General features: G+C 45.3%; 53 protein-coding genes, 1 tRNA gene, 1 other RNA gene and 2 pseudogenes (1 of these 57 running past the window's edge). 39 read left to right on the forward strand and 18 right to left on the reverse strand.

From position 1 onward, the window contains the following. Positions 1-66: 66 nt before the first annotated feature. From W234_RS0110590 to W234_RS14350, 4 genes and pseudogenes are all read left to right on the forward strand, one after another. Positions 67-507: a transposase family protein gene (locus W234_RS0110590; RefSeq protein ID WP_025643546.1), complete on the forward strand. Its 441-nt coding sequence runs from the start codon at positions 67-69 to the stop codon at positions 505-507. An 8-nt stretch (positions 508-515) separates the two neighbouring features. Further along, positions 516-899: pseudogene (locus W234_RS0110595) on the forward strand (transposase family protein); the annotation flags it as partial. Next, entirely contained in the window at positions 865-1,641 is a 777-nt protein-coding gene (locus tag W234_RS0110600; protein ID WP_025646825.1) for a hypothetical protein, read from the forward strand. The pseudogene W234_RS0110595 and the gene W234_RS0110600, both read left to right, overlap by 35 nt. A gap of 99 nt (positions 1,642-1,740) precedes the next feature. After that, positions 1,741-3,022 (forward strand): annotated as a pseudogene (locus tag W234_RS14350) (IS256 family transposase). On the opposite strand, the gene W234_RS0110615 reads toward W234_RS14350, so the two are convergent. The 4 genes from W234_RS0110615 to W234_RS0110630 are packed head-to-tail and all read right to left on the reverse strand — an operon-like array spanning position 3,019 to position 5,156. Next, on the reverse strand, positions 3,019-3,360 hold the full coding sequence (locus W234_RS0110615) for a hypothetical protein (protein WP_025646828.1): 342 nt from the start codon (positions 3,358-3,360) through the stop codon (positions 3,019-3,021). The pseudogene W234_RS14350 and the gene W234_RS0110615 overlap by 4 nt on opposite strands. 10 nt (positions 3,361-3,370) lie before the next feature. Further along, positions 3,371-3,661 (reverse strand): hypothetical protein, encoded by a 291-nt coding sequence (locus W234_RS0110620; protein ID WP_025646829.1) that lies wholly within the window; start codon positions 3,659-3,661, stop codon positions 3,371-3,373. Next, positions 3,658-4,908 (reverse strand): Arm DNA-binding domain-containing protein, encoded by a 1,251-nt coding sequence (locus W234_RS0110625; RefSeq protein WP_025646830.1) that lies wholly within the window; start codon positions 4,906-4,908, stop codon positions 3,658-3,660. The genes W234_RS0110620 and W234_RS0110625 overlap by 4 nt, the downstream gene beginning before the upstream one ends. A gap of 32 nt (positions 4,909-4,940) precedes the next feature. After that, positions 4,941-5,156, reverse strand: coding sequence for a hypothetical protein (locus tag W234_RS0110630; protein ID WP_025646831.1), 216 nt, complete (start codon positions 5,154-5,156; stop codon positions 4,941-4,943). A 122-nt stretch (positions 5,157-5,278) separates the two neighbouring features. Here W234_RS0110630 and W234_RS0110635 point away from each other — a divergent pair, with 122 nt between their 5' ends. After that, positions 5,279-5,497: a helix-turn-helix domain-containing protein gene (locus W234_RS0110635; RefSeq protein WP_025646832.1), complete on the forward strand. Its 219-nt coding sequence runs from the start codon at positions 5,279-5,281 to the stop codon at positions 5,495-5,497. Between the two features lie 303 nt (positions 5,498-5,800). On the opposite strand, the gene W234_RS0110645 is transcribed toward W234_RS0110635, so the two are convergent. Continuing rightward, positions 5,801-5,875 (reverse strand) — tRNA-Gly (locus W234_RS0110645). A 376-nt stretch (positions 5,876-6,251) separates the two neighbouring features. On the opposite strand from W234_RS0110645, the gene W234_RS0110650 reads away from it, so the two are divergent. From W234_RS0110650 to W234_RS0110660, 3 genes are all read left to right on the forward strand, one after another. Further along, positions 6,252-6,806, forward strand: a complete 555-nt coding sequence (locus tag W234_RS0110650; protein WP_025646833.1) for a hypothetical protein — start codon at positions 6,252-6,254, stop codon at positions 6,804-6,806. Between the two features lie 171 nt (positions 6,807-6,977). Then, entirely contained in the window at positions 6,978-8,636 is a 1,659-nt protein-coding gene (locus W234_RS0110655; protein ID WP_025646834.1) for an alpha-keto acid decarboxylase family protein, read from the forward strand. 58 nt (positions 8,637-8,694) lie between these two features. After that, a complete protein-coding gene (locus tag W234_RS0110660; protein ID WP_025646835.1) occupies positions 8,695-8,961 on the forward strand; it encodes a DUF4031 domain-containing protein in 267 nt (88 codons plus the stop codon). Positions 8,962-9,057: 96 nt separating this feature from the next. On the opposite strand, the gene W234_RS0110665 is transcribed toward W234_RS0110660, so the two are convergent. Continuing rightward, the gene (locus tag W234_RS0110665) at positions 9,058-9,711 is read right to left on the reverse strand and encodes a DsbA family protein (protein WP_025646836.1); all 654 of its coding nucleotides are present in this window, start codon (positions 9,709-9,711) and stop codon (positions 9,058-9,060) included. Between the two features lie 406 nt (positions 9,712-10,117). Between W234_RS0110665 and W234_RS0110670 the strand changes: the two genes are divergently transcribed. The 4 genes from W234_RS0110670 (at position 10,118) to W234_RS0110685 (ending at position 14,397) form a co-directional block, all read left to right on the forward strand. After that, positions 10,118-10,654 carry a cytochrome b gene (locus tag W234_RS0110670; RefSeq protein WP_025646837.1) on the forward strand — a complete coding sequence of 179 codons (537 nt, stop codon included), beginning with the start codon at positions 10,118-10,120 and terminating at the stop codon, positions 10,652-10,654. A gap of 67 nt (positions 10,655-10,721) precedes the next feature. Next, positions 10,722-11,147, forward strand: a complete 426-nt coding sequence (locus W234_RS0110675) for a PACE efflux transporter (protein WP_025646838.1) — start codon at positions 10,722-10,724, stop codon at positions 11,145-11,147. A 280-nt stretch (positions 11,148-11,427) separates the two neighbouring features. Beyond that, complete coding sequence (locus W234_RS0110680; protein WP_025646839.1) at positions 11,428-12,837, forward strand: Na+/H+ antiporter NhaC family protein; 1,410 nt, start codon at positions 11,428-11,430, stop codon at positions 12,835-12,837. A 192-nt stretch (positions 12,838-13,029) separates the two neighbouring features. Then, positions 13,030-14,397, forward strand: coding sequence for an MBL fold metallo-hydrolase (locus W234_RS0110685; protein ID WP_025646840.1), 1,368 nt, complete (start codon positions 13,030-13,032; stop codon positions 14,395-14,397). Between the two features lie 57 nt (positions 14,398-14,454). On the opposite strand, the gene W234_RS0110690 is transcribed toward W234_RS0110685, so the two are convergent. After that, positions 14,455-15,273 (reverse strand): PaaX family transcriptional regulator C-terminal domain-containing protein, encoded by an 819-nt coding sequence (locus W234_RS0110690; protein WP_025646841.1) that lies wholly within the window; start codon positions 15,271-15,273, stop codon positions 14,455-14,457. Between the two features lie 130 nt (positions 15,274-15,403). On the opposite strand from W234_RS0110690, the gene W234_RS0110695 reads away from it, so the two are divergent. Next, entirely contained in the window at positions 15,404-17,080 is a 1,677-nt protein-coding gene (locus W234_RS0110695) for an isovaleryl-CoA dehydrogenase (RefSeq protein WP_264673193.1), read from the forward strand. Positions 17,081-17,093: 13 nt separating this feature from the next. On the opposite strand, the gene W234_RS0110700 is transcribed toward W234_RS0110695, so the two are convergent. Next, positions 17,094-17,804 (reverse strand): SIMPL domain-containing protein, encoded by a 711-nt coding sequence (locus W234_RS0110700; RefSeq protein ID WP_025646843.1) that lies wholly within the window; start codon positions 17,802-17,804, stop codon positions 17,094-17,096. Between the two features lie 534 nt (positions 17,805-18,338). Between W234_RS0110700 and ffs the strand changes: the two genes are divergently transcribed. The 10 genes from ffs to msrB all read left to right on the forward strand — a co-directional run bounded on the left by ffs (position 18,339) and on the right by msrB (position 30,721). Continuing rightward, an RNA gene (gene ffs / locus W234_RS14355) (signal recognition particle sRNA small type) lies at positions 18,339-18,435 on the forward strand. Between the two features lie 195 nt (positions 18,436-18,630). Continuing rightward, on the forward strand, positions 18,631-19,494 hold the full coding sequence (locus tag W234_RS0110710) for a DNA polymerase III subunit psi (protein ID WP_025646845.1): 864 nt from the start codon (positions 18,631-18,633) through the stop codon (positions 19,492-19,494). A gap of 109 nt (positions 19,495-19,603) precedes the next feature. Then, a complete protein-coding gene (serC, locus tag W234_RS0110715; RefSeq protein ID WP_025646846.1) occupies positions 19,604-20,713 on the forward strand; it encodes a 3-phosphoserine/phosphohydroxythreonine transaminase in 1,110 nt (369 codons plus the stop codon). Positions 20,714-21,022: 309 nt separating this feature from the next. Further along, positions 21,023-22,876 (forward strand): extracellular solute-binding protein, encoded by a 1,854-nt coding sequence (locus W234_RS0110720; protein WP_025646847.1) that lies wholly within the window; start codon positions 21,023-21,025, stop codon positions 22,874-22,876. Positions 22,877-22,999: 123 nt separating this feature from the next. Next, positions 23,000-23,779, forward strand: coding sequence for a hydroxyacylglutathione hydrolase (gloB, locus tag W234_RS0110725; protein WP_025646848.1), 780 nt, complete (start codon positions 23,000-23,002; stop codon positions 23,777-23,779). An 80-nt stretch (positions 23,780-23,859) separates the two neighbouring features. After that, entirely contained in the window at positions 23,860-24,930 is a 1,071-nt protein-coding gene (locus W234_RS0110730; protein ID WP_025646849.1) for a microcin C ABC transporter permease YejB, read from the forward strand. Beyond that, positions 24,930-26,003 carry an ABC transporter permease gene (locus W234_RS0110735; protein WP_025646850.1) on the forward strand — a complete coding sequence of 358 codons (1,074 nt, stop codon included), beginning with the start codon at positions 24,930-24,932 and terminating at the stop codon, positions 26,001-26,003. Before W234_RS0110730 ends, W234_RS0110735 begins: the two co-directional genes overlap by 1 nt. 1 nt (position 26,004) lies before the next feature. After that, positions 26,005-27,639, forward strand: coding sequence for an ABC transporter ATP-binding protein (locus tag W234_RS0110740; RefSeq protein ID WP_084212661.1), 1,635 nt, complete (start codon positions 26,005-26,007; stop codon positions 27,637-27,639). Between the two features lie 285 nt (positions 27,640-27,924). Further along, complete coding sequence (locus tag W234_RS0110745) at positions 27,925-29,238, forward strand: iron-containing alcohol dehydrogenase (RefSeq protein WP_025646852.1); 1,314 nt, start codon at positions 27,925-27,927, stop codon at positions 29,236-29,238. Between the two features lie 268 nt (positions 29,239-29,506). Beyond that, on the forward strand, positions 29,507-30,721 hold the full coding sequence (gene msrB / locus W234_RS0110750) for a peptide-methionine (R)-S-oxide reductase MsrB (protein WP_025646853.1): 1,215 nt from the start codon (positions 29,507-29,509) through the stop codon (positions 30,719-30,721). A 91-nt stretch (positions 30,722-30,812) separates the two neighbouring features. On the opposite strand, the gene folE is transcribed toward msrB, so the two are convergent. Continuing rightward, positions 30,813-31,409 carry a GTP cyclohydrolase I FolE gene (gene folE, locus W234_RS0110755; RefSeq protein WP_025646854.1) on the reverse strand — a complete coding sequence of 199 codons (597 nt, stop codon included), beginning with the start codon at positions 31,407-31,409 and terminating at the stop codon, positions 30,813-30,815. Between the two features lie 262 nt (positions 31,410-31,671). Between folE and W234_RS0110760 the strand changes: the two genes are divergently transcribed. Next, positions 31,672-32,481, forward strand: coding sequence for an enoyl-ACP reductase (locus W234_RS0110760; RefSeq protein ID WP_025646855.1), 810 nt, complete (start codon positions 31,672-31,674; stop codon positions 32,479-32,481). A gap of 178 nt (positions 32,482-32,659) precedes the next feature. After that, positions 32,660-33,340: a YoaK family protein gene (locus W234_RS0110765; RefSeq protein ID WP_025646856.1), complete on the forward strand. Its 681-nt coding sequence runs from the start codon at positions 32,660-32,662 to the stop codon at positions 33,338-33,340. 161 nt (positions 33,341-33,501) lie between these two features. Here W234_RS0110765 and W234_RS14685 read toward each other — a convergent pair whose 3' ends face one another. Beyond that, a complete protein-coding gene (locus W234_RS14685; protein ID WP_198013373.1) occupies positions 33,502-33,663 on the reverse strand; it encodes a hypothetical protein in 162 nt (53 codons plus the stop codon). 220 nt (positions 33,664-33,883) lie between these two features. Next, positions 33,884-35,062: a cupin domain-containing protein gene (locus W234_RS0110775; RefSeq protein WP_025646857.1), complete on the reverse strand. Its 1,179-nt coding sequence runs from the start codon at positions 35,060-35,062 to the stop codon at positions 33,884-33,886. A 133-nt stretch (positions 35,063-35,195) separates the two neighbouring features. On the opposite strand from W234_RS0110775, the gene W234_RS0110780 reads away from it, so the two are divergent. Further along, positions 35,196-35,390 (forward strand): NF038104 family lipoprotein, encoded by a 195-nt coding sequence (locus tag W234_RS0110780; RefSeq protein ID WP_025646858.1) that lies wholly within the window; start codon positions 35,196-35,198, stop codon positions 35,388-35,390. A 166-nt stretch (positions 35,391-35,556) separates the two neighbouring features. Here W234_RS0110780 and purB read toward each other — a convergent pair whose 3' ends face one another. Together purB and mnmA are read right to left on the reverse strand one after the other, a co-directional pair. Continuing rightward, entirely contained in the window at positions 35,557-36,948 is a 1,392-nt protein-coding gene (gene purB, locus W234_RS0110785; protein WP_025646859.1) for an adenylosuccinate lyase, read from the reverse strand. A gap of 284 nt (positions 36,949-37,232) precedes the next feature. Next, positions 37,233-38,474 carry a tRNA 2-thiouridine(34) synthase MnmA gene (mnmA, locus tag W234_RS0110790; protein ID WP_037059754.1) on the reverse strand — a complete coding sequence of 414 codons (1,242 nt, stop codon included), beginning with the start codon at positions 38,472-38,474 and terminating at the stop codon, positions 37,233-37,235. Positions 38,475-38,626: 152 nt separating this feature from the next. On the opposite strand from mnmA, the gene ispF reads away from it, so the two are divergent. The 6 genes from ispF to W234_RS0110820 all read left to right on the forward strand — a co-directional run bounded on the left by ispF (position 38,627) and on the right by W234_RS0110820 (position 43,800). Then, a complete protein-coding gene (ispF, locus tag W234_RS0110795) occupies positions 38,627-39,121 on the forward strand; it encodes a 2-C-methyl-D-erythritol 2,4-cyclodiphosphate synthase (protein ID WP_025646861.1) in 495 nt (164 codons plus the stop codon). A 171-nt stretch (positions 39,122-39,292) separates the two neighbouring features. Continuing rightward, the gene (grxD, locus tag W234_RS0110800; RefSeq protein WP_025646862.1) at positions 39,293-39,643 is read left to right on the forward strand and encodes a Grx4 family monothiol glutaredoxin; all 351 of its coding nucleotides are present in this window, start codon (positions 39,293-39,295) and stop codon (positions 39,641-39,643) included. Between the two features lie 173 nt (positions 39,644-39,816). Beyond that, positions 39,817-40,344, forward strand: coding sequence for a hypothetical protein (locus W234_RS0110805; protein WP_025646863.1), 528 nt, complete (start codon positions 39,817-39,819; stop codon positions 40,342-40,344). Between the two features lie 135 nt (positions 40,345-40,479). After that, positions 40,480-42,375: a tRNA uridine-5-carboxymethylaminomethyl(34) synthesis enzyme MnmG gene (mnmG, locus tag W234_RS0110810; protein ID WP_025646864.1), complete on the forward strand. Its 1,896-nt coding sequence runs from the start codon at positions 40,480-40,482 to the stop codon at positions 42,373-42,375. Between the two features lie 76 nt (positions 42,376-42,451). Continuing rightward, positions 42,452-43,411 carry an AEC family transporter gene (locus W234_RS0110815; protein WP_025646865.1) on the forward strand — a complete coding sequence of 320 codons (960 nt, stop codon included), beginning with the start codon at positions 42,452-42,454 and terminating at the stop codon, positions 43,409-43,411. Between the two features lie 179 nt (positions 43,412-43,590). Next, positions 43,591-43,800, forward strand: a complete 210-nt coding sequence (locus W234_RS0110820; protein WP_025646866.1) for a ChaB family protein — start codon at positions 43,591-43,593, stop codon at positions 43,798-43,800. 139 nt (positions 43,801-43,939) lie between these two features. On the opposite strand, the gene W234_RS0110825 is transcribed toward W234_RS0110820, so the two are convergent. Both W234_RS0110825 and W234_RS13980 read right to left on the reverse strand, forming a co-directional pair. Beyond that, positions 43,940-45,184, reverse strand: coding sequence for an HmuY family protein (locus W234_RS0110825; RefSeq protein WP_025646867.1), 1,245 nt, complete (start codon positions 45,182-45,184; stop codon positions 43,940-43,942). Positions 45,185-45,260: 76 nt separating this feature from the next. Next, complete coding sequence (locus W234_RS13980; RefSeq protein ID WP_025646868.1) at positions 45,261-47,372, reverse strand: TonB-dependent receptor plug domain-containing protein; 2,112 nt, start codon at positions 47,370-47,372, stop codon at positions 45,261-45,263. 244 nt (positions 47,373-47,616) lie between these two features. Here W234_RS13980 and W234_RS0110835 point away from each other — a divergent pair, with 244 nt between their 5' ends. The 4 genes from W234_RS0110835 (at position 47,617) to W234_RS0110850 (ending at position 51,596) form a co-directional block, all read left to right on the forward strand. Further along, the gene (locus W234_RS0110835) at positions 47,617-48,762 is read left to right on the forward strand and encodes a ChuX/HutX family heme-like substrate-binding protein (RefSeq protein ID WP_025646869.1); all 1,146 of its coding nucleotides are present in this window, start codon (positions 47,617-47,619) and stop codon (positions 48,760-48,762) included. A 61-nt stretch (positions 48,763-48,823) separates the two neighbouring features. Next, positions 48,824-49,654: a heme/hemin ABC transporter substrate-binding protein gene (locus tag W234_RS0110840; protein WP_025646870.1), complete on the forward strand. Its 831-nt coding sequence runs from the start codon at positions 48,824-48,826 to the stop codon at positions 49,652-49,654. Positions 49,655-49,728: 74 nt separating this feature from the next. After that, the gene (locus W234_RS0110845) at positions 49,729-50,739 is read left to right on the forward strand and encodes a FecCD family ABC transporter permease (RefSeq protein ID WP_025646871.1); all 1,011 of its coding nucleotides are present in this window, start codon (positions 49,729-49,731) and stop codon (positions 50,737-50,739) included. A 26-nt stretch (positions 50,740-50,765) separates the two neighbouring features. Continuing rightward, on the forward strand, positions 50,766-51,596 hold the full coding sequence (locus tag W234_RS0110850; RefSeq protein WP_025646872.1) for an ABC transporter ATP-binding protein: 831 nt from the start codon (positions 50,766-50,768) through the stop codon (positions 51,594-51,596). Positions 51,597-51,675: 79 nt separating this feature from the next. Here the strand turns inward: W234_RS0110850 and W234_RS14565 are convergent, their stop codons facing one another. The 3 genes from W234_RS14565 to W234_RS0110870 form a co-directional block, all read right to left on the reverse strand. Continuing rightward, positions 51,676-51,846, reverse strand: coding sequence for a hypothetical protein (locus W234_RS14565; RefSeq protein ID WP_156923993.1), 171 nt, complete (start codon positions 51,844-51,846; stop codon positions 51,676-51,678). A gap of 29 nt (positions 51,847-51,875) precedes the next feature. Continuing rightward, entirely contained in the window at positions 51,876-52,907 is a 1,032-nt protein-coding gene (locus W234_RS0110860; protein WP_025646873.1) for an LLM class flavin-dependent oxidoreductase, read from the reverse strand. A gap of 195 nt (positions 52,908-53,102) precedes the next feature. After that, complete coding sequence (locus tag W234_RS0110870) at positions 53,103-54,044, reverse strand: LysR substrate-binding domain-containing protein (RefSeq protein WP_025646874.1); 942 nt, start codon at positions 54,042-54,044, stop codon at positions 53,103-53,105. A 356-nt stretch (positions 54,045-54,400) separates the two neighbouring features. On the opposite strand from W234_RS0110870, the gene W234_RS0110875 reads away from it, so the two are divergent. The 3 genes in view from W234_RS0110875 to W234_RS0110885 are tightly spaced (at most 40 nt apart) and all read left to right on the forward strand, a layout consistent with a single transcriptional unit that may run on beyond the window. Then, a complete protein-coding gene (locus tag W234_RS0110875) occupies positions 54,401-56,074 on the forward strand; it encodes an AmpG family muropeptide MFS transporter (RefSeq protein WP_025646875.1) in 1,674 nt (557 codons plus the stop codon). A 40-nt stretch (positions 56,075-56,114) separates the two neighbouring features. Then, positions 56,115-56,996 (forward strand): peptide chain release factor N(5)-glutamine methyltransferase, encoded by an 882-nt coding sequence (prmC, locus tag W234_RS0110880; RefSeq protein WP_037059720.1) that lies wholly within the window; start codon positions 56,115-56,117, stop codon positions 56,994-56,996. A gap of 32 nt (positions 56,997-57,028) precedes the next feature. Continuing rightward, on the forward strand, positions 57,029-57,671 hold the 5' portion of the coding sequence (locus W234_RS0110885) for a HesA/MoeB/ThiF family protein (protein ID WP_025646877.1). Its footprint extends 158 nt past the window's final position; the window shows 643 of its 801 coding nt (coding positions 1-643); its start codon is at positions 57,029-57,031; its stop codon lies beyond the right edge, outside the window.

Here is a 57,671-nt window from a genome sequence, read left to right on the forward strand (position 1 = left end):
TAGACCTCTTGCAAAAGTAGCAGAGGGAATTAAAATAAGAAGAACATTCATCGTTGTCTAAGAACCATGCCAAACATAGATAAGCTACTCAAACAAAGTGACGCTGGTTTTAAACGCTACACTGGCATTCATAAAGCCACCTTTTATGACATGCTTGATGCCATGCAAGAGCATGAAGCATCTAAGACCAAATCAGGTAGACCAAGTGTGCTCAGTCTTAAGGAGCAGATACTACTAGCCCTGACTTATTGGCGTGAATACCGCACGCTTTATCATATCAGTATGGACTTTGGTATTCATGAGTCTTCTGCTAGCCGTATCATTCGTAAAGTAGAAGACACACTGATTGACTCTGGCAAGTTTGAATTACCTAAAAAGCTGCCTAGTCGTGTCGATGACGACATCAATTGGTCAGTCGTCATTGTTGATGCTACCGAAACCCCTATTGAGCGTCCAAAAAAAACCAAAGAGACTACTACAGCGGTAAGAAAAAACAACACACCTTAAAAGCGCAGGTTATCGTTCATTGGCAAACTGGTTTGATACTTGATGTGCAAACCTGTAAAGGGTCAATCCACGATTTTAAGCTGTATAAAGATACTTGTCCTGACTGGTTACCTTGTGACGCCAAGCTACTAGCCGATAGTGGTTATCAAGGGTTAGCAAAGTTACATGAGCAAACTTTCACGCCATTTAAGAAACCTCGTGGTGGTCAGTTATTAGAGATATGCAAACAGGCCAATCACTATCTGGCAAAGTTCCGTATTGTGGTTGAGCACAAAATAGGCTTAATCAAGTTGTTTAAAATCGTGGCTCATAAATATCGCAACCGTCGTCAGCGCTATGATCTTAGAATGAAGCTGTTTGCTGGTATCATTAATTCCGAGCTTAAATTATGACTTTTGCAAGAGGTCTAGTATAAAGCCTGAAGATTTAAGAGGCTTAAAAGAGGACAACCAGTTTAGTGCGCTTAAATTTAGCGACTTATTAGACTGGCTAAAATCTTGCCAAGTTGAGTGTCAAAATCACAGCGTAACAGAGTTCTTGGCGCAGTTGATCAAGTTTATTCAAAAGCAATTTATGGGAGTTGATGATATGAGCGAAAGTAATGCGGTTTTGGAGGTCATTAAACAGAGTCCAGAGTCTATTGATGCTAGCATTAAAGTGTATAACGCAGTTGATGAAATGAAAAAAGAGTTAATAAAGAAGCTAAAAGCTGACTTAATTAAAAAGTCTAAAAAAACTGATTATGAACTAGATATAAGTTATTTTGGTGATGGAAAGAACTATGAGAGAATCGAATTTACAAGTGCGAAGTTTGATAAGGGTTATATTTGTTTTGAGTTTCAGAGTGCTAACTTTAACTATCCGTGTCTAGGGTTTAAGTTTGATTCAAGAGATGATCACAGTGCACATAAACATGCTGAAAAAATGAAAACAGTGTTCACTGAAGCCTTTCCGGATAAAAAAATTTGGAGCTCACCGCTTTGGCCTGCAGGTTATTACTTCTCTCCTCAAGACTGGAAAGGTTCAAGTGAAGCATGGCTGATGATAAATAATGGCACTATGGCTGATAAAATTCTAGAGGAAATGGATACAGTGTTTCAGGTTTTAAAAGATAATCATCTAATAAATGAATAGCCTTAATTACTAGCGAATACAGTCATGAAATATCAACTCGATGGGGAGTTTCCCAAACTTTGTGTAACTGCTTATAATCCCCTAACCGGAGAATAAGCAATGACGACTCAATCTGACATTAAAAAACTGGCCCAGCAGATGGCTGGTAGCATGAAAAGCTTCGATGACATTAAAGACTTCCAAAAGCAGCTCATGCAATCTTTTATCGACACTGCACTAGAAGCTGAGATGGAAGACCATCTCGGCTACCCCAAGCATGAAAAGGCGGATAAGCCTAACAAGCGCAACGGCCACACTAAAAAGACCGTCCGCAGTGACACAGGCGATCTTGAGATATCTACCCCAAGAGACCGTGATAGCAGCTTTGAGCCTGCATTAGTACGTAAGCATCAAACCCGTATCTCAGGTCTCGATGATAAAATCATATTTCACTACAGGCATAGCCTTACGTCTTGCGCTTCGGGCAAGTGTCTCCCAGACACTTGCTGATCCTCGCTCATACGCCAAGGGTCAAACCACCACTGAGATCGTAGAGAGCATTAAAGAGCTCTACGATGTCGATATCTCAAGTAGCTTGGTTGCAAGAGTCACTGACAACATCTTAGAGGACATTACTGCATGGCAGAACCGGCCACTGAGCAGTGTCTATCCTATCGTCTACTTAGACTGCATTGTCGTTAAAGTACGTCAAGACAAGCAGATCATCAACAAGGCGATCTATTTGGCGCTGGGTGTGGGACTTGATGGTAAAAAAGAGCTGCTTGGCATGTGGCTCTCAGAGAGTGAAGGCGCTAAGTTCTGGCTAGGCGTTCTCACTGAGCTACAAAACCGTGGGGTACAAGACATCTTAATCGCTTGTGTTGACGGTCTAAAGGGCTTTCCTGATGCCATCAACACCGTTTACCCCAAAGCCAAGGTTCAGCTGTGTATCGTGCATATGGTGCGCTATTCAATGAAGTTCGTACCGTGGACGGATAAAAGGGCGGTAGCCGCTGATTTAAAAGCCATCTACGATGCTAATACTATAGAGCTTGCACAAGCTAACCTTGAGAGGTTCGATGAGACTTGGGGTACACAGTACCCGCACGTAGTTAAGTCGTGGCGCAATAACTGGGAGGGCTTAACGGCGTTCTTTGAGTACCCTAAAGACATCAGAAAAGTCATTTACACCACCAATGCGATAGAGTCACTAAACAGCGTGATTCGGACGGCGGTGAATAAGCGTAAGGTGTTCTCATCTGATCAGGCTGCATTTAAAGTGGTGTATTTAGCCAGCCAGCAGGCATCTAAAAAGTGGTCGATGCCGAGTCAACACTGGACGGCTGCTCTTAATCGTTTCATGATTATGTTGGATGATCGTATTAGTAAGCATTTAATCTAAATGGCAGTTACACAGAATCTGGGATGGTCTCGATCTGTCCGCCATAAAGCATGCTCACATACCTCACAGCACCAACGCTCTTTTGAGCGCATATAAGGAATATCTGCTGGCACTTCTAAAGGACAAACAGTGCAACAGTACTCACAGCGAACATCATCTAAATATGCAAAACACTGAGCTATAGTCTCAAACAGTAATTGCGAGCTAATATTATACTTCTCACAAAGTGTATTGACGTGTTTAATGTAGCCACCTTGATTTGCAAAGGCCCAGTAATCCTCGCATATTTTAATATCATAGGCATTCTGCGTCATATTAGGTTGAAGTTTTACACTCATGATATTCTCCTTAAGAGCCATAGGCCGTTTGCGGTAGAAGCCTATAAAGCTCGCTCTGCAGCTGCTGACACATCTCATTAACAAGATAATCAGGATTGGCATCCAAACGCTGCTGTACCCATACTCGCAGTGCCATATGATTGTCAAAACAAGATTTCACTCCTAAGAAGCGTGCTAAACCTGTACCTGACCGAATGTATAAATCACGAATGAGCGTATTAGCAATCTCATTAGCATCCTTACTGATCGCACCATCTCGCTTAAATTCACCAAACAGCTTGTCATAATTGATACTTTTCATTGCGACGTCTCCTTGTCTGCTTTAGCGTCAGAGATAAGTTCTACCATCTTTGCTTTAGAATGACTCGAGTCTCCTATTAACCGCTCTTTACTAGCCAGTAGTAGAGTGTCTATTGCAGAGCCATCCTGTCGGGTAATATCAGGCACATAGCGGCTATACACCCGAAACAGCATCTCCGTACTACTGTGACCCATTTGCCGTGCTATCCACTCAGGGTTTTCACCTGCAGCAAGCCAAAGCGTTGCTGCCGTATGCCGAGTCTGATAAGCCCGCCGGTGTTTAAGGCCGAGTAGGGCAAGGGTGGGTTTCCATATCCGACGATTCACATTGCGATATTCCAAAGGATTGCCTTGTGAGTTGCAAAATACAAACTCCGACTTGCCATAGGTGACAGACTTTTGATCTTGCAGTGCGTTATATACTAACTGCGACATTGCAATCTCACGCTGCGAGCCAAGCGTCTTTGTCGGACCCATCTCACCATTGACTAATGCACCGCGAATACGAATCTCACGCCGATCAAAATCAACGCAGTCCCATTTTAGTCCATCAATCTCGCTGGTACGCATCCCTGTGAAGAACCGAGTCGTATAATAGGCCTTATAGTCAGCGCGAACATGCTTTAAGAATAGCCATACCTCTGTTAGCGTAAACGGATTCACATCAGGCCGAGATTGCTTGAGCGTCTTGATGTTCTTATAAGGCATCTGAAACTCATAGCGATCAGCCGCCTCTTGTAGTATCATACGTAGTGGTACCATGATCTCGTTGATCCGTGCTACAGACAGACTTGACTGGGCATCTTTACCGTAGCGAACTTTGGCGAGGGCGCTACGAAAAGCCAGCAAGTCTGTTTTTTTTATGGCATGAACCGCTTTGCCACCAAACTCAGGCAACAGATACTTATCAAGAATCGTCTGTACCTTATATTGATAACTTGGTCGCCACTCAATCTTCTTCTCCTCATACCAAATATCAGCAAACTGCTTAAAGGTTGGATTGCGACTGATATAAGCTTCCGCTCTATCAGCCAGTGCCGTCATCTCTTTAGCACGGTCACTCTTTGGGAAGTAGGCTGCATAATCAAATATGCCTAGGGTAATTTCTGCTTCCATTTTTTCGATGATTTTAGCCAGCTTCTTTCGATTAGCTGGAGTGTCTGTGAGATTGGTCGTCTCACGGCAACGCATATTCATATATCGAAAATCTACGAATAGCTTGCCACGTCTCGCTCTTATCGAGGCCATTATTTCGCTCCTTGTTTATGTGAAAGTAAAACTTACTGTAAAGACATTCCATTGATAGCACTCATAACCGGCTTACACATATCCTCTTCGATACGCTCCCATACATAGAGAATCTTGCGACCGCCGAAAGGACGTATATAGTGAATATTCTCAATCAAAACCGTGTCTTTGAGTTGATTGCGGATAGTGCGCGCATCGTATTTGATACGATCCGCCAATTCTTGAGTAGTGAGGTAAGTCTGTGACATAATAGTTCTCCATGTGAAATAAATTTACTATTAGTGAATGATTAGTTATCACTAATGAGTACATATTATCTGCAAATATTATCACTTGCAAGCACTTTTTTATCACTTTAGGGATTTTATGTATGATTAAGCTTAATTTACCTGTTTTATTTGCACAAAAAGGCATTCGTGTGGCAGATGCTGATAGGATGACTAAACTAGGAAGGTCTACTCTATATCGAATGTATAATAACGAAGTCACTCGCATAGATTTCGATTCACTAAATGAGCTGTGTAAGCTTTTAAATTGCACGCCTGGAGATATTATCCTCTATGAAGAAGATGAGATTAGTGAGGAGTAATTTTAGAAGGAGGTTAAAATGCTTATTAAAAGAGTTGATAGCAGAGTATTGAAAGTCATAAAATTTGACGATATTAAGTGTTTTACTCTGCTCAATTATTTTTTAGGTTGGGGTCAATTCGGTATTCGCAGTTTTAGGGCAGGGCACGGTTTGGGCACCAAATGGGCACCGCACCGAAAATGAGCTTTTTAATTGAGTAGTTAAACTTAACTATAAGAAAATAAATATTCGAAGAAATGCTCTACAATCCCCGAAAAATGGACAAAAAAAAGCCTCACTATTAAGTGAGGCTTTTTAGATATTTGGAGCGGGATAAGAGATTCGAACTCTCGACCCCAACCTTGGCAAGGTTGTGCTCTACCACTGAGCTAATCCCGCTGATTCATCGTTTGATTAACTATCATCAGATGATGAAGGCGTATTATACGCGGTTTTTTTATCCTGTCAACTAAAAAATGACAGAGTGGCAAATATTCGCTTATGAGTCATCATATTTAGTATAATAGAGAGCCCAGTGCCAAGCGATATGATTAAATCATACTATACGTACGTAGTAGTGGCTATTTGAGATATCTAGCCCTAAGGTACGTTTAGCTATTGCCATGTACAGATATCAGCCTATAGACATCAGACGTCTATCCTTCAACGGTCGTTACAACTCTGCTATATTTATCATAGAGTCATTCTTAAATTTATAAGTGCCTAACCGTTAGTTATCAGTCATCAGAAGGGTCATAGTCTCAAGGAAAGTGTCATGCGTTTACTATTTGCTGCAAGCACAATGTCAAATACCCATCCCGCTAGTTATTTATGGACATATCTGGGAGCTGTAGTATTAACGTTTAGTGCCCTTATCTTTAGTACTACTATTCAAGCGAGCAGTGGCTATACGTCCGATTATGCCACTCGAGAATTGGTTGCCAATCCTGATAACTTTAAGCGTATCCGTATTAATGGTAGAGGTGTCTCAGAGGCGGTAGCACCCTGTCCTGTCGCTGAAGGGATCATCGATTGTACTTTAGCTAAGCTGTCCTTGATTAATCTACCGGTGAGAAGCGTGCATGAGGACTATGATTTAGCGCAAGTGTTTTATTACCCTAACACTGAACAGCCCACTACGGCAGTTGTCATCATGCAAAAAACAGGGTTGATGGATGATAGTATCAGCGGCCATAGATATCGGGTGAGTTTTAAGCTTGAAGAGGATGATAAATCAAATGCCACTTGGAATTTTGTCCAGTATGGCGAACAACTCCAGTGTGCAAGGGGTGATATGGCGGGTAAGTGGCAAAAGGGAGACTGTGTATAGTGAGTTTGGTATAAAACAACATAGGTTCTAATTTTGTAAAACCAAGCGCCAGTAGCGACACTAGTATGATAGCTTGTTGGGATAATAAAAAAGAAACTGTTAAAAATAAGTTTACTTTATTAAAACTTCTATCAATACCTGTAAAGGACTATAACAATGACAACTAATACCATGACTGAACCTTACACTATCGCTGACTATCTATTTGAGCGTATTGCTGAGGCCGGTGCCACCGAAGTCTTTGGGGTGCCAGGCGACTATAATCTAGCTTATCTTGATAATATTATCGAATCTGATCAGCTTTGCTGGGTAGGTAATACCAATGAGCTTAATGCCGGCTACGCCGCTGATGGTTATGCGCGAGAGCGTGGGTTTGCTGCACTGGTCACAACTTTTGGCGTTGGCGAGTTATCGGCTATCAATGCGACCGCCGGCTCGTTTGCTGAATATGCGCCAGTGCTACAAGTGGTTGGCACCCCAACTATGCAGCAGCAACATGACAAGCGCCGCCTGCATCATTCGTTGGGAGATGGCACTTTTAACCATTTTATAAAAATGGTTGAGCCGGTCACTGTCGCTCGCGCTCAGATTACGCCTGAGAATGCCGCTTCTGAGATTGATCGGGTGATACGTATGGTACTCAAGAAGCATCGCCCGGGCTACTTGATGTTATCGCCTGATGTCGCCGCTTTGCCTATTTATCCGCCGACGACTAAACTCGATGACAGTCAAGAGGACATGACTAGTCAAGCGGCGCTAGAAGCTTTTAAAGCGTCCCTAATTGACTTCTTACCTAATAAGACCACTACGATTATCGCTGATTTAATGGTACATCGCTTGGGTCTGCAAAATGAGCTTAAAGCTTTAATTGCAGATACTGAGGTGCCTTATACCACGCTATCCTGGGGCAAGACCTTGCTTGATGAGCAAGACGAGCGCTGGGCGGGGACTTATGCAGGCGACGCTTCACGGCCGGTGGTGAAAGACGCGGTAGAGAACTGTGAGTGCCTGATCAAGATTGGCGTGCAGTTTACTGACACGACCACTGCTGGGTTCAGCCAAGACATCGATGATGAGGTAGTGGTCGATTTGCATTATGAGCGAGCTAGTATCGGCGGCCAAAACTTTGCACCCATCGCGCTCAAAGACTCACTGCAAGCCTTGCATGATGTCATGACTTCTGGAATTGAGATTACGCCAAAACCTCTCAGCGCAGAGGTGCATGCCTTTGAGCAACAAGGCGTCGATGATGAAGCGATTCGTCAAGATGACTTGTGGCATATCGTAGCTCAGCATTTACAATCGGGTAATGTGGTATTTGCTGATCAAGGAACGTCTTATTTTGGTATTAGCGAAGTGCGCTTGCCAGAAGGGGTGACTTTTTATGGTCAGCCTTTATGGGGCTCGATTGGTTATACGCTACCGGCCAGCTTAGGCGCTAGTGTCGCTTCAAAAAACAAGCGTAGTGTACTGCTCATCGGTGATGGTTCAGCACTGCTCACGATTCAAGAGATAGCAATAATGCTGCAGCAGCGCACTAACTCTATTATCGTACTCATTAATAATAGCGGTTATACCGTCGAGCGCGCGATTCATGGCGAAAATGCTCGTTATAATGATATTCCTACCTGTGACTGGCAGCTGATACCGAAAACATTCGGCGGTAATGCAGATAATAGCTTATCACTGAAAGCGACTACCGCAGGCGAGCTTAAAGAAGCACTGAACACGGCAATGGCGACTACTGACAAGCTTATTATGCTCGAAGTCATGACAGATAAGCATGATATACCGCCAATGCTAGCCAAAGTCAGTGCCGCATTGAAGTAAATATAACTTCGCTACTGAGGTTATATCGCGAGGTTGTATTAAGTAAGGAGCTATGAGATTGGCGGTTTATGTAGATTTTGTGAAGATTGAGTTTAGAGGTTATCAGTGGTGCCATATGCTAGCCGATAGTCTACAAGAGCTGCATGAGTTTGCTACGCTCATCGAGATTGATCCGCGCCTTTTCCATCGCAATGCTAGCTATCCGCATTATGATATCACCGTGCAGATGCGCGAGGCTGCTTTGGCTAATGGTGCTATCAAAGCCACAAGAAAACAAATTATCGATGCCGCCAAGAAGCTAAAGCTTGAGTTAAACCAAGCTTAACGGCTTTTTTATTCAAAAAAACCTGCTTTATTCTCAGCATAATAGTGAGAAATAAGCAGGTATTTAAGGTTTATCTCTTAAGGGTATCTAAAGCCACTAGTCTGGCATATCCGCTAATTGCTTAAGGATACTAGTAAAATTCTCAACCCCTTGCGCGCCACTGACCAGATGCCGCTCGTTGAAGACAATAGCGGGTACGCCTTGCACCCCTTGGCGCTGCCAATGCTGCTCTATCTCGCGCACATCAGGCGCAAAGCGCTGATCTGCTAGTACCTCTAACGCTTCTACGCGATTAAGACCAGTCTCTGCCGCTATATCAGCGAGCACCTCATCATCAGAAAGATTACGCCCATCGGTGAAGTGCGCGGTAAACAGTGCTTGCTTTAGCTCATGCATTTTTCCTTGCGTTTGTGCCCAATGCAGTAACTGATGCAGATTAAAAGTATTATGCATACGCAGCTCGTCAGTGAAGTTAAAGTCAAAGCCGACCTCAGCGCCCGCTTCTGTGATTCTAGCGCGGCTAGCGTCTGACTCTTGCGGAGTTGAGCCGTATTTTTCTATGATATGCTCACGCATATTTTGTCCCTCACTTGGCATGTTAGGGTTCAGCTCAAACGGATGCCAATGAATTTCATAGTCGGTATCAGTCTGCTTTAGGGCTTCTGCTAGTTGTTTATAGCCGACCACGCACCAAGGACAGACCACGTCTGAGACAATATCGATTCGAAGAGGCTTATTAGTAGTATTCATCAGTTATCCTTATATTTTTTACTTTATTAGCTGCTGACTATATAACTGCGAACGATACGACTCGTTTTCAAGACTGCCGGTTTATACTTATTAAGATCATCTACTTTATATGCCTGTAGTATAAAACCTTTGACGGACTGTTCACTGCTGGACGCTATTAAATGGTAGCGAAACGAGCCAATAGCAGTCATTTGCACGCAGATTTGCTATCATAAGTGCTACTATTTATAAGGTTTTATTATCGAGCGGCTAGGATAGCCCCTAGTATTTAACTCATAAGTATTTAACTCATAAGTATTTAGCTCACAAGTATTTCTTTATTGGCAACAGACTGCAAGCACAAAAAAGCTAAATAGAGCAGTTATGTTTGGCTAAAAAGTAATGCTTTTTTATTTAAAGGTGACATATGAATCAAGTTCAACCTAGGGTAGCGCCGCTAAACAAATGGCCTATGATCAGCCGTGTTTTTCATTGGATAAGCGCGCTGCTATTATTAGTGACGTGGGCGCTGATGTTTCTTTATGACAATACTGATGACTCGTTTTATATCGGTTTGCATAAAGCATTTGGGTTAAGTTTATTGTTTTGGATGCTGGCTCGAGTGATTAGCCGAATATTCACAAAAGCACCACCTGCCGTGCCAATGCCAAAATGGCAAGATATCATTGCTAAGTTCACCCACTTTGCACTTTATGCGCTACTGATAGCGATGCCGGTAGTCGGGCTGTTGATGTCTGTTTATGGCGGCCGAGCCGTTGATATGTTTGGCTTGTTCGAAATTCCGGTGTTCGTTACCCCAGATCGCGGTTTGGCGCGCACCTTTAATGATTGGCATACAGAGATCATTTGGCCGCTGATTCTTGCCTTTACTGCCGCTCACATTGGCGCGGCGCTATACCATCAATTTATCCAAAAGGATAAGCTGATAAAGCGTATGTGGTAGCGCTGATGACGTCGTTTATAATGATTGACTGATGTTTTGCTAAATACTGTTTGGGGTAGTGATCGTTATGCGTACCAAAAAAGACCGTATTCGGCATACTTTAAGCTTTGAGATTATCGGGTTGCTCATCTTTGCGCCATTGGCAAGCTTGGTCTTTGGCTTTGAGCTGCATACGATGGGCGCTATAGCGCTAGTAGGCTCTCTTGTCGCGACGGTATGGAACTTTTTTTATAACATCTTATTCGACAAGGCCATGCTAAAACTGCGCGGTAGGGTACAAAAAACCGTGCCAATAAGAGTGCTGCATGCCATTTTATTCGAAGGCGGTTTGCTGTTACTATTTCTGCCATTTATAGCGATATATCTAAACATTAGCCTGTGGGAAGCGTTTAAGATGGATATTGCGATGGCGACCTTTTATCTTATATATGCCTTTGTATTTAACTGGGTCTATGACCAAGTCTTTCCTATACCTAATACGGCAGCGGCTTAGGCCGAGCTTAGCGTTTCAAGTTTTTTCGATGAGTGTTGTATGATAAATAAAAGGGGTTTGCTTATTGGGCAAACCCTTTCGTCATGACACCATTAACTAAAAACTTGTCTTGAGCGGTTAATTGGATTACTTGGCAATAGCCGCTTGGCTGATACCATCAAGGGCTTTAGCGATATTGGCCAGCTGTCATAACTCATTAATAACTCATTAAACTTGTCTGTTTAAAACAACCCTCATAGCAAGCTTCTAGCGGATACGTTTAGCTAGTCAAGGATAGGTAATGTCACCAAAAATATTGACGCACATCTCAACCCAACTGGCTTTTGTGATAGCGGCTATCGTCATCGCCATCATGGGCGTGACTATGATAGGGTTTGGCTGGGTGCCGCATCTATCTTTGCTACTCGCTATTTGCGTCTTATTAGCGATCGGCTTATTTAAAGGATTGAGCTTCGATGATATGCAAGCGCAAATGGCCTCAGGTGTCATGCGTGGTATCGGTGCAATCTATTTGTTCTTTTTTATCGGTCTAATGATAGCGGCTTTGATGATGTCGGGGGCGATACCGACCTTAATGTATTATGGCTTTGAGCTGATATCGCCAGAGTTTTATTACCTCTCTGCTTTTGTTTTAACCTCAATTATTGGCGTGACTTTAGGCAGTAGCTTAACGACTGCGGCGACTTTAGGAGTGGCGTTTATTGGTATGAGCCATGCTTTTGATGCCAATGTCGCTATTGCTGCTGGGGCAGTGGTATCTGGGGCGTTTTTTGGCGATAAGATGTCACCTTTGTCTGATACCTGTACGATTGCCTCCTCAGTCGTTGGTATCGATCTGTTCGAGCACATTCGTAATATGATGTACACCACCGTACCGGCGTGGTTGTTGACGGTTCTGTTGTTTTGGTTCTTCTCGGGAGACACGGCAGGCTCTAATCTGAGCCAAGTGACGTTACTACAAGCGCAGCTGATTGAGAGCGGCCTAGTGCACAGCTACGCAGTATTGCCTTTTGTCGCTTTAGTTGGGCTGGCGGTCTTTCGTGTTAATGCTATCTATACGATTATTAGCACGATCAGCGTGGCGCTACTGATTACTTATTGGCATAGCGCACCAAGCTTTGGGGAGCTTGGCGGTTATCTGTTTGGCGGTTACGCGCCTGCAGAGTCGCTAGCGCTTGGTGAGGTTGCTGGCATGCTCTCACGCGGCGGCGTACAAAGTATGTTCTTTACCCAAACGATTGTAATATTGGCGCTGAGTTTAGGCGGGCTGCTGACAGCGCTAGGGGTGCTGCCGGCGCTATTATCAGGAATCAAAGCGTCTTTGACCTCATCAGGACGAGCGATATTTACCGCTGCCATGTCGGCGCTGAGTATCAACGTACTGATCGGCGAGCAATATTTGAGTATTTTAATCTCAGGGACGTCTTTTCGCTCGACCTTTGAGCGCTTAAACTTGCACCCCAAAAACCTCTCTCGCACCATTGAGGATGCCGGTACCGTTATCAATCCGCTAGTGCCTTGGAGCGTCTGCGGCGTGTTTATTAGTCAAGCTCTAGGGGTGCCTGTCCTTGATTACCTGCCGTATGCTTTTTTCTGTTATCTATCGTTATTATTGACGCTCATCTTTGGCTTCACCGGCGTGACTATTAGTCCTGTCAAAAGTACTGAGCCCAAAAATAAAGCGGTTTAAGCCTAAGACTAAAATGGTTTAATCAAGGCAGCTAAGATACCGCTTAGTACTACTACCGCTTAGTACTAAGACTTAGCCTCAATGTCACATAATATATAGCATGTTAATATATGTTATTGTATATTGATGAGGATTGAATTCCTGTGTTATCTTCAAAGGTAGTTATCATTTATATTGCTTAAGGAGATATCGATGCTGTTTGAAAAAATAAAAACCCCGGGGCTCTCGCACCTATCCTATCTATTTGGCTCGAACGGGCAAGCGGCAGTGATTGATCCACGTCGCGACTGCGCTATTTATATCGAAAAAGCACGAGCCGCTGGGCTTAAGATTACCCATATATTTGAAACGCATCGTAACGAAGACTTAGTCTCAGGCGCGCCTATATTAGCAAAGCTTACTGGTGCAAGCGTCTATCACGGGCCTAATCCAGAGCGTGAAGTCGTTTATGCACAAACGGCGCGGGAAGGCGACTGTTTTGCGATTGGTCAGCTTGAGATACAAGTGCTAGAGACTCCTGGTCATACCTTTGATCACCTGGCCTATGTGATGTTTGATAGCGCTTATCCTACCAAGGCTGTGGGCGTATTTACTGGTGATGCGCTATTTGTCGGTGATGTGGGGCGCACAGATTTTTATCCTGATAAGCGCGAAGAGGTCGCCGGTCTGCTTTATGATTCGCTACAAAAAATCCTAGCCTTAGGCGATCAGGCGATGATCTATCCAGCTCACGGTGCCGGTTCGGTTTGTGGCTCAGGCATGGCAGATCGTGAGTTCTCAAGTGTCGGCCATGAGAGATTAAATAACCCAAGGCTACAAATCGAGAGCCGAGATGAGTTTATCCAAGCGAAGATTAACGAGAATCATTACCAACCGCCTTATTTTAAGCTCATGGAACGCCTTAACATGGATGGAGGCGATGCCGCGCCGCGCATTATGCGCCCCGTCAATTTGTCGCTTGACGAAATCAGCAGCTCTGAAGCCGATCACCTGATAGATATTCGCGAGCCGCTTGCTTATGCGGCTGGCCATCTACCGGGTTCTATGAGTCTACCTGTTGGGATGATTTCTGCTTTTGCAGGTTGGTTCATCGCTGAGGGCGAGAGCATAGCGCTGATTGCCTCGGATGAGGAACAGCTAGCGACGGCGATGACGCATCTTGTGAGAATTGCTTTGGATAATATTATAGGCGGTTATGTCGGTGTCATTTCCGCTGCCAAACAAGGCAAGAGTATGGAGCAGACGCCGATGATAACGACCGAGGAAGTCAAATCGCGTCTTGAAGGTCATGCTAATACTAAAGCTAGCAAGGCTTGGACATTACTTGATGTCAGAGATGTTAATGAGAGAAACGAAGCTGCGATAGATGATTCTGAGCATATCTATGTCGGTCATCTGAACGAGCGTTGGCGTGATCTTGACCCACAGGAGCATTATACCTTGATGTGTGCTAGTGGTCAGCGAGCGACAGTCGCGGCAGGGTGGCTAGCAAGCAAAGGTTTCAAGTATCTCGATATTTATCTTGGCGGAATGAGTGCTTGGCAGGCTGAGCAAGAGTAATACTTATGAGCTTATATTAACTAAGTAGGCTGGACTATCATATTGACTAGTAATGTGCTAATTTACTTTAGTAAAAAAAGCATACCAAAGCTTGCGGCCTTCTGCATTAAACTGACGCACAGTATCAAAAAATCGCTGCCGGGCTGATTCTTCGACTAAAGGTGCGGGCAATAAAGGATCAAAAACGACATTGCGAATAGCAAAATCGCCAAGAAGATAAGCGTCACGCAGCGCCGTTTCATTATCGAGACTATGCTGAGTCTTCTGCCAGTCGCTCAGCTGATTTGATACTTTGTTATAGTGTGCTTCGAGTTGCATCTGCGCCCACAGGCCAAGTGACTTCTTTTGTCTATCTTTATCAAAGTGGCTGGCTTGAAACACTGCAGCTTCAGGCTCTAGTTGCAAATCGAATAGCCGTGACCTTATCCCTTCAACACCGCCGCTCAAGTTATTAGGACGAATATAAAGCCCAGCATCTAGCTCACGAAAGCCTAATAAGGAAAGCGCTCTCATACGGGCGCGCAGTATTTTGCGATCGCTACGCGGCAGCCCGCCGGTAGTGACCGCTATCCATGAGCTATCCCATGCTGTAACGCGCTTATCCGCGTGCTCCCAAGCGGCAACGTCAGCGCCTAACTTCTTAGCTTTTGGGCCTAAGCGATAAACAGCAGCATCCACCGCCTCTACCAATTCCGCTTGCGTCAAACGAGCCATAGTCACTCGTATATTGTTTTCCTTGATCGCAAACAGCCTGCCTGCACGAATGATCTCCGCTATGCTCAGCGTCTCCCTGTCAGCCACTGTCAGTAAACGCAAAATGAGAGGGCGAGCGGCTGGCCATTGGTAATTACATTCTTTGACAATATATGATTTCATATGTAATACTCTGGGTTTAGTCATTTATTATTAAGTTGTTTATTATAATCAAATACAGGACATTATAAGCATTCAGTAAGATAAGTGATAAGTAACAAGGATAGTTAGCCAAATATTATGAAGGATTGCTATGAAAAATACCGAGCAGATGTCAACGACCCATCAATTCAGCACCCATGAAGTCAATAATCAACCTACTGCTTTAGCGAATTATAACGCTTGGGAGACCGATGATGCGCTAAAAGAAGCTGTCATTCGCGAAGGCGCGTCATGGGCAAGCGATCATCTGAGCGAGTTTGGCGCCCGTACTGGTGGTGATATGGTAGACAAAGGCTTTGCTGCCAATGAAAACCCTCCTAAATTTCGCCCCTTTGATCGCTATGGTCACCGTATAGACGACGTCGAGTTTCATCCTGCTTATCATGAGCTAATGACAGCGGGCGTATATTATGGCATGAGTAATTTTGCTTGGCGTAACGAGAGTCGCCAAAGTGCGCATGTGGCGCGAGCGGCCATTATGTATTTAGGCTCACAAGCAGAAGCCGGTTTTGGCTGTCCGATGTCGATGACTTACGCCGCGATTCCGGCTTTGCGTCATAACACAAGGCTCGCTGAAAAGTGGATACCAAAACTGCTATCGACAGAATATGATCCTCGTAGCTTACCTATGGAGCAAAAGAGCGGCTGTACAATTGGCATGGGGATGACTGAAAAGCAAGGCGGTTCTGACTTACGGCGCAACAGCACCAAAGCTGTCAAGCAAAGCGATGATAGTTACCAAATCATTGGGCATAAATGGTTTTATTCTGCGCCTATGTCTGACGCTCATTTAGTACTCGCGCAGTCTGAAAACGGGCTTAGCTGCTTTTTAGTACCAAGGTTTCGCCCTGATGGCACGCTCAATGCCGTACGGATTCAGCGTTTAAAAGACAAGCTTGGCGACTGGTCGAATGCTTCCTCCGAGGTAGAGTTTGCCGGTGCTTTTGGCGAATTAGTAGGAGTAGAGGGCAGAGGTGTTGCCACTATCATTGAGATGGTAGCCTTAACGCGGCTCGATTGTATGATAGGGTCAGCCGCGCAAATGCGGCAAGCGGTCGTGCAGGCGATTCACCATACTTCTGGACGTGAGGCTTTTGGTGATTTACTAATCAATCAACCGCTTATGCGCAATGTGCTTGCTGACTTGGTATTGGAGTCTGATGCGGCATTGGCCTTGACTATGAGAGTGGCGCGCGCCATTAGTCTGCTTGAGACCGACTCACATGAGGCTGCGCTGGCTCGCATCGCCACTGCCATTGGCAAATATTGGATATGTAAGCGTACGCCCGTGTTAGTCAACGAGGCACAAGAGTGTCTCGGCGGTATTGGTTATGTCGAAGAAAATATTATGCCGAGACTTTATCGTCAGGCACCGCTCAACTCAATTTGGGAAGGTAGCGGCAATATCCAGTGCTTAGATGTGCTACGTGCCTTAAATAAAGAGCCGGCTACTCGTGAGGCGTTGTTTACTGAGCTGCAAAGTGCGGCTGGTAAAGACAGTTATTTTGATAAAGAGCTTGGGCAACTAGCAAGTTATTTTGAAGAGGTAGAGACATTAGAGTTTAGAAGCCGCTACGTCATCGAGCGCTTGGCGTTGATGCTGCAAGCTTGTATCCTGCTAAATACAGAAAATAAAGACATAGCAGCAGAGTTTTGCCGCTCACGTTTGGGCGGCGCGCACGGACTGGCGTTTGGTACGCTCAGTCCAGATGCACCCATAGATCAGCTGATCGAACGCGCTGCGGGTGCCACAAAGTCTATGGCTTAGCATTTTTTACTAGCTACTTAGTCAGCTCGATAGTACCGTTAGCGGTAACAGAGACGGTACTATTACCTGATTCAAAATTTTGACTTGGTACCGAAGACTCAGCATCAGCGGCGCGCATGCTGCTATACATTGGACGTGGGTAGTCGGTGTTGCCAGCATTGAGGTTGACGCTGACCACGCGATAACCGCGCGCATCCCAAGCACGAGTGAGGTTTTTGGCCTGTTGCTGAAAAGCGCGAGACGCTTCCGTCATCAGTTTTTGCTCTAGCGCATCTTTTTTACTTTCTGAGACACCAAAGTTTAGATTATTCATCACTAAGGTTTCTTGCAAGTCTGCAATAAGCTGGCTTGTTGCGGTGAAGTCGGTACTTTTTAGATCGATATTAGCTTGACCAGTCCAGCCGATGATTTTGTCGTTTTTGTCGTAACGCGGATAAGTGCGCTGCTGGCCAGTACTGACGGTAACGCTAGGGTAGCGCTTAGCAATCGCCAGTGCTCTATTGATTGACGTGTTCAATGTTGTAGCCAAAGCCTTAGCATCGCTCGCTTGTGCCTTTTTATACAGGCTTGCGCGCACTTCGTCATTGGCAATGTCTTCTTTAACTTGCGTCTCAAAGGTAAGCTGATCATAACCGGAGGGTTCAGCGTGGGCGGTACTCATTGCTGCACTCAATAAAAAAGCACTGCCAGTCATGAAAGCCAGTTTATTCGTTAAGTCTTTCATCGTAACTCCTTATATGAATAGTTTTTAAAAGCATATAATTTAATAGTTTTTTTAGAGGTTATTAGGGCGTGTTGAACATTCGACCATGGCACTGACAGAGACTATTTTTTAGGCGATTTGCAGATAAAAATGGTAAGTTTAGTTGTTCTAAGCGTCTATTTTTATCAATAAAGCGGCAAAAAATAGTCCTGTCCCTGTTGTTGTCGTGAGGGCTGATGCTAAAATCGCCCTAGTCGTTGCGACTGTTTAAATAAAATCAGCTATCCAATGCAATAAGCATTACCTGCAATTTTAACGACGACTAGAACTATTTTAGCTATCAGCAGTGCGCATTTGTGAATGTTCAACACGCCCCAACATAACAAATCTGATAATAAATAATATAAGTGTTTTGTCACAACCTTACTGCTTTCTAGCAGCGTTAAAATGGCGATAATATCTAAGCCCAATTCACTTTGGCGTGAAAAGCTATCGTTTGTAGCGTTAGGGGTTGTAAAATAGAAAAAAGTAAGTATAATTTGCAACTGGTGGCTCCATTGGTAGCCTCGCAACAGTGTTCTATGAACCCCGCCAGGACCGGAAGGTAGCAACGGTATTAGATTCATTGTGTGCCGAGGATGTGCTGATGGAGTCGCTTTTTTTTGTCTAAAATTTGACTGTTATTGATTTGCTGTTCGATTTACCTGCCCTGCTAGAGGGTTTTTTTTGGGTCAAAATTTTGGGTCAGCGCCATCAGTAACTAATAAAATAGCTAGGTGAGTAGCTTGCATCCTGCTCGCTTAAAAGCTACGATATTGAGTCTAAATGAGTAGGGTAAACCATCTAAATGAGTGATAGCCAAACGACTTCATTACCTACTGAGCAGCGTCAAAGCTCAGAGCTTTTAGCTCGCCAGCAGCAAGCTCAGCAGCGACAGATTTTGGCGATGATGGGTATCGGACAATGGGTGCGGCCAGACTCACCAACGCTAAAAATAAGCGATATCACTGAGAGCGCAGGTGGTATACAAGCACCCGATTCATTAACTGGGCAGCAGCCGGTATCAGACGAACAAGTTAGACCAGAGGTGCGAGGTGGTGATCCAATAGATAGACACACTACGACTGCGCCAGTTGCTTCAGATGATGAAGTATTAGCTACTGATCAAGTAAAAATGAATAGCTTCGATAATGACAGCTTTGATGTTGATGTTGCTAATAATAATGAAAGTTCAAATGCTAGCAACAAGTCTTACAACTTTAACAATTTAAATAGCTTCTCTGAATCAGCTAGTACTGAGCAAGTTGATACTGCGAGCCATACTCCTAACTTAGCCCCTGCTAACTCTGAGAAAATAGCGCCCTTTGATTTGCAAGGCGCTCGTTACGGGGACTGGGTACTGCTAGTTGATATTCAGGCGCTCGATAATGACAGTCAAAAGCTCTGGCAAAACATCACTCAGGCCCTATCATTAGACTGTGAGACGAGCTCATTTCCGATATGTGCGGGTATGGACACCGCTGAGCTGGCCAATGCTAGCCTTGCTGGTTATATTTTCAAGATTGCACAGAGTGAAGATATTCAGGTGGCTGTATTGACCGCTTTGCCCGACGGTTTGTCTCATCCTAAATTTGCGACGACGCCTAGCTTAGAGACGATGCTTGAAGACAGTCTACTTAAGCGGGAGTTTTGGCAGCAGATCTCCAATTAATTCATTGTTTTTGATTGCTATATCATTTAGCTCAAAATAGCTTTACGCGGTTCTAAAATTTATACTTAACTTTTTCTCTATTTCTTTGTTACTGCTTGGAATTCTTATTATGTCTGAACATACTGCTCCACATCGAACTCCCAACTTTTCTGCAGGCCCTGCTACTATTCCTACTGAGGTTCTACAGCGCGCGCAAAGCGAGATGCTCGATTGGCAGGGTCGCGGTGTCTCGGTGATGGAGGTCAGCCACCGTAGTAAAGAATATATCGCTATCACTGAAAAAGCGGAAAGTAAATTACGCTCGCTGATGGACATACCTGATAACTATAAAGTGCTGTTTTTGCAGGGCGGCGCAAGCCTGCAGTTCTCGGCTATTCCTTTAAACCTATTAAACAATGGCCGCGCTGATTATCTCTCGACTGGGACGTGGTCAGATAAGGCCATTAAAGAAGCTAAGCGCTACGCTAAGCTAGGTCTTGGTGAGGTTAATGTGGTCGCTAGTGGCAAACAAAGCAATTTTACGGACGTACCTGCGTCTGATGAGTGGAACCTAAGTGATGATGCCAAGTATTTTCATTACTGCGCTAATGAGACCATTCATGGCTTGCAAATATTTGAGCCGCCAAAGGTTGATGTGCCGCTCATCGTAGATATGTCATCGAATATTTTATCGCAGCCGATTGATGTCTCCAAATTTGGTATGATTTACGCCGGCGCACAAAAAAACATCGGTCCAGCAGGTCTTGTTATCGTTATTATCCGTGAAGATTTACTAAACCAAGCCAGCGATTGGTGCCCGCTGCTGATGAACTATACGCATCAGGCTGAAAAAGAGTCGATGTCTAACACGCCAGCGACGTATTCATGGTATCTAGCGGGTCTAGTATTCGACTGGTTAGAAGAGCAAGGCGGCGTTGAAGCTATCGGCAAAATCAATCAGAAAAAGGCGGATCTGCTATACCAGACAATCGATGATAGTGATTTTTATAATAATCCGGTTGCCAAACAATATCGCTCGATTATGAACGTGCCTTTTACCTTGGCAGATGATAGCTTAGATAAAGTGTTTTTAGAAGAGTCAGAAAAAGCAGGCTTGCTACATCTAAAGGGCCATCGCGACGTCGGCGGTATGCGCGCTAGTATCTATAACGCGGTAACGCTTGAGTGGGTAGAGCAGCTTGTTGACTTTATGCAAGATTTTGAAAAAAAGTATGCCTAATTGCTGTATCGCCCCTTGCAGGCAAAAATAGCTATAATCAAAAGACGCCGCTGAATAAGTGGCGTTTTTTGATAAGTGGGAATAGCTGAGCGAGAATAGCTGAGCGGGAGTAGCTAAGCGGGTATAGAAGGTACTGAAATTATTTTTAAGGGCGATATTTAAAAAGTAGCAAAACACATCTACGCTTTTGATTAGGTTAAAAAAGCGAAGTTTGGTATGATTAGATTTCGCATCACCGCTAGAATTAGGCTACTGTAAAAGTCTGCTTTGATAAAAAGCGCCGATAGCGCCCATAATGATAGACAAGCTATGATCAATAACGCTCCGATACAAGCTATATTATACAAGTCTTATAAGGCCGCTACTTTGAGCCTACTGCTTTGCTACGCCTCTAGCAGTCAAGCCGAGGTGGTTACCACGTCAGCGCTTGGACATAATAGTAGCGCTGAATACATCGACACCCCATACATGCCGTACGCCAATCCTGATGCGCCAAAGGGTGGTACGCTATCGCTCGATGCTCGCGGCACTTTTAACGCGGCCAATAAGTGGATGACGACGGGCGTGGCAATGGTCGGCACGGATTATCTGTACGATACCTTGATGACTGGCTCACTGAATGAAGCCTTTACCATGTATCCTCAGCTGGCCACAGGCGTGACTTACGATACTGATGATGCCAGCTGGATCATTTATCATCTCAATCCTAAAGCCAAGTTTTGGGATGGTACGCCAGTCACTAGCAGTGATGTCAAAGCGACTTATGAGGCGATACTCAGCAAAGGCCCGATGTATATTCGCAGCTATTTAGGCGATATTAGAGAAGTACAAATCCTTGATAAACATAAAGTGAAGTTCGTCTTTACCTCCAGTGACAACAAAGAGATTTTGCTAACCGTTGGCCAGTTTCCTATCTTTGCCAAAACCTCTATTGATGCCGATTTTGAAAAGATAAGCTTAACGCCTTTGATGGGCAGTGGCCCATATAAATTAGGCCGTGTCGAGGCGGGGCGTTCGGTCAGCTATGTGCGCGATCCAAATTATTGGGGCCGTGATCTGGCGGTAAATCGCGGCCGCTATAACTTCGATATGATTAAGTTCGTCTATTATCAAAGCGATGAGATTGCCTTTGAAGGCTTTAAATCTGGACAATATCGCTTTCGTCCCGAAAACAAAGCCTCGAATTGGGCAACAGGCTATAACTTCCCTGCCGTAAAAGCAGGAATGATTATCAAAGAGTCGATAAGTAGTCAAAACCCTGTACCGATGCAGGGGCTCGTGATGAATATGCGCAGGCCTTTGTTTCAAGATATTCGCGTCCGTGAAGCGCTCAGTCTAGCATATGACTTTGAATGGATGAACAAGACTTTATTTCATGGCCAGTATGAGCGCTTGCAGAGTTTTTTTTATGGCTCAGAGCTGGCGGCGACTGGTACGCCAGCTGCTGATGAGATGGCAGTACTGACGCCACTACTCAGTGATTTAGAGCCTAGGCAGCGTCAAGGAGTGCTTAGCGATTGGCAGCTACCTAAGAGCGATGGTAACGGCTTTAACCGGGAGAGTTTACTCAAGGCAAGGCAGTTACTACTCGATGCTGGATTTTATTATCAAGACATGCAGCTGTATCAGCCAAATGGCGAGCGCGCGCAAATTGAGATTTTGATGACAGGCGATACGCTAGGCCGAGTACTGCTGCCTTATATTCGTAATATTGAGCGCTTAGGATTTGCGGCAAATCTGCGTCAAGTCGATGGGCCGCAGTACTATGAGCGCACGCGTCGTTATGATTATGATATGACGACCGATGTGTTCGCGCAAAGCTTATCACCGGGCGCGGAGCAAGCCGCCTTTTGGGGCAGCGCGGCTGCTGATGAAGTCGGTAATCGCAATACGATCGGCATCAAAAACTCGGCGATAGATACAGTCGTAGAAGCCCTTGGCGATGCTGAGAGTCGTGAGGAGATTGTACTTTATACCAAAGTGCTCGATCGCTTACTGCGTGCAGGTCACTATTTAGTCCCACTATACGGCAAATCTGGCACTAATGTGGCGTACTGGAATCAGTATCGCCATACGACTTTGCCGACCAATGCGGTTGGTATCGACTACTGGTGGGTGGACAAAAAGGCGGAAGCGAAAGTTAATGATTATTTAAAACGCTAAATTCAGCAGCAAGTGAAAGCGGTAAGCTAAGACGATAAACGTCAATTAACCGTGAATAACAGTCATATAAGCGCACATTTAAGATCAATACGTAAAACCAGTGTTAACCAATAAGGGTTCGATATGAGTAGTCAAATTATTCCAATAAAAGCATTTAACGATAATTATATTTGGACATTAATCAATAAAAATAACAAGCAAGCTATCGTTATTGATCCCGGCCAAGCGCAGCCTGTCGCGGACTATATGGAAGAGCATGACTTAGAGATGACCTCTATCTGGACCACACATCATCACTTTGATCATGTCGGCGGCGTAATGGAGCTACAAGAGCACTTCCCGATGACGCATATCGTCGGCCATAGCGAGCATGGCGTTGAGGAAGATCAAACGATAAAAGACGGCAGCACGGTCAGTGCTTGGGGCTGCTCAGCACAAGTCTGGGATATCCCCGGGCATACGGCAAGTCACATGGCTTATGTGTTGGATATCGACGGTCAAAAGCACTGCTTTTGCGGTGATACGCTGTTTAGTGCAGGCTGCGGTCGTGTCTTTACCGGTACTATCGAGCAGCTTTACGAGAGTTTCAAACGTCTAAACAGTCTGCCTGCCGATACGTTATTGTATCCTGCCCATGAATATACGGCTAACAATCTGCGTTTTGGGCTGTCTATTGAGCCGGGTAATATGGCGATGCAGCAAGCTTTAGAGCGAGCAGAGAGTCAGACGCAGCAAGGACTATGTACGCTACCGGTCACTTTGGAGCATGAACGCGAGGTCAATGTGTTTTTGCGAGCGCATGAGCCTAGCGTCATTGCAGGCGTAAAAGCCAAAACGAATATTGACAATGAAGAGCGCTTAACGGTGTTTACAGCGCTACGAGAGCTTAAGGATAACTTCTAACACTCGCACAGCACTACCTCTTACCTCACTTGTCCGCTGACTGTTGTCTGCTATTTTACCTTTGCAAGGAAGTCGTCATCATGGGTCGTTATATCTTAAAGAGACTACTACTGATATTACCGACGCTTTTCTTGATTTTATTGGCGAACTTTGTGATTGTACAGGCCGCACCTGGTGGTCCTGTCGAGCAGCAACTGGCTCTCATTGAACAAGGCGCAAAAGATAGCGCGGTTAATAGTAGCGTAGGCGCAGGCGGCTCTGGCGGTAATACCAGCACTTATCAAGGTACGCGCGGATTATCTGAGGAGATGGTCGCTGCGATTAATGCGCAATATGGCTTTGATAAATCCGCGCCTGAGCGCTTTTGGATTATGCTAAAAAACTATGCTCAATTAGATTTTGGCGAGTCGTTCTTTAAAGGGCAGACGGTAACTGACCTCATTATCGAAAAACTCCCTGTTTCCATCTCCTTAGGACTGTGGAGCACACTGCTGATCTACATGATTGCCATACCATTAGGGGTTCATAAAGCCATGCATCACGGCTCGGCGGTAGATAAAGCGACAGCGATGCTATTAGCAGTTGGTCATGCGATACCGGTATTTGTATTTGCGGTAATATTATTGGTGTTTTTTGCGGGCGGTAGTTACTTTAATATCTTTCCGCTACAAGGGCTGACCTCAGAGAATTTCGATCAGCTGAGCACTTTAGGTAAAATAAAAGATTACTTTTGGCATTTAGCTTTACCTTTACTAGCGAGTACCGTCGGCGGCTTTGCCGGTTTGACTTACTTGACTAAATTTAGCTTTTTAGAGGAGCTGAGCAAGCAGTACGTGTTGACCGCACGCGCTAAAGGCTTAGGGGAGCGTCAAGTGCTCTACGGTCATGTCTTTCGTAATGCCATGCTGATTGTCATAGCTGGTATTCCGGCCGCTATCGTCGGTATTTTCTTTGCCGGTAACTTTCTTATTGAGATTATCTTTAAACTTGATGGACTGGGCCTGCTTGGCTTTGAAGCCATTCAGCAGCGCGACTATCCAGTGATATTTGGCACGCTGTTTATCTTTACTTTACTTGGTTTATTATTACAGCTTATCAGTGATCTGAGCTATCATCTAATAGACCCTCGTATTGATTTTGAGGGTCGCTAATGTCTAATTATTCTACTGCTACGCCGCCACCTGCTTTAACTAAATCAAAAGCCAAACGCCTAAATCCGATTTGGCAGGCGCGGCTCGATCGCTTTCGTAGTAATCGCTTAGGTTTAATCTCTCTTATTATTTTCAGCTTAGTGTTCATCCTCTGTATGGCTGCTAATGTTATTGCCAATGACAAACCACTACTGGTCAGTTATGACGGTGACTACTATGTGCCTGTATTGACAGCTTATCCTGAGACTACTTTTGGCGGTGTATTTGAGACTGAAGCTAACTATAAAGATCCTGCGGTACAAGCGCTGATTGAGGACAAAGGCTTTTATGTGATGCCGATTATTCCTTTTGCCGATCAGACGCCAAATGTAGAATTGGGTCTTCCTTATCCTGCTGCACCTAACGCTCAGAACTGGCTCGGCACTGACGATCAAGGGCGCGATGTGCTCGCGCGCATTCTCTATGGTATGCGGGTTTCTCTGTTATTTGGTATAGCGTTGACTTTAGCTGGAGCACTAATAGGCATTATCGTCGGCGCAATTCAAGGCTACTATGGCGGCTGGGTAGATCTAGCAGGTCAGCGCTTTATGGAAGTGTGGGGCGGGATGCCGCAGCTATTTATGATTATCATTTTGGTCAGCCTGTTTAGCCCTAGTGTCTATGTGCTGTTTGCTTTGATGTTATTGTTTGGTTGGATGGGTTTGGTCGGTTTGGTGCGTGCTGAGTTTTTGCGGGCGCGTAATTTTGATTATGTACGGGCGGCGCGTAATTTAGGGGTCTCTGACAGCCAAATCATGCGCAAACATATTTTGCCTAACGCTTTAGCCTCCAGTCTTTCGCAGTTGCCGTTTATCTTAACCGCCAATATCATTGCACTAACTGCGCTTGATTTCTTAGGTTACGGATTACCGCCCGGCTCACCGTCATTAGGGGAGCTGATGGTACAAGGCAAAAACAATCTCGATGCGCCTTGGCTTGCGTTATCAGGGTTCTTTAGTTTAACCTTTATTTTATCCTTGCTTATCTTTATTGGCGAAGCGTTACGTGATGCCTTTGACCCAAGGCGCAGCTGATATGACTGATAATACTAAGCAAAACCCATGTGTTCTAAGCGTTACAGATATGACTATCACGGCGGATAACAAAGCCATATTAGTCGATAATTTATCTTATCAGCTGCATCAAAGCCAGACGCTCGCTATCGTTGGTGAGTCGGGCTCAGGCAAATCAATCGCCAGCCTAGCACTGTTAGGATTACTGCCAAATAGCCTAAGCGTCAGTGGCCAGGTCTTGCTCGATGGAAGAACGCAGCTACCCATTACCAATAACCAAGGTAAAGATAAGGCGCAAAACAGAGCGCTCAGATCCATTCGTGGTCAGCGCATCGGCATGATATTTCAAGAGCCGATGACTGCGCTGAATCCGCTACATACCGTCGCCAAGCAAATCGCCGAATCGCTGCGCCTAAACGGTATCGCAAAGCCGCAGTGGCGCAAGCATACTATCCAACTGTTAGAAGATGTCAATATCATTGATCCTATTGATAAGCTCAACCGCTATCCGCACGAGCTATCAGGCGGTCAGCGCCAGCGGGTAATGATTGCGATGGCATTAGCACAGCAGCCTGACATTTTGATTGCTGATGAGCCAACTACCGCGCTTGATGTGACTTTGCAGCACGAGATATTAGCACTACTAAATAGCCTAAAGTCTGAGCGAGATATGGCGATGATTTTGATCAGCCATGACCTAAATTTAGTCAAACGCTATAGCGATGAGATTATCGTTATGCGCCAAGGTCAGACGATTGAACAAGGCAAAACTGCTGCTATCTTTGCGCAGCCAAAAGCGGACTATACTCGCACACTGATGCAGCAAAATTTTGGCTCAGCACTAACGATTACCAATGAAACCGCCACTGACGAGCGAGTCTTAGTAGTCAATAAGCTACAAGTGGATTTTCCGATAGAAAAAAACCTATTTGGCGGCACTAAGCGCTGGTTCGAAGCAGTAAAATCAGTCGACCTGAGCTTATCAGCTGGTCAAGCTTTGGGTATCGTTGGCGAGTCGGGGTCTGGTAAGACCACTATTGCCTTGGCGCTGAGCAAACTACTGAGCAATCAAGCGCGCGTGCGCGGACAAGTGCTCATCGACGGTCAGGATCTTTTCGCCTTGAGTAGTAGCGAATTACGTCAGTTTCGCTCGCAGATTCAAATGGTCTTTCAAGATCCTTTTGCTAGTATTAATCCGCGTATGACGGTGATGCAGGTGGTCGAAGAGGGGTTGCTGGTGCAAGGCGTCACTCAGGCTGCGCGTCAGCAAGCCGTGTTAGAGAGCCTAGAAACGGTACATCTACCCGCTGATTTTATTCATCGTTATCCGCATGAGTTATCGGGCGGTCAGCGCCAGCGGGTCGCGTTGGCAAGAGCGCTTGTGATGCGGCCAAGTTTATTGATACTTGATGAGCCGACCTCAGCGCTTGATAGCACCACGCAAGTGACGGTTGTGACGCTACTACGCGAGATACAAGCTAAGTTTAATATCAGCTATGTGTTTATCAGCCATGACCTAAAAGTCGTGCGGGCGCTGTGTCAGTATACTATGGTACTCAAACAAGGCGTTTGCGTAGAGGCAGGTGCAACAGAGGAGCTATTTAACCATCCGCAGCATCGGTATTCTCAGCGCTTATTGCAGGCCAGTGTTATATAGGATAAAGACCATCTGTTAATACCATCTGTTATTAAAAGAAAGTTTGGCAAGCAAGACCTCTGTGCTGAGCTCTAGTTATTGTTTATTTGTTTTTGATGCTTAATATCGACTGTTATGCGCTCATGATGATTACCAAAGTTTAGACGCTGCCACGACTAAATATTGACTAGAACATATGAGTTCATAATTATCGCAATATATATAAAATGACAGTGGTACAATTCATACAAACAGTCGTTTGGTGTTTGTTTTATTTACCGCCGCATTATTGAAAAGGATATTTCTATGCCCGCTACAAACTCTCCTCTTGCAAAACTCATGAACAACGACAAATTACAACATGCCGGCTACTTAGCTGTCGCAAAAACGCGTGCTAAAGCACTAAAAGTATTCTCGCACCTTATTCCGCTACCTAGACCTCTGTTATTCGTCGGTGAAGACGCTTGTAATGAGCTGTGCGATATGGTCATCAATGAAGGCGGCACTAACGTCTTTATCGTAACCGATGCCGTACTCAATAAGCTTGGTATCCCGGCCAAAGTTACTGACTATTTAGATCAGCATAATATCCGCTATCAGGTTTATGATGGCATCACTCCAGACCCTACTTTTGCCGTCGTAGAAGAAGGTCTAAGCCAAACGGTCAACGCTAAGTGCGATGCGATAATCGCTATTGGCGGCGGCTCAGTTATTGATGCAGCGAAGATGATCGCAATGTCACAAGGCAATAACTGTAAGCCGCAAAAGCTTATCGGTATCCTTAAGGCAAGAAAGAAAGGAGTGCCGCTGTACTGTATTCCAACGACTGCCGGTACCGGTTCAGAAGCGACGCTTGGCGCAGTAGTATCGGACAACGACACGCATCAAAAAGCGCTATCAATCGATCCTAAAATGATTCCATTAGCCGCCGCTATCGATCCTGTGATTATGAAAGGGATGCCTAAGCATATTACTGCGGATACTGGTATTGACGTTTTGACTCATGCCTTAGAGGCGTGGATGAGCGCTAATGCTAGCGTTGAGACCGACTATTATGCCGCTTCTGCCACCAAAGCGGTGATGCAGTATCTGCCAATCGCCTATGAAAATGGGGAAGACCTGCAGGCTCGCGAAGAGATGGGGATAGCTGCACATTATGGCGGTATCGCCTTTAATAAAGCTGGTTTAGGTTATGTGCATGCGATCGCTCACCAATTGGGCGCGCATTACAGTATCCCTCACGGCCGCGCTAACGCAATCGTTTTGCCTTATGTGTTAGAAGTCAACCGTAAAGGATCAGAGAAAAGATTGGCGAAACTCGCTAGAAAAACAGGCATCGTTGAAAGCGCTCAAGCGACTAAAACCGATAAAGAGCTGGCCAATTACTTTATCGAGCAAGTCCGTGAACTTATCAAAACTGTCGGCATTGATCCTACCGTTAAAGGTATGAAAAAGACAGATTATGACGATATTGCCAAAGCTGCTGCCAAAGAAGTCAGCGATACTTATGCAGTACCCACTTATATGCCACCGGCGGGTATCAAGAAGATCTTACAAAAAATTCAAACCGCGAGTGAAGATCGACCCAATAATGATACTCAAGATAAAAAAAGCGCTTAACTGACCTTATGGTCGATATTATTTAAAACTATTGGTTATTAGTATAACTAGAGTCTATCACCGTAAGGTAATAGGCTCTTTTTCTATTGAAAGCTAACGCTTTTCAGTCATTTAATAGATGTGAATCGAAGTCGTTGACTATGTAGAAACTATAAATAATAAATATATAACAAGAATAAAGTATTTTTGTCATGCTTGAGCGTTACTATAGTGTAATAAGGCTATAGTATTCAAAGAAGGTAGCAAACAAAACGGTTAGGAGCGTTTTATGAGTTTTCAACGTCAAATTAAAGTTATGAGTATGGCGGTGTTAGCCAGTAGCGCTCTGTTAGCAGGCTGCGCCTCCACAGAAAACAGCACTAGTATAAAAAACCCTAATGCTGACAATCCTTATGCCCCTACAGATCCCAATCTAGCAGTAGCGACGGTAGCGGGTGGTTGTTTTTGGTGCGTAGAGGCTGGTTATGAAAAGATCCCTGGCGTCGTAGAAGTTGTCTCAGGCTATAGTGGTGGACAGACTGATAACCCAACCTATAATGCGGTATCAGCGGGAGGTACAGGGCATACTGAAGCTGCTCAGGTCTATTATGACCCTACTAAGATAACCTACAATGGTATCGTACAAGCCTTATGGCGTATCGCTGACCCTACTGACGATCAAGGTCAGTTTGTCGATAGAGGCACGCAGTATCGTCCGGCTATTTTTTATCATAACCAAAAAGAGAAACAAATAGCAGAAGCGGCTAAAAAAGATCTGCAAGCCTCCGGTGTGTACGATAAGCCAGTAGTGATAGAGATTGTACCGGCGAGTACTTTTTATCCTGCTGAAGAGTATCATCAGGACTACTATAAGAAAAATCCACTACGTTATAAGGCTTATACCTTTAATTCAGGTCGCTATCAGTTTATCGAGAGCGTCTATGGCAAGGACTATGAGCTAGATTTTAGTCAGTTTAAGCCCAAAGATAGCGAAGTTACTATAAATAATACCCAGACAATGAGCTCAACGACAACTGCAAACTCAGGCTTTAATCCTGCGTCATTTGTTAAGCCTAGCAAGGAAGAGCTCAAGCAGTCTTTAAGTGACATACAGTATAAAGTCACGCAAGAGGACGGTACTGAGCGCGCTTTTAATAATGAGTATTGGGATAATAAAGAGCCCGGATTATACGTTGATGTGGTTTCAGGTGAGCCGCTATATTCTTCTCGCGATCAGTATAAGTCTGGGACTGGTTGGCCAAGCTTTACGCGGCCACTGAGCCCAGAGATGGTCGTTGAAAAAGAAGACAAAGGGTTTTTCTCAACTCGTACCGAGATTCGTAGTCGCTATGCAGATTCACACGTCGGCCATGTCTTTAATGACGGTCCTGCGCCAACGGGCAAGCGCTATTGTATGAACTCAGCGGCGATGCGCTTTATTCCTTTAGCGGATATGGAAGCAGAAGGCTATGGTCAGTGGATTGATGACGTAAAAACGAGCTAAGCTGAGCTTTGATGTTTAGTGTGAGGTATCTAATATGAAAAAGGACGCAATTAAGCGTCCTTTTTTTTAATACAAATTAAGAAGAGTCAAATTAAAACGCTGTCTTGCGCGCTGGTAGCGCATTTAAAAACTCATTACGTGCTTGGTTATCATGTACATATTCGCCAAGCATAGCCGTGCTACGAGTCGTAGAGTGCTGCTTATTGACACCGCGCATCATCATACACATGTGTGAGGCATCCATAACCACTGCCACCCCGCGGCAGCCAGTCACATCCATAATAGCCTGTGCCACTTGCTCGCTGAGGTTTTCTTGAATTTGCAGGCGACGCGCAAACACATCTACAATCCGCGCAAACTTTGATAACCCTAACACTTGTCCGTTAGGCAGATAGCCGATATGCGCAAGGCCATGAAAAGGCAGCATATGGTGCTCACATAGAGAATAAAACTCTATATTCTGAACCAACACCAGCTCCCGGTTACTCGATGGAAATACCGCATCGTTGACGACATCGGCTAAATTTTGATGATAGCCTTGGGTCAGGTGAGCAAAAGCCTTTGCTGCCCGCATAGGCGTATCTTGTAAGCCTGGACGTTCTAGGTCTTCACCAGTCGACTCTATCAGTTGACGATAAGATTCGATGGTTTCTTGATAGTTTGATGCTAGAGTTGAGTCATTACTCATAATTTTGACAGCCATCCAAAATGTGGGTATCGCTTAACGCTAAAGCCTCTCGCGCCCAAGACAGTTTATGTTGGGCGGCTGAGGATTTATGAAGAAAGTGCAAGCTTGGAAGGGTTGTGATTATACTTGAAATCAGCGCAACTTCATACCGCTGTCGATTGCGCTAGCAGTATTTAAGTTTACGACTGTTTACTTAAATTGATTCGTGTATAATGAGAACCCGTAGATTTAGATAATTATAACTGCTTTATAAGGACCTATTATGTTACTTCAAGGCCAACGTTTTGTCGTTACTGGTATCGCCAGCAAACTCTCTATTGCTTGGGCTATCGCTGAGGCACTACACCGCGAAGGTGCTTCATTAATTCTGACTTACCCTAATGACAAAATCAAAAAACGCGTCGATATGGCTGCTGAGAAGTTTGAAGCAGATTTAGTCCTTGAATGCGATGTCGCCTCTGACGACTCTATCGCTGCTTGCTTTGAGCAAGTGACAAACCATTGGGGCGATGGTATCGATGGGGTGGTGCATGCTATTGGCTTTGCCCCTATGGAGCAATTAGATGGCGATTTTGTTAGCGCTACCACCCGCGAGGGCAGCCAAATCGCTCATGATATCTCAAGCTATAGCTTTGTGGCTTTAGCTAAGGCCGCCCGCGAATTATTAGCGATGCGTCACGGTTCCATGTTGACGCTAACTTATGAAGGCAGCATCTCAGTACTACCCAATTACAATGTCATGGGCATGGCAAAAGCCAGCTTAGAGGCGAGCGTGCGCTATCTAGCAACATCGATGGGCGCTGAGGGTATTCGGGTCAATGCTATCTCAGCAGGGCCTATCCGTACACTTGCTGCTAGTGGCATCAAGTCTTTTCGTAAGATGCTCGATATCAGCGAAAAAATCGCACCTCTACAGCGCAATATCAATCAGATGGAGGTTGGTAATGCTGCGTTATTTTTACTGTCTCCTTGGGCATCGGGTATCACTGGCGAGATTATGTTCGTGGATGCAGGTTTCAACACCGTCGCAATCAGCGAGCAGCTGATGATGCTAGATGAAGCGGATAAATAACGTAGATTACTGCTGGTTCATTACTCTTAGCGCTAGAGTGTCGTCCTAAATAGCTAGCCCCAAAAAGCTATTATAGTGCTGGTTATCTTATATTAAGGCAGCGAATAGGCTGCCTTTTTTTATGGGCAGTGTTTTAGTGTATGATGAGCTGTTTTGAATCAGCGCGTAGGCGAGAGCTATGATAACTAAACTACCGAAATGGATACTCTGGGGCGGGGCGGTGCTAGCGTTCAGTGCTGGCAGCGTCAACAGTGTGGCGCTTATGGGTTTTACCAATTTATCCGTGTCGCATGTGACGGGTAATGTAAGTTTATTCTCGGCGGCCATCGCGCATTTTGATGGTCCTAGTGTCTTATTCATTGGCGCTTCTTTAATCGCTTTTTTGATAGGCGCGGTGTTAAGCGGCTTTATCATCGGACAAAACTCTTTAAAATTAGGCCGGCGTTACGGACGCGCGCTATATTTAGAAGCACTCCTGTTAATAGCGAGCTACTGGCTCTATCAGCAGCATGCCTATCTAGGTCAGCTCACTGCGGCAATGGCTTGCGGATTACAAAATGCCATGGTAGCGACTTATAGCGGCGCGGTGATTCGTACCACGCATCTGACGGGACTGACCTCAGATATGGGCGCGGCTATCGGTAATTGGCTGGCAGGACGCGCTATTAGTAAGCCCACTTTAGGCTTTCAGGCCATTATTTGGTACTGCTTTTGTGGCGGCGGGGTAGTCGGGGCTTTTTTATTTGCTAGAGTTGATTATGCCGCCTTTATCGTTCCTATTGTTATCGTCTTAGCAGCAGCATTTATATATAACCAATCCTTGGATCAGCTACCTGAGAGACGTCCTCCTGCTTTGTAAAATTTGTCTCGCTTTCATACAGAGCATACCATCTACTCACTAAAAAGCGCCTATCAATATGATAAGCGCTTTTTAATTTTATAGTCTATTAGCAATTTTATAAGCTATGTAAGTTTAGTAGCTATAATCAGTACCTATAAAAAGCTAAATTTTTAACTGTTTTATTCATTCTCATCTTCATGATCTTCATGCTCGTGCATACCTTGCATCATATCGAGAGCTGAATCGTCAGTACGTTGTTGATCCTTTTCAGATAGGCCATCTTGATTAATATCGTTAGGTGCCATCTTGGTTGTTGCATCAGTTTTATCACGATTTGACATAAAGTACTCCTAGTTAGTGTTGTTCCATATTTATTTATAGTATCCAAAATAGTATGGTTCAAGCAATAAGATATGTACACGGTATAACTGCATAACTTTCGTGACTGAGTGTAACATTTCTCTCTACACTGCCGACACTGCTGAGACAGTACCTCTTTGAATAGAGCTCATTTAATAAGTGCTGCAGTCTTTTAGCCAATAGTAGCTATAACCAGGCAGGTTAAAAATCATCAGCAATATTCACCCACACCCAGCCGTTCTCCAGCCACTCCATTAAGTCGTCGGGATCGATGTCTGCAACATCATCCGCCTGCAAAGCTTCACCATCTGCCAAGCGCTGCAATGTCTGTTTGGCAATAGTATCTAGACCATCTAGGCGTTGACCATTAGCGTACAGGATGAGTTCACCGGCATGTTTATGATAGAGCAGCCGATTGCTGTAATCTGCTTGCAAGGTCGCGCCTTCCGTTATGGCTTGCATGAGCTCATCGGTCGTTAGAGTCTCCTCAGGTACGAGCGCGTCATATTGACGCTTGCTGACGACCTCAGATACTGCCTGACGAATGATATCGTCACCACGCTCAGACTGTAGCATGTGCAAGAGCTGCTCTTTGATCGCACTGATACTCTCTGATTGCAATGCGCCAGATGCCTGTAGTGCTTGCGGCAATAGCAGCGGAATAAACAAATCGCTATCATTAGTGGCGATATCAGCCAAGCCATCGATAATTTGCATCAAATTTGGACGACGGCAGCCAAAAGAAAACGTCAGACAATCATCTTGCGCCACGCCGAAATGCGAGAGTTTGGGCGGCACATAAAGCACGTCACCCGCTTCTAGTATCTCATCAAAGATAATCTGACCCATATCGTCAAATACCCGAATCGGCTCATCTGCGACAAACTCGGTATCTGTATCACAAAACTTGCCGAGCTGCCAACGGCGAGAGCCATAGCCTTGCGCCAAAAACACATCATAGTCATCATAGTGCTTGCCGACCGAGCCGCCTTTAGGCGCGTAAGAGACCATAATGTCATCACGCTGCCACTGCGGAATATAGTCAAACGCTTGCCACAATTGCCCAAGCTCAGGTGACCATTGCTCAAGGTTTTGCACAAGGACTGTCCACTGCGCTGGCAGGTTGTCAAAGTCGGTTTCGCTTAAGGGGCTTTTTTTGAGTTGCCACTGCGGCTCATCGACTGGCTTAGTTGCCGCTTGAGTGAGCAGGCGGGCAGAGGCCTCTTCTTCAAGCGCTAGGCCGAGCATATCTTCTGGCTCAAACATACCGATTAGTTGCGGCAGACCTTGCTTGATCAGCAATGGCTTTTTTTGCCAATACTCGTTTAAGAATTGCTCAGGGGTCATATTATCAGGTAAACAAAGGGGTATAGCGCTCATTGGTAAATCCATATAAAAATTAGGAAAAATTAATAGTCAGGATGACTTTATAGGAGAGTTTTAATCGTTTATGATGACTTTTCGATAGCTTAATACAAAGACTATCGGCTTATCTTAAAATTATAGGAAGTTTATGAAAAAGTTGCATTTCATCGTCATCATCGCAAGTATCTTTGTCCTACAAGCTTGTGTCCACAAAGTTGTCACTGTACCTGCCAAAGTTGCCTATAAAACCACCAAAGGCGTGGTCAAAGGCACGGTCGCGGTCGGCAAGGCTATCATACCAGGCGACAGTGATGACGATGATGATAAAAAGGATAAAAAATAAAACCTTACTTATCACCTATGAGTTTTTAAGATCATCATAGCATGCAAAGTAAGGTTGTTATTTTGTATAGACTTAGGCGAATGTATAGCCAGTTTGAACAAATAGAGATGAGGCAATTGTGCCTTATCTCTATTGCTTTAAGGTATTCAATTCACCTTAGCAAACTTTAAAGCTTTGCTATCCAGTCTTGAATAGCGCGTGCTTGCTCAGCAGCGTTACCCGTATAAGTAGCTGGCGTCAGCTCGCGCAGGCTTGCTTTGTCGCTATCTGAGACAGCAGCCAACTCATCGCTCTCTACAAAGGTGAGCATGGCTTCACGAGTCATGGCATTACCGCGAGTCAAGGCTTTGAGCTTCTCGTATGGGTTTTCGACACGGTAACGGCGCATGACCGTTTGGATCGGCTCGGCAAGTACCTCTTGCGCTTGCTCCAAGTCATCATTTAAACGCTGAGGATTGACCTCTAATTTGCCTACACCTTTTAGGCACGCATCATAAGCAATCATACTTTGCGCCAGGCCGACACCAATATTACGCAGTACTGTAGAATCTGACAAATCACGCTGCATACGCGAGATAGGCAGCTTTTCCCCTAAGTGCGCTAGCATGGCATTGGCCACGCCCAAGTTACCTTCGGAGTTTTCAAAGTCAATCGGGTTGACCTTGTGCGGCATGGTAGATGAACCGACTTCGCCGTCTTTTAGGCGCTGCTTAAAATAGCCTAAGCTAATATATTGCCAAATGTCACGGTTAAAATCGATTAATATAGTATTAAAACGTTTGACCACATCAAACAATTCAGCGATATAATCATGTGGCTCAATTTGAGTCGTATAAGGATTAAAAGTCAGCTCTAAGCTTTGATTGATAAACTGCTCAGCATGACTTTGCCAGTTGACTTCTGGATAGGCTGATAGGTGAGCATTGTAGTTACCGACTGCGCCATTGATTTTACCGAGTAGCTCAACCTGACCGATTTGCTTAATTTGACGAGCTAAGCGATAAGCGACATTGGCCATCTCTTTACCTAGCGTCGTTGGGCTAGCAGTTTGACCGTGCGTGCGTGACAGCATGGGCTGATCAGCGTGAGTAATCGCCAAGTCAACGATGCTATCGGTCACTTGCTGCATTTTAGCAACCACAAGCTCGCGGCTGTCTTTGAGCATAAGCGCATAAGACAAATTGTTAATATCTTCACTGGTACAAGCAAAATGGATGAACTCTAGGCTGTCCTCTAACTGCTGATTGCCGCGAAACTTATCTTTGATAAAGTACTCAACCGCTTTGACGTCGTGATTAGTTGTCGCCTCAATATCTTTAATCACCTGCGCGTCACTTTCACTAAAATCATCAACGATACTATCCAAAAAGGCATTGGTATCTGCATCAAATGCTGATAATTCACCGATGGCATCATTATTTGCTAACGACTGCAACCAGCGGATCTCAACGGTGACACGCGCTTTAATAAGACCAAACTCAGAAAGATAAGGACGTAAGCTGTCAGCTTTTGAAGCATAACGGCCATCGATTGGGGAGAGAGCGGTAAGTGGGGTCATGGTATCGCCTTTGAGTGAACAGAAAGTGAATGACTGCTTACGACAGCAGTAAATTTTGGTGGCGCAATTATAGCAAAAACTGATGCAAAAAAGGGAGTGTCAGCGATATTTTCCACGAATTAATAGTACGTCAAAGACAGATATCAACGTCAATAGATTTGGGAGAAATTGAATAGAGAGAGGAGTCAAAAACGATTGAGGATCATAATCCAAACGCGAACGGACGACATGACAAGCGGAGCAGTAACGGTTGCTACTGCCGCTTGTCAAAAATTAAATGCTATCTAAAAACCGCAAGGCGCATCAATCGATGCAATCACGCCGCCGCCCAAACACATCTCATCGATATAAAACACCGCAGACTGACCCGGCGTCACTGCGCGCTGCGGCTCATCAAAGACCACGCGCACCTCGCTACCGTCAGTATTTGTCGCAAACACACGGCAGGCCTGATCTGGCTGGCGATAACGCGTTTTTGCCATGCAGCGTAAGCCCTCAGCGCTAAAGCTATCTTTTGGCGCAAGACCATCGACCCAGTCGAGTTTGTACGCTTGCAGCTCATTGCTCATCAGCATAGGATGCTCGTGACCTTGACCAACGATTAGCTGGTTTTTCTCTAAATCTTTAGCAAGGACAAACCAAGGCTCCTCAGGACGATCTTTTACACCGCCGATACCGATACCGCCGCGCTGACCTAAGGTGTAGTACATTAGCCCATCATGCTGACCGATAACATGTCCATCGTCAGTGATGATATCGCCTTTTTGAGCAGGCAAGTACTGTTGTAAAAAGTCTTTAAAACGGCGCTCACCAATGAAGCAAATACCGGTTGAGTCTTTTTTCTTCGCGGTCACTAAATCATGCTCTTCTGCGATGCGGCGTACTTCAGGCTTCTCTAACTCACCAACTGGAAATAAGGTTTTGGCGATTTTGTCGCCGCCCACCGCATGCAAAAAGTAGCTTTGGTCTTTATTATTATCAAGGCCGCGCAATAGCTGCGCTACCTCCATACCCGCGCTATTTTTATAATTTACGCTGCGGCGCGTGTAATGACCGGTAGCGATATAATCAGCGCCAAGACCAAATTTTGGATCAGAGGCATAGTCTAGAAATGCTTTAAATTTGATCTCTTTATTGCACAAAATATCGGGGTTAGGTGTACGTCCGGCTTTATATTCAGCTAAAAAATGTTCGAACACGCGATCCCAGTATTCCATCGCAAAGTTGGCAGTGTGCAATTTGATACCGATTTTGTCACAGACCGCTTGCGCATCTGCAAGATCGTCCATAGCTGTGCAGTATTCGGTGCCGTCATCTTCTTCCCAGTTTTTCATAAACAGACCTTCGACGATAAAGCCTGCTTGCTGCAGAAGTACGGCTGATACCGAAGAGTCGACACCGCCTGACATACCAACGATGACCCGCTTCGTGTTTGGGCTATCGATGTCGGCTAAGTTTAGAGGACGATGGTGAGTGATCGTAGTAGCTTGACTGGATAAATTTTGCGTGGCTGATGTAACTGGCATAACGGAGCGCTCAACAATTTGTGATAACATAGGCGCTATATTATAGCATTGAATTAAAAATCAATGCTTATCAAGCTAATTTCTAGTTTTAAAAATAGCTTAGATGCTGTCATAAAAGTTTCGCTTATGTTGAATAAAATTTTGGATGAACAATGATAAAAATTGGTCAAGGTATTGACGTTCATGCTTTTCATAACAATGGTGAACAGCAACAGTATGTCATATTAGCTGGCGTGCCGATTGAGCACACCCATAGCTTGCTTGCGCACTCAGACGGCGATGTAGTACTGCACGCACTTGCGGATGCTCTGCTTGGCGCTCTGGCGCTCGGTGATATCGGTCAGCATTTTCCCGATACTGATAGCGCGCATGCTGGCCTTGATTCAAGAGTGCTGCTACGTTATGTCTATAGCAAAATAGTCGACGCCGGCTACAAGATTGGTAATGCTGATATTACCGTGATGTGTGAGCGCCCTAAGCTTGCTCCCCATAATCAGGCGATGCGTGACAATATTGCCAGCGATTTGCAAACTGATGTCAGTAACATCAGTGTCAAAGCCACGACTACTGAAAAGCTAGGATTCGCCGGTCGTCAAGAGGGCATTATGGCAAGTGCTGTCGTCCTTTTATTGGCTGATAAGTCCTAATCGTTAGTGGCTTTGATAGTGACCCTTAATAAGCCATTGTTAAAGATTTAGAATAAGTCCTCAAAATGGCTTGCAATAAAGTTATCTCTACCCCATGTAGCACATAACGCTAAGCAAAATTTTTAATAACCCTGCTATTTTAATCACTCTACTAATAGGATAGGAGCTTTTATGAGCGAGCAAACCCCAAATACCGCTGCTAATGATGTCGAACAATTGATTCGCGATCAAATTCGTGACAATAAAGTACTCATTTATATGAAAGGCACGCCGCAGTTTCCGCAGTGTGGATTTTCCGCGCGTTCTATTGAAGTATTAACGCAAATCGGCCGTCCGTTTGCTTTTGTTAATATCTTAGAGAACCCTGAGATTCGCGCGACCTTGCCAAAAGTAGCGAATTGGCCTACTTTCCCGCAATTATGGATTGATGGCGAGCTGATGGGCGGCTCAGATATCATTCTACAAATGTATCAATCAGGCGAATTGAAGCCACTAGTCGAAGCTAATAGCCCTGCCGCTTAATTTATAGACAAGGCTGTATGGATCCCATATAAGCTTTGAGTAAATACTCGAAATAATAATTAACCTTAGTTAAAGCCTGAGTCAGCCAATAGCTGCTGACTCAGGCTTTGTTGTTTTCGGCGTATTTATCCCCATATACGGCTGCATAATGAAATAAACAATAAGAGGGTATTATGACCAATCAAACCAATACGCAAGCCTATGAAGATGCCGCTTTAGAAAAACGTCGCGAGCATCTTAAGAATGAATCAACGCGCATTATCGAGATGGCCAACAATGAGGACTTCTCAGCGCTTAGATGTATTCATCAGCTCAGCGTCGCTGGCGGCGCGACAGAAGGTACTTATACCGCAATCGAGCAGCGTATCTTTGCTGATCAAGATGCTGCGGGGGCTTATCATCTAGCGCTTTTGGCACAGAATACGCCAGATCTGCCCGTTGATGCTCGTCAGCTTATCGAGATTGTCGTCAATAAAGGCGATAATGAGCAGCGTTTGGCCTTATTGAAGAACCTGCCACTACCGCCTGTTGAGCTCATCAAAGAGCAAATACTAGCTAGCGATGATGGCGAAGCGATTGGACAGATGAATGCTTATTTGCAAATTAACCCAGAAGGTCATGGCAGTCAGCATACGCTGGTCAGTGGTCATTCCGATCAAATTGTACCGCTAAGCGAGGGCAAAAATATAAAGTTTGATTAATGCAGCTCACTAATAACGGCAAAAAATTGTTATAATAAGCACCAATGTCAACTCTCTAGCCATTTTTTAAATCACTGAATACGATAGATGTTGATGTCCTTATTTTTGGGTCGATATCTATCAAGCGAGGCACAAATGCAATACCCAAAATATTACGACGTAGTCGTCATCGGCGGCGGTCATGCGGGGACCGAAGCCGCTCTAGCAGCAGCGCGTATGGGTGCGCAGACCTTGCTATTGACGCACAATATCGAGACCTTAGGCCAGATGAGCTGTAACCCTGCTATCGGCGGTATCGGAAAATCGCACTTAGTGCGTGAGATTGATGCGTTAGGCGGTGCTATGGCTTTGGCGACTGACAAGGCGGGCATTCAGTTTCGGGTGCTAAACAGTCGTAAGGGCGCAGCAGTACGGGCCACGCGCGCGCAAGCGGATCGTATTCTTTATAAAGCGGCTATTCGTCATACGCTTGAGAATCAGCCTAATCTTGATCTGTTTCAGCAAGGTGCAGATGATATCTTAGTCGAGAATGGTCGCGCGACTGCTGTTGTCACCTCGACCGGTATTATTTTTAAAACCCAGACGGTTATTTTGACTTCAGGGACTTTTTTAGGCGGCGTCATACATATCGGCCTTGAGAATTCTAAAGGCGGACGCGCGGGAGATCAGCCCTCAATTAAGCTTGCTGATCGTCTGCGCGAGCTAAAGCTACCTGTCGGCCGCTTGAAGACAGGCACGCCTGCGCGTATCGATGCGCGCACGGTGGACTTTAGCGTTATGACCGTACAGCCTGGTGATACGCCATTGCCAGTGATGAGCTATATGGGTAATGTCGATATGCATCCTGAGCAAGTCAATTGTTATATTACTCATACTAATGCGCGTACTCATGACATCATTCGTGAGAGTCTAGATCGCTCGCCGATGTTCTCAGGTAAGATTGAAGGCGTGGGCCCACGTTACTGTCCGTCGATTGAGGACAAGATCCACCGCTTCGCTGATAAAGACAGTCATCAAATCTTTATTGAGCCTGAAGGTCTCACTACTCATGAGCTTTATCCTAATGGTATCTCCACCAGCTTGCCTTTCGATGTGCAGTTAGAGTTTATCCATAGTATGAAAGGCCTTGAGAACGCACATATTACCCGCCCTGGCTATGCCATTGAGTATGATTATTTTGATCCGCAAAACCTCAAACCAACGCTTGAAACTAAGTCGATTGATGGGCTTTATTTTGCCGGTCAGATCAATGGCACGACAGGCTACGAAGAGGCAGGGGTGCAAGGCTTATTAGCAGGTACTAATGCTGCACTAGAGACCACGAATAATAGCGAGTATGACACGTGGACGCCGCGCCGTGACGAGGCGTATCTAGGTGTGCTCGTCGATGATCTCATCACTCATGGCACCACTGAGCCGTATCGAATGTTTACTAGTCGTGCTGAGTATCGTCTGCTGCTACGTGAGGATAACGCTGATCAGCGCTTGACTGAGACCGGTCGCAAATTAGGTCTCGTTGATGATAGCCGCTGGCAAGCTTATGAGCAAAAGATGGAATCGATAGCTAGTGAGTCCGCGCGTCTCAAAGACATGTGGGCGACGCCAGTCAATGACTTAGGTAAGCAAGTCGCCGCGCAAACGGGTGAGGTGCTATCAAAAGAAGCGACCGCTTATGATTTGCTCAAGCGTCCGCAGATTAACTTTGCCGATATCGCTGCGATTACTGATTCCAAAGTCGATAACCAAGTGGGTGAACAGATTGAGATTTCAGTCAAGTATGCCGGCTATATCGATCGTCAGCGCGATGATATTGAGCAAATGAAGCGTTTGGAGAATACCGTACTACCACTCGATTTTGACTATAGTATCGTCTCTGGTCTGTCGAATGAAATTGTACAAAAACTCAGTAAAGTACGTCCAGCTACGCTCGCACAAGCGGGCCGTATCAGCGGGGTTACCCCTGCTGCGATTCAACTGCTAGCGATGACAGTCAAAAAGCAGAAAAAAGCCAAGTCGGCACTGGAGTCGTAAGTTTTATACTATTGATGAGGCTGTAGACAGGTTTTATCTAAAACATGAGTTAACGTTTTAATGACGTGAGTCACTTATGATCGCTGCGGTTATTTTTGCTATTACTATCGTACTGCCCAACCTCTTTTTGATGGGGTTGGGTTTTTTCATGAAAAAACGCGGACAAGTGAGCCAAGCGTTTATCGATCAAGCCTCTTATTTTGTTTTTAATTACTGTCTGCCAGCTTTATTGTTTTTTAGTGTGGTCGATAGCGAGGTTGACTATGCTAAGCAAATCACCTTAATAACGGCAGGCGTTGTCGTCACCTTTATTTTGTTTCTTGGTAGCGAGATTTACGCTAAGCGCTTTATAGCCAATAGCGCTGATCAAGGGGTGTTTGTCCAAGGTATCTTTCGCAGCAACATGGCGATTATCGGTCTTGCTACCGTCGCCAACGCTTATGGTGATATCGGCCTCAGTATCGGCGCGGTCTATATGGGCATCGTCACTATTCTCTTTAATATCCTAGCGGTGATTACGCTTAGCCGAGTGTCTAAAAGCTTAGATGATACCCGTCTAAGCCGTAGCCTAATGGTAATAAAAAAGGTATTTACCAATCCGCTTATCTTAGCGCTACTGGCGGCTTTTACTTATAAAGCATTACCACTGCCGCCTGTGCCCTCAGTCATTCATCATACTGGTGATTTACTCGCAGCAGTGGCGCTGCCTCTCGCTCTACTTTGTGCGGGCGCAAGTATCAACCTAAAAGCGATGCTCAGTCTGTCAGGCTTATCGATGCAAGCGAGTATAGGCCGTATTGTGATTGCGCCGCTACTGGCTATCGCTATCGGTTTGGCATTTGGTTTAACGGGCGTGCATATGGGGGTGCTGTTCTTGATGGTCGCATCGCCAACGGCAGCGGCAAGCTATGTGATGGTCAAAGCGATGGGCGGTAATGACATTTTAGCTGCCAATATTTTGGCGTTTACCACGGTGGTGAGTCTATTTGGTATGGCGCTAGGCGCGGCGGTATTGCGTGCTTTAGGATTGATGTAACTAGTATTGATGTAACTAGTATTGATGTAAAAAGTGAGGTGAGCTTAGGCTTAGTGTATTTAAAGATAAGAGGTGCTGAGGTATTGTCACTAACTTTAACCGTGTTAACCAAAGACATATGGCGTTTTGCAGCGTCTTTTTTTTATAATAAAAAAATAATATAAGTAAAGGAGTCTGCCATGCCATACGATAAACTATCTGATCTGCCTGATAATGTAAAAGACAATTTACCTAAGCATGCCCAAGAGATTTTTCAAGCGGCGTTTAATAGTGCAAGCGAGCAATATGAAGATGAGTCGCGTCAGTTTGCTACCGCGTGGGCGGCGGTTGAAAACGTCTATCATAAAAACGACGATGGGAGATGGGTCAAAAAGCCTGATCATAAATAGCCAAAGAGGCTACTCATTAGCTTAAGATTTTAACTTAAAGTTCTACTGTCCTGAACAATAAACACCAGCCATAATAACTATGGCTGGTGTTTTGCTGATATGAAGTTGTATTTTTAATAAACCTGATGACTTATCTTATTTATTCAGCAGGCTGGACATCAAATTTAAATACCCAAGAGGTGGCTTTGGTGGTGGTAGCATCAGGATAATTAATCTGTGTCAGACGCATGCGCGCATAACTATCACCACTGTTTGAGCGGATCAGCGCGCCTTGAGCTTTGTCATCAGGTTTTGCACTGAGTTGATGAGTCATGCCATTATAAGTGTACCAGCCAAAATCGAGGTTTGGATAAGTGCCGGTGTAGCCCGGGTTTAGATCTGAGCTGTCGCTATCCACCATCCAGCTGCCTGCTGATTTTGGCGTATCAAAGTCTGTGACATTCAATAGATTGGCAAGGCTTTGCTCTTTATTGTCAGTCATGAACTTAGCTTTGATAGGCTCGTCTTTATCATCATAGTAGCCGTCTGGAGTATTAGCGACAAAACCACCGACCTTACCGGTACCGGACGCGCCGCCATTGAGTTTGACACTGTTACGCCTAAATGCCACCTGCCACTGTTTTGTAGCATCATCAACGATGTTACCCGTTTTTAGATTCAGATAAGTCCACTCCGTGTTGCTAGTGGCGTTAATGGTCTTGGTTTTGACTTGATCGGCGCGCGGCATTGCGGTATCAATCCAGCGCACGGTTGGGTGGCCAGATACTCCAGCTTCATCGTAGTAGTTGATAATCTGCATGGCATAAATGGGCTGCTGCACACTGCTGGCAGTGGCCGGATCGGTATGGTCTGTTGTGATAAGGTACACGCGGTTATTAGGATATAGCTTATGATTTTCTGCAATATTATAAGCGTACCATGAGTGACTATCAAAAATACCGCCGCTGTTATCTTCGTTATAATGGTGCGTGATGTCACTACCGGTTTTTGGGTCTTGCATACCGTTGTTATAAGCGCTTAGCTCTGACCAATCCATCAATCCAAACACGCCGCCATCACCGTCGCCTGAGCTGCCACTGTTTGACCAAAGACTGACCCCGCGTTGTTGATTATCAAATTTAACGTCCCACGTGGCGCTACTACAGTCCACCTCGCTATCACTGTCAAAATCAAAACAAGTCTGCACATTAGGGTTGAGACTCGCGCCACTGATTGTCCATTCAGCGCTTTGACTAAAGCTCGCCGTAGCCGTGGGTGGTGCCGTAGTTGAACCGCCACTACTACTGTTATCGCTATCACTACCGCAGCCGGTTAGCGCAACTAATATGGCGGCACTGAGTGCGCCTAAGGCAGATGTTTTGGTCAGGCGTAAATAAGATGACATAAAAAGCTCCTGTTGAATAAAACGGTGATATTAAGTAAAACGAGGAAAGTAAGGGTTAAAAATTTTGTGATCCAGCTTATTGCCAGTTAAAACGTGCGCCAATTAGCCACTCACGGTTGTCAATCGGGCGATAATCACTGGTATCGCGTACATCACGCTGGGTATCAAAGATGTTATTCACCGCGCCATACAGACTAAAATTATCATCAATCTTGTAGTTCAATTGACTATCAAGCGTCCACCATGATGGTGAGTAGGACTGCGTGGCAGTATCAATCAGCTGCTTAGACTCGTAGTTCAACCTAGGAATAAGCTGCAATGTATCACTCAATTGATAATCGAGTGCCAGCATGACTTTATGATTAGGACGGTAAGTTAATTCGCTGTTGGCGCTCTCATTTTTGGTTTTTAGATAGGCGTATGTGGCTTGTAGGGTGGCGCGATCATCCACTTGCCAATCGATGCCAATATCGCCGCCATAAGTGTAGGCACTATCGATATTGGTATATTGAAAAATACGGATGCCATTTTCGATAGTGGCGTTTTCGTTATCAGTTTGGATTAAGTCCTCCACATCGTTATAAAAGCCGTTAATGGATAGGTTTAAATCATCACCAATCTGCCCTTGATAACCGACTTGATAGCTCGTTGAGGTTTCAGGCTGTAAGCTAGGGTTGCCCATGACTTTATAGCCCAAATTACTGTGGTCAAAGACGTAATAGCGCTCTTTTAAGTTGGGCACACGGTAGCCGCTGCCGACGCTGGCGCGAAAGATATGATCGCGTCCACTTGCGTCCGTACGGTTGTATTTGACAGCTACTTTTGGTGCCACATGATCGCCAAAGTCTTGATCATCTTGATAACGAATGCCCGTGAGTATCTCCCAATGAGCACCAATCAGCCAGTCATCTTGGAGATATAGCTCGCCCACATCACGGCTGACCTCATCGCTGATAAGCTCGCTGATACTGTTTTTGGTTTGAGATAGGGTGTCGCGCTGCACCTGTCCGCCTACTTGCAATAAGTGCATATGCGCACCTGAATCGATGGCTGGTAAATCAAGCTGCACCTGACCTAGCGCGGTGGTGATGTTTGTATTTCGCGCTGATGCAAGCACCTCATTGGATAGGGTGTCTGAGTCGCTTTGATAGTCTTCATATAACGCTTGCGCAGATAACTGATAGGTTTGCGTATTTTCATTGAGATGAATATCAGTGCTACCACCGATGCTGATACGATCCTTGTTAATCGACTCCTCACGCTGCTGCGGCAAAATATTTTGCGCCACGCGGAGATTAAAGCGGCTGGTATCGTCCTCGCTATAGCGGCTCGCCTCAGCCCACAGCTTTGAGTGCGTAAGCATAGTACGATCATCAGGAGTATAGCTGAGACGTCCTGTTACCTGCGTTTGTTCGCTAGCGTCTTTGATTCGTGGCCAGCGCGCGGTATCGGTATTTAGGCCATCATCATCTAAATAAGAAGCAGACAGACGGGCCTGCAGGCGCTGCGCTGGATCCAGTGCTCCTTCTATACCGGCAGCGATAAAGCGTTTATTGGCATCAATATCATCACCTGAAGGGTTTTGATCGCCATTAGTGGCAAGCTCGGTATTGACATAAGCTTTGGTTTTGTTAGTAGGTTTGGTAATAATATTAATCACTCCGCCCATTGCTGCACTGCCAAATTGCGCGGACGCCGCTCCTTGAACCACCTCAATTTGTTCGATATCCATGGTCATATACTGATTGAGATTGACTGTCGAGCCTGTACTGGCGGTGATAGGCAGACCATCAATCAATACTAAAACCTGATCGCCTGTAAAACCCTGCATACTGACTTCATAGCCCGTCTTGCCATGTACTTGCTTGAGATAAACGTTAGGCAATAATTCTAGCGCCTCTTTTAGGGTATGCGCATGATTATCCTCGATTTGCTTGCTGCTAATGACATCTACTTTGACAGGGGCGTCGCTAAGAGCTCGGTTTGAACGGGTGGCAGTTACCACAATAGGATCAAGTACGGTGCTAGGCATGGCGCTATTTGCCAAGCTTTGCTCGCTATCAGCAAGACTATTGAGCTGATAAGGATCTGCTGCTTTCGTGTTTGCCGTTATCGTGACAGCTAATACAAGCGTTATAGCGGCACTCAAAGGCTTGTAAGAAGCTTTAAAAGTATTAGATGTTGGCATAAGTGTACACAGTAAGAATAAGGAAGTTTGAGTAAATATAAGTTACATAATTCTTAGTTTTGAGTAACAAAGTAAGCATAGATTAATACAAATGATATTGGTTATCAACGAGTAAATAATAATTATTATCATTTACAAATAAAAAAAAGTTGGTCATAATGCGTTTTGTCAGTGAGCGCTCCGGCATTTTATTAAAAAAGCATAGAGACGCCGCTTTTATATTTGCTTAATAGAGGATACGACCATGACTCACCCCATTCAGCTTGGCCAAAAAGACTCGGTACTTTGGCAGGCCTACCAAGATAAAAAAACGGTGACACCGATGTTATTTCCGACCGAAGGCGCGGCGGTATTGGGTGTAAGTGAGTTTGAGCTGTTACTTGCCTCACCGCATAGTCAATATATTGGTGGCCAATGCAGAGCAGTGCTTGAGCAGCTAGAGAATTTCGGCGCTGTTGAGAGTATCGTACGTAACGCCTTAGCCGTCCATGAAAAAACCGCACCATATCACAATCTAAAACTTGGCGAAAAAAGGGGCATTGCCCTCAATGTTGGTGGTTTAGATTTGCGCTTTTTTATGGGACGCTGGCAGCATATGCTCGCCGTGACAGATCTTAGCAAGAGTGATAAGCCCTCTTATAGCATTCAGTTTTTTGATGAGCAGGGCGCTGCGATCGATAAGGTGTTTTTACGCGAATTAAGCGATGATAATATCGCGCGCTGGCAGAAGTTAGTTGATAGGCATGCGCAAGCGGTCGATATAACCGAGCTGGTGCTTGATGAGGCAACCGTACCCAAGACTTGGCAGTATAAAGAATTGAGTGATGATAACCGTGACAAGTTGCAGCGTCGATGGCGCAAGATGACGGACGTCCATCAGTTTTATCACATTTTAAATAAGCTTGAGGTTGATCGCGCCAGTAGCTACCGTCAAGCGCCTACAGGGTCTGCATATCCGCTCAGCCTTGATGCGATGAGTGCTGTTTTTGAGCAAGCGCGTGATAGCGAGTGTCCTATTATGATATTTGTTGGCAATTCAGGGCTGGTACAAATTCAAACCGGTACAGTAAAAACCATCAAACGCATGGGCGACTGGATCAACATCTTAGATAAGAGTCACAATAACTTCACTTTGCATCTAAAAGACAAGCAGCTGGCGCAATTGTGGTGCGTCAAGCGTCCAACGGCTGATGGTATCGTCACGTGTATCGAAGGGTTCGATCAGTTTGGCAGCAGTATTTTGACTGTATTTGGTCAGCGTATGGAAGGCACTAGTGAGCTTGCAGCATGGCAAAAAATCACTGCTGATATTGTGGCTAAATTCTCACAAGGGCTGAATGCAGAGGCGCAGCATACTGCCATGCACAATAATTCGGCGCAGCCTGCTTAATGAAAGGGCTGTTAGCCACTCATGACTCCTCTTTTATGATTCACAGTTACAAGGAACGTTTATGTTCGCGCAATTATCATCTTCTTTTTCTCGCTCCCGCCTCATATCATCTTTTTTTGTTGGCAGTATCTGCGCGCTGACTGCCTTATCGGCACAAGCTTATGAGCGCATCGTCGCTATGAGTCCTGATGTGGCAGATATCATCGTCGCGCTTGGTGCGACCGACAAGCTGGTGGGCAAAGATGCGACCAATAGCCATCCTGCCTTAAAAGATGTGCCAAAAGTGGGGATGCACCGCAACATTACCGCAGAGTCCGTGTTGGCAGTTAAGCCTGATTTGGTACTTGGTAGTTATATGGTGCAGCCGGTTAGTGTCTATCAGCGCCTCAATGACTTAAATGTCAAAGCCGCTAACGTAGCGCCAAAAGAGGGCGTCGATTATTTTGCCAATAGCATCAAAGCGACGGGTATCTATATCGGTAACCGCAGTGAAGCTGAACAACTTGCAGATCGTTGGTCTCAGGACATGCAGCCGTTAGCAAAAACGGGCAAACGCTATATCTTAAGCTATGATGGGCGCATTGTCGCAGGCAAAGGGACGGTGGGGGATGAGCTGATTCGCCGGGCAGGCGGGATTAATGCGGCGAATGTCTCAGGACTCAAACCTATGTCGCGTGAAGGCTGGCTGGCTGCCAAGCCTGATGTGATTATCATCGCCGATCATAATCAAAAGGTCATCGGCGGCGTCAGTAAGTTTAGGAAGCGTCCTGAGATTGCCGTAAGTAATGCTGCCAAAAATAATAAGGTTGAGTTTTGGCCTGCCGATAAGTTTTTACGCTACGGCCTAAACTCTCCAAAGGCCATCAAATCGCTACACGATATGGCAAAGTAGCGGGCACTCTAAACCTCTACTGTCATGATTCATCGGTTTAATTCCTCATTTGTCACGCTACAGACGATATCCTTATGTCAAACAGTGCCACTTCCAAAAGTCAGAGTCGCTCTCATGTCGGCGCGTTGAATATACCTTCTAAATATAAGCAGAGCGTCTACTATGTCTTAGCAGCTCTAGCGTCATTGCTGCTGATTTGGTTGGGATTGGGTATTGGCTTTGGTGAGTGGTCAAGCCCGGTGCACTTAGATGAGACCATTTGGCAATTGCGCTATCCGCGTGTGGTTACAGCGTTGCTTGTTGGTATGGCACTATCGGTGAGCGGCGCTGCATTGCAAGCATTATTTGAAAACCCGCTGGCTGATCCAAGTCTTATCGGTACCTCAGGCGGTGCGGCACTGGGCGTGGTGCTAGTGCTTGCTTTTGGGGTCAGCGGTATTGGTATTCCCTTTGCCGCCTTTATGGGTAGTGTGATTGTCTGTTTGTTTATCCTAGGCTGTCATAGGTTTTTGGGCGGCGGTCAGATGGGGCTACTGATTTTAGGCTTTGTCATTAGTGCCTTTTGCGCGGCGGTGGTGAGCCTAATCTTATTTATGTCTGATGATATGGTACTTAGGTCCGCGACCAACTGGCTATCAGGTAGTATGGCAGAAGCAGGCTTTGTACCGCTACGTTATTCGATTATCTCCATGGTGCTAGGACTCATTATTTTGTTGCCTTTGGGTCGTCAACTAGATGGGTTAATGCTAGGTGAAACAACTGCAAAATCTTTAGGGATAAAGGTTGGCTTGAGCCGCTGTCTGGTAATTATTGCCTCAGCTTTGTTAACGGGAGCAGCAGTATCTTTGGCCGGAGTGATTGGCTTTATTGGCATGATGGTGCCCAACTTGCTAGCTATCTTGTTTGGCGGTGGACGGATGCGGCTGATGATATGGTCGGGCTGGCTGGGCGCGATGCTGCTACTCGTGATTGACAGTATGGCGCGGCATGTGGCTTATCCAATAGATGTGCCCGTTGGCATTGTGCTGGCGCTGTTAGGCGGACCGTTTTTTATCTGGCTGTTTGTACGTAGTAGCCGTCGTTAATCAAGTAACTATCAAGGATGCCCTCTATGTTCAATTCAACTGCTACGGCAGCTACAACGACTACCATAGACTATCATAAGCATGAAGATAATACTGAGCTGCTACGCTTACAAGGTATTCATATTGCTCATGGCGCTAAAGTGCTATTAAGCGTCGATTCACTGACGCTACCTAGCCACAAGTTAGTGGCTTTTATTGGCCCTAATGGAGCGGGAAAAAGCACTTTGCTACATGCTATATTAGGGCAGCATACCGGATCAGGTCTTAAAACTGATGGACAGATTAGCGTTCATGGTCAGCCCATTGATGAGGTCATGCGCCATGGTCATATCGCTTGGGTCGGACAGCATGAGCGTTTTGAGTTGCCATTGACCGTATTAGATTATGTGCTGCTAGGCGTATCCCCTAATCTAGCTTGGTATCAACGACCAAAGGCTCAGCATGTGAGTCAGGCTAGACGCTTGCTTGAGGATTTTGAGCTGTGTAATTTGCTATCAGCGCGAGTACAGACTCTATCAGGGGGCGAAAAACAGCGTTTAGCTATCGTGCGCGCGCTGATGCAAGACACGCACATTATGATGCTCGATGAGCCAACCAACCATTTAGACATTCGCCATCAGCGTTTTTTATTAACCTATTTGCGTGATCTGGCGCGCCGTCAACATAAAAGCATCTTAGTCGTATTACATGACTTGACTCATGCACATCGCTATGCCGATGCCGTTGTGCTATTACATAATGGACAAGTTGTGGCTCAAGGCTCTCCTAATGCGGTTATGAATAGCGAGCAATTAAGCGCGGTTTATGATGTCGATATAAAGGCGCATCAAACCGAGGACGGTGTGCTATTTGTTTAGTAAATAAAGCAGAGTAAATAAAAACCTCCTTCTCGCTAGAGTAGGAGGTTTTTATTTACACTAAAAGTGAAGATTAAATTTAGCGGCGTCTATCACGATTGCGCCGCTCTTCACGCCGAGCTTTGCCTTTCGGGCTGACACGATAGGTTAAATAACCAAAAAATACCAGAACGATAATAAAGGCGACTATATATAAGAATATAGAGCTGCCAATAAACAATGATGCTGCAATCACAGGGGTAGCTTCCATGTCAGGTTTCCAATTAGTGCTTTTGATTATTATGCAATGGCGGCATCACCTTGTAAAGTAAACAAATTTAACTGAGAGATGAGCTCAAATGAGCGTAGACGCGCCGCTTGATCATAGACGTTGGCAGTTACAATCAACTCATCTGGCTGGTATCTTGCCAAAAATGCCGTCAGCTTTGGCTTGACTGTCTCGACAGAACCAATAAATGAGACGGAAAGTGCATTATCTACCATCATTTTTTCAGCTTGGCTCCAGATACTATCCATATCGTAAGTAGGCTTTGGCATCTGACCTGTCTCCCCGCGGCGCAAACGTACAAAGCTCTGCTGTGCTGAGGTAAAGTGATATTCGGCAGTTTCGTCATCATCAGCGAGTAATAGATTGGCCGCCAGCATGACATAAGGCTTATCTAAATAGGCAGACGGCTTGAACTGCTCACGGTAAGTATCAATGGCTTGTCCGAGCATTTGCGGAGCAAAATGAGAGGCAAACACATACGGTAACCCTAAGTGCGCCGCTAAGGTTGCGCCAAATAAAGATGAACCTAATATCCAGATAGGAATGCCTGATTTGGCACCGGGGAATGCCTGTACTGGACTGCCATCTGTATCATTGCCCAAAAAGTACATCAGCTCTTGGACGTCTTGCGGGAAACGCTCAGCGTCTTTCATCTGACGACGCAGTGCCTGAAACGTCGCGCCATCTGTCCCCGGTGCGCGGCCCAAGCCTAAATCAACGCGGTCTCCGTACAATGCCTGCAATGTGCCAAATTGCTCAGCGATAACGAGCGGTGCATGATTTGGTAGCATCACGCCGCCTGCACCAATACGGATACGCTTGGTTTGGCTACCGATATGTGACAGTAGGACTGAGGTCGCTGCACTGGCGATACCTGGCATATTATGATGCTCTGCCATCCAGTAACGGTTAAGACCGGCTTCTTCGGCCTTTTGTGCCGTCTCGACTGTCTGGGCGATGCCCTCTGCAATGATTTTACCTTCCGGTACAGGGGCTAAATCTAAAAATGATAAAGGAATGGTAGTAGTATTGCTGTTGGTCATATCTCACCTATTATTGAGTAGTGATAAGCGCTCACAAGCTTTAGGCAGTCTTTTGTTATTATCGTTTAAGACAGCTTATGAAAAGGGTGAGCGCTTGATACTGTACATGATGGGGTAGATCATGAGTTTATCAAGGGCTGTGTTAACGAGGGTAACAAATATTAAAAGACTAGGTTGCGTGCGACAGAGATATTGTCAAACCACACCTTTATGATCGAATTGTTTCTGACACAGCTCCATAAAGGCGCGGCCATACTGGCGAACCTCAGCATCATCACGCACCGCCATCCAACTGGTAAAGCGGCCAAAGTGATCGACCGGTATAGCAGTAAGGTTATGATAATGACTAGGCTCAAAGGCCATCTCCGCGATGATCCCAATCCCTAAACCTAACCCAACATAAGTACTGATCACGTCAGCGTCAAGAGCCGCTAAAACAATATCAGGCTCTAGCCCTGCATCGCTAAAAGTTTTATCAATAGCGCTGCGACCCGTATAGCCGCCGTGATAAGTGACAATAGGATAGCTGGCAAGCGTGGGCAGATCGATAGTTTCTAGACCGGCAAGCTCATGATCTTTAGGGACGATAATGCGATGGGTCCAATCATAGTAGCGGTGGCAGCGTAGATAGTTATTATGAAGTAGAGATTCGGTAGCGATACCGATGTCCGCCTGTCCGCGAATGACCATCTGCGCGATAGTTTCAGGATCAGCCTGCTGCAGAATCAAATTTACCTTAGGAAAGCGCTCTTTAAACGCTTTTACCACATGCGGCAAGACATAACGCGCCTGCGTATGCGTGGTGGCAATGGTGAGCGTACCTGTATTGGGATTATTATAATCGAGGCTTAAGTTCTCAATCGTACGTATCTCAGCAAAGATAGCTTCGATATGCGGCAGTAGTGCAGTGCCCATGTCGGTAAGGCCGGTTAAGCGCTTGCCTTGACGGATAAACACATCTGTTTTTAATTGACTCTCAAGCGCAGCAATGTGCTTGGATAAGCTCGATTGACTGGTATGCAGTACGGTTGCCGCTTGGCTTAAATTATAGCCATTGATGACGGTATGCCAAACCGTCTCAAGCTGTTTCAGCTGAATTTGCAAGTGCCGCTGATTGACGACTACGTCGATTGCCATAATTTATTCCCCAAAGTTTTAAAACCATATCTGCGGCTAGTGTAAATCATAGTTATTATTCTTGTATATACTAGATAGTAATCTATTTATACTATTTTGGAATATATATTACCGAAACTATGAGAGTAGCTGAACTTTCATAAATAAACCTTGATAATCATTAGGCCAGTTAAAGATAATACAAACAGTAGCGATAGTTGATATCACCGTGTATTAACAATGAGATAGGTTAGGTACACAAAGCATCATGCATAAGCAATTAGCTGCAAATACCTCTAGTCATAGATGATGTTCTCAAGTACCATAATTCAATTTTGTAACGAAATCTTTTTTGTTTCAAGTTTTGGTAACTTATTATGTCTGCTGTCAAACCTGTACCACCTTCTACACCAAAGCCATCGATTGAAAAAAAGTCATTGAGCGAAAGTCTAAAAGCTTATCTCGATCGCCGTGCCATTATCATGCTGTTTTTAGGTTTTGTGGCGGGCATTCCCATTTTACTTATCTTCTCCAGTCTCTCTTTATGGCTACGCGAAGCTGGGATTGACCGTAGTGTCGTCACGATGTTCAGTTGGGCGGCGCTTGGTTATGCCTTTAAGTTTATTTGGGCGCCGCTTATTGATGCAGTGCCGCTGCCAGTATTGACTAAAATGCTAGGCCGCAGGCGCAGCTGGATATTGGTCTCGCAGCTGCTCATTATCACTGCCATTTGTATTATGGCAGGTGTCAACCCGGCTAATGAGGGTAGTCTATTCTTGATGGCAGTAGGGGCTGTGTTATTAGGGTTTTCGTCAGCGACTCAAGACATCGTCATTGATGCGTATCGTATTGAATTAGCGCCGCCAAGCTTGCAGGCGGTACTGTCTGCTATGTATGTCACAGGCTACCGCATAGGGATGATTGTCGCTGGTGCAGGCGCTTTGTATCTAGCGGATTATTTTGGCTCAACCGAGGCGCTGTATAGCTATGAGGCGTGGCGCAATACTTATTGGATTATGGCCGGCGTCATGGGCATTGGGGTGATAACAACCTTAGTGATTCATGAGCCTGTCAGCAAGCAAGTATTAGTCGAGCGTGAGACGTCCGATTACACACGTTTGGTATTAGTATTCGCGATTTCGGTAATCGGATTTGTGATGGTTTTTGCCAATGCAGGCGCGGTATTGCCTGAGGTGGAAGGCGTATTTACAGGATTTTTGCTCGAAGTGGTGCGTATGGCAGTGAGTCTAGCCGCAGCTATCGGTATCGGCTATGGCTTGGTCAAAGCCAACTTAGTAGCGCCAGAGTTTGCGCGGGTCACTTGGGTCGAGCCTATCGCTGATTTCTTTCGTCGTTATGGCAAAAAGGCATTGTTATTATTAGCGCTAATCGGTCTTTACCGTATCTCTGACATTGTCGCAGGCGTCATCTCCAACGTCTTTTATCAAGATATGCAGTTCTCCAAAGTCGATATTGCTAACGCGGTCAAATTAGTTGGCGTCGTCATGGCGATCGGCGGTGGTTTTTTGGGCGGGTTATTGGCACAAAAAATGCGTATTATGCGCGCGATGATGGTTGGGGCGGTGCTTGCTTGTGTGACTAATCTGTTGTTTATCTTGCTGACTTATCATCCGGGTAGTTTGCCTTATATGTATCTGGCTGTGATTTTGGATAATCTAGCAGCAGGTCTTGCCAGCGCGGTGTTTATTGCGTTTTTATCGGCGCTGACTTCTATTCGTTTTACTGCCGTGCAGTATTCGATATTCTCCTCGTTGATGACGTTATTACCTAAAGTGATAGGTGGTTATTCAGGCTCTATCGTTGATAGCACCAGTTATCCGTTCTTCTTTTTGTTCACCTTTGCTCTGGGTATTCCTATCTTAGCGCTGATTTATTACGTCGATAAGCATATTATCATTGGTGACAATGACGACTATGACAGTGATAGTAATGATGGTATGAATAATGGCGATGCTGATAAAGGGCTTGATTTAAACAAAGCCAACCCTAATTTAACGCAGACCAAAGAGCCACCGCGTGCTAGCGAATAGCAGTTATTTATCATAAATAGGGCGTAAATAAGAGTGATTGATGACAACGTTTACAGATAATCTGACAATCAAGCAGATTAAACAGCAAGCGGCATCTATAGCTGAGACCTTAGCAGTGCCGCAATTTTGGCTTACCGATTGGCTGCTGTATGTCATCGATAAGCCGTCGCTATTTTTGATGACCGATGAGCGCTATCAGTTAACCGATAGCGAATCTGCAAAGTTTAATGCAGGTATTAAAAAGATGCAGCAGGGCATACCTTTAGCTTATTTAACGGGACATCAGGCGTTTTGGTCACTTGATTTTAAAGTAAACGCGCATACCCTGATACCGCGGCCTGATACCGAAGTATTGGTTGAGCAAGTGCTGGAATGGATTGAGAATAATCCGATTGCCAATCATAAAGCCTCTAAGCGTTTGCTAGATTTAGGTACGGGCTCTGGTTGTATTGCTATTAGTTTGGCTCATGAATTAGCACGATCAAGCTGGCAAGTTATAGCTGTTGACTTATCCGCAGAAGCATTAAGCGTCGCTCAGCAAAACGCCACTGATAATCAGGTAGATAATGTCAAATTTATGCAAAGCAGCTGGTATGAAGCGCTACCTTCTGATGCCATTCAGCGCTTTGAGGTCATTGTCTCCAATCCGCCTTATATCGATGAAGCGGATGAGCATCTACAAGGGTTAAAAGCTGAACCTATCAGCGCCTTAAGTGCGCCTAATAAAGGTTTGGCTGATATTGAGCATATCGTAGAGCAAGCGCCGAATTACTTACAGCAAGGTGGCTTATTAGCCATAGAACATGGTTACGATCAAGGCGAGACGGTTAGAGCGTTATTTGCTGCTAACGGCTTTGAGGCGATAAAAACCGCTAAGGATTATGGGGGTAATGATAGAGTGACCCTAGGACAACTAAAGTGACAACTAAAGTGACAACTAAAATGACAACTAAAATGACAACTAAAACGCCTTCTACAGATAACCAGAGTCTCACGGACGCTGAGTTACTGCGCTATGCTCGGCAAGTGTTATTAACAGGCTGGGATATTGACGCACAGCTGCGTCTGAAGTCTGCTCGGATTGTAATGATAGGCGCAGGGGGCCTTGGTTGCCCAGCATCAGAGACGCTAGTGCGCGCAGGGCTTGGTGAGGTGCATCTCATCGATGATGACGTGATTGAGATGAGCAACTTACAGCGCCAAAGCTTATTTTTACCAAGTGATATCGGTGCAGCTAAAGCGCTGACCGCAGCGCAGATGCTCAAGCAAATCAACCCTTTGATTAGCGCGAAAGGCACGGTCGCACGTCTGACATTAGATAATGCTTATGAGCTATTAGAGCTAGCTGCTGGCAAGCCTAGTCTATTGCTAGACTGTACTGATAATTTCGCCACTCGCGATATTATCAACCGGATTAGCGTGCGCTATCAGATTCCATTACTTAGCGCTTCGGCGATTGCTATGCAAGGACAATTGGCATTGTATGAACCGCAGTTAAAGAGCGGCTGCTATCATTGTGTTTTTGGCGATGTTAGTACGGATGAGGCAGTAGATGAGCGCACTTGTGCCAACTCAGGCGTCCTTGCTAGTACTACTG

This window comes from Psychrobacter sp. TB15 (assembly GCF_000511655.1).
Taxonomy (GTDB): Bacteria; Pseudomonadota; Gammaproteobacteria; order Pseudomonadales; family Moraxellaceae; genus Psychrobacter; species Psychrobacter submarinus.

Bases quoted from the DNA above. Each gene is read 5' to 3' on its own strand.
- W234_RS0110615 (WP_025646828.1), bottom strand. From the start codon at position 3,360: ATGAGTGTAAAACTTCAACCTAATATGACGCAGAATGCCTATGATATT.
- W234_RS14685 (WP_198013373.1), bottom strand. From the start codon at position 33,663: ATGTCAAATCGTGATAAAACTGATGCAACAACCAAGATGGCACCTAAC.
- W234_RS0110840 (WP_025646870.1), top strand. From the start codon at position 48,824: ATGTTCGCGCAATTATCATCTTCTTTTTCTCGCTCCCGCCTCATATCA.
- W234_RS0110720 (WP_025646847.1), top strand. From the start codon at position 21,023: ATGATCAATAACGCTCCGATACAAGCTATATTATACAAGTCTTATAAG.
- serC (WP_025646846.1), top strand. From the start codon at position 19,604: ATGTCTGAACATACTGCTCCACATCGAACTCCCAACTTTTCTGCAGGC.
- W234_RS0110845 (WP_025646871.1), top strand. From the start codon at position 49,729: ATGTCAAACAGTGCCACTTCCAAAAGTCAGAGTCGCTCTCATGTCGGC.
- W234_RS0110870 (WP_025646874.1), bottom strand. From the start codon at position 54,044: ATGGCAATCGACGTAGTCGTCAATCAGCGGCACTTGCAAATTCAGCTG.
- W234_RS0110695 (WP_264673193.1), top strand. From the start codon at position 15,404: ATGAAAAATACCGAGCAGATGTCAACGACCCATCAATTCAGCACCCAT.
- W234_RS0110670 (WP_025646837.1), top strand. From the start codon at position 10,118: ATGAATCAAGTTCAACCTAGGGTAGCGCCGCTAAACAAATGGCCTATG.
- W234_RS0110685 (WP_025646840.1), top strand. From the start codon at position 13,030: ATGCTGTTTGAAAAAATAAAAACCCCGGGGCTCTCGCACCTATCCTAT.
- prmC (WP_037059720.1), top strand. From the start codon at position 56,115: ATGACAACGTTTACAGATAATCTGACAATCAAGCAGATTAAACAGCAA.
- W234_RS0110630 (WP_025646831.1), bottom strand. From the start codon at position 5,156: ATGTCACAGACTTACCTCACTACTCAAGAATTGGCGGATCGTATCAAA.
- gloB (WP_025646848.1), top strand. From the start codon at position 23,000: ATGAGTAGTCAAATTATTCCAATAAAAGCATTTAACGATAATTATATT.
- W234_RS0110875 (WP_025646875.1), top strand. From the start codon at position 54,401: ATGTCTGCTGTCAAACCTGTACCACCTTCTACACCAAAGCCATCGATT.
- W234_RS0110775 (WP_025646857.1), bottom strand. From the start codon at position 35,062: ATGAGCGCTATACCCCTTTGTTTACCTGATAATATGACCCCTGAGCAA.
- W234_RS14565 (WP_156923993.1), bottom strand. From the start codon at position 51,846: ATGGAAGCTACCCCTGTGATTGCAGCATCATTGTTTATTGGCAGCTCT.
- W234_RS0110680 (WP_025646839.1), top strand. From the start codon at position 11,428: ATGTCACCAAAAATATTGACGCACATCTCAACCCAACTGGCTTTTGTG.
- grxD (WP_025646862.1), top strand. From the start codon at position 39,293: ATGAGCGAGCAAACCCCAAATACCGCTGCTAATGATGTCGAACAATTG.
- W234_RS0110590 (WP_025643546.1), top strand. From the start codon at position 67: ATGCCAAACATAGATAAGCTACTCAAACAAAGTGACGCTGGTTTTAAA.
- W234_RS0110690 (WP_025646841.1), bottom strand. From the start codon at position 15,273: ATGAAATCATATATTGTCAAAGAATGTAATTACCAATGGCCAGCCGCT.
- W234_RS0110765 (WP_025646856.1), top strand. From the start codon at position 32,660: ATGATAACTAAACTACCGAAATGGATACTCTGGGGCGGGGCGGTGCTA.
- W234_RS0110625 (WP_025646830.1), bottom strand. From the start codon at position 4,908: ATGGCCTCGATAAGAGCGAGACGTGGCAAGCTATTCGTAGATTTTCGA.
- W234_RS0110710 (WP_025646845.1), top strand. From the start codon at position 18,631: ATGAGTGATAGCCAAACGACTTCATTACCTACTGAGCAGCGTCAAAGC.
- W234_RS0110760 (WP_025646855.1), top strand. From the start codon at position 31,672: ATGTTACTTCAAGGCCAACGTTTTGTCGTTACTGGTATCGCCAGCAAA.
- mnmA (WP_037059754.1), bottom strand. From the start codon at position 38,474: ATGCCAGTTACATCAGCCACGCAAAATTTATCCAGTCAAGCTACTACG.
- purB (WP_025646859.1), bottom strand. From the start codon at position 36,948: ATGACCCCACTTACCGCTCTCTCCCCAATCGATGGCCGTTATGCTTCA.
- W234_RS0110780 (WP_025646858.1), top strand. From the start codon at position 35,196: ATGAAAAAGTTGCATTTCATCGTCATCATCGCAAGTATCTTTGTCCTA.
- W234_RS0110665 (WP_025646836.1), bottom strand. From the start codon at position 9,711: ATGAATACTACTAATAAGCCTCTTCGAATCGATATTGTCTCAGACGTG.
- W234_RS0110850 (WP_025646872.1), top strand. From the start codon at position 50,766: ATGTTCAATTCAACTGCTACGGCAGCTACAACGACTACCATAGACTAT.
- W234_RS0110635 (WP_025646832.1), top strand. From the start codon at position 5,279: ATGATTAAGCTTAATTTACCTGTTTTATTTGCACAAAAAGGCATTCGT.
- W234_RS13980 (WP_025646868.1), bottom strand. From the start codon at position 47,372: ATGCCAACATCTAATACTTTTAAAGCTTCTTACAAGCCTTTGAGTGCC.
- W234_RS0110655 (WP_025646834.1), top strand. From the start codon at position 6,978: ATGACTGAACCTTACACTATCGCTGACTATCTATTTGAGCGTATTGCT.
- ispF (WP_025646861.1), top strand. From the start codon at position 38,627: ATGATAAAAATTGGTCAAGGTATTGACGTTCATGCTTTTCATAACAAT.
- W234_RS0110740 (WP_084212661.1), top strand. From the start codon at position 26,005: ATGACTGATAATACTAAGCAAAACCCATGTGTTCTAAGCGTTACAGAT.
- W234_RS0110700 (WP_025646843.1), bottom strand. From the start codon at position 17,804: ATGAAAGACTTAACGAATAAACTGGCTTTCATGACTGGCAGTGCTTTT.
- mnmG (WP_025646864.1), top strand. From the start codon at position 40,480: ATGCAATACCCAAAATATTACGACGTAGTCGTCATCGGCGGCGGTCAT.
- W234_RS0110820 (WP_025646866.1), top strand. From the start codon at position 43,591: ATGCCATACGATAAACTATCTGATCTGCCTGATAATGTAAAAGACAAT.
- W234_RS0110650 (WP_025646833.1), top strand. From the start codon at position 6,252: ATGCGTTTACTATTTGCTGCAAGCACAATGTCAAATACCCATCCCGCT.
- W234_RS0110745 (WP_025646852.1), top strand. From the start codon at position 27,925: ATGCCCGCTACAAACTCTCCTCTTGCAAAACTCATGAACAACGACAAA.
- msrB (WP_025646853.1), top strand. From the start codon at position 29,507: ATGAGTTTTCAACGTCAAATTAAAGTTATGAGTATGGCGGTGTTAGCC.
- W234_RS0110735 (WP_025646850.1), top strand. From the start codon at position 24,930: ATGTCTAATTATTCTACTGCTACGCCGCCACCTGCTTTAACTAAATCA.
- W234_RS0110860 (WP_025646873.1), bottom strand. From the start codon at position 52,907: ATGACCAACAGCAATACTACTACCATTCCTTTATCATTTTTAGATTTA.
- W234_RS0110835 (WP_025646869.1), top strand. From the start codon at position 47,617: ATGACTCACCCCATTCAGCTTGGCCAAAAAGACTCGGTACTTTGGCAG.
- W234_RS0110675 (WP_025646838.1), top strand. From the start codon at position 10,722: ATGCGTACCAAAAAAGACCGTATTCGGCATACTTTAAGCTTTGAGATT.
- W234_RS0110815 (WP_025646865.1), top strand. From the start codon at position 42,452: ATGATCGCTGCGGTTATTTTTGCTATTACTATCGTACTGCCCAACCTC.
- W234_RS0110825 (WP_025646867.1), bottom strand. From the start codon at position 45,184: ATGTCATCTTATTTACGCCTGACCAAAACATCTGCCTTAGGCGCACTC.
- W234_RS0110730 (WP_025646849.1), top strand. From the start codon at position 23,860: ATGGGTCGTTATATCTTAAAGAGACTACTACTGATATTACCGACGCTT.
- W234_RS0110805 (WP_025646863.1), top strand. From the start codon at position 39,817: ATGACCAATCAAACCAATACGCAAGCCTATGAAGATGCCGCTTTAGAA.
- folE (WP_025646854.1), bottom strand. From the start codon at position 31,409: ATGAGTAATGACTCAACTCTAGCATCAAACTATCAAGAAACCATCGAA.
- W234_RS0110620 (WP_025646829.1), bottom strand. From the start codon at position 3,661: ATGAAAAGTATCAATTATGACAAGCTGTTTGGTGAATTTAAGCGAGAT.